The sequence below is a fragment of the Paenibacillus sp. P3E genome, assembly GCF_001909045.1.
In the GTDB taxonomy this organism is placed as follows: domain Bacteria; phylum Bacillota; class Bacilli; order Paenibacillales; family Paenibacillaceae; genus Paenibacillus_AQ; species Paenibacillus_AQ helianthi.
The window spans coordinates 1-57671 of the sequence record NZ_LVWH01000198.1 but is presented as its reverse complement, the minus strand read 5'-3'; the positions used below and the strand labels follow the sequence as shown (position 1 = coordinate 57671).

52 protein-coding genes and 1 riboswitch (1 of these 53 running past the window's edge) are annotated in these 57671 nt (G+C 53.8%); of the genes, 36 read left to right on the top strand and 16 right to left on the bottom strand.

The window, feature by feature from the left end; genetic code table 11:
• The 3 genes from A3842_RS24255 to A3842_RS24245 all read right to left on the bottom strand — a co-directional run.
• Nucleotides 1-395: the start of an aminotransferase class I/II-fold pyridoxal phosphate-dependent enzyme gene (locus A3842_RS24255; RefSeq protein ID WP_074084077.1), read on the bottom strand. The gene continues 907 nt to the left of window position 1, outside the view; only the first 395 of its 1302 coding nucleotides appear in the window; its start codon is at nt 393-395; the stop codon falls past the left edge of the window.
• Nucleotides 396-502: 107 nt separating this feature from the next.
• Nucleotides 503-1042 (bottom strand): hypothetical protein, encoded by a 540-nt coding sequence (locus A3842_RS24250; RefSeq protein WP_305953397.1) that lies wholly within the window; start codon nt 1040-1042, stop codon nt 503-505.
• A 43-nt stretch (nt 1043-1085) separates the two neighbouring features.
• Nucleotides 1086-1700 carry a pyridoxamine 5'-phosphate oxidase family protein gene (locus tag A3842_RS24245; RefSeq protein ID WP_074103009.1) on the bottom strand — a complete coding sequence of 205 codons (615 nt, stop codon included), beginning with the start codon at nt 1698-1700 and terminating at the stop codon, nt 1086-1088.
• 143 nt (nt 1701-1843) lie between these two features.
• Between A3842_RS24245 and A3842_RS24240 the strand changes: the two genes are divergently transcribed.
• The 3 genes from A3842_RS24240 to gpmA all read left to right on the top strand — a co-directional run bounded on the left by A3842_RS24240 (nt 1844) and on the right by gpmA (nt 6063).
• Nucleotides 1844-3418: an aminotransferase-like domain-containing protein gene (locus tag A3842_RS24240; RefSeq protein ID WP_074103008.1), complete on the top strand. Its 1575-nt coding sequence runs from the start codon at nt 1844-1846 to the stop codon at nt 3416-3418.
• 233 nt (nt 3419-3651) lie between these two features.
• Nucleotides 3652-4437 carry a helix-turn-helix domain-containing protein gene (locus A3842_RS24235; RefSeq protein WP_074084081.1) on the top strand — a complete coding sequence of 262 codons (786 nt, stop codon included), beginning with the start codon at nt 3652-3654 and terminating at the stop codon, nt 4435-4437.
• Nucleotides 4438-5313: 876 nt separating this feature from the next.
• Entirely contained in the window at nt 5314-6063 is a 750-nt protein-coding gene (gpmA, locus tag A3842_RS24230; RefSeq protein ID WP_074103007.1) for a 2,3-diphosphoglycerate-dependent phosphoglycerate mutase, read from the top strand.
• A gap of 173 nt (nt 6064-6236) precedes the next feature.
• On the opposite strand, the gene asd is transcribed toward gpmA, so the two are convergent.
• Together asd and A3842_RS24220 are read right to left on the bottom strand one after the other, a co-directional pair.
• On the bottom strand, nt 6237-7028 hold the full coding sequence (gene asd / locus A3842_RS24225) for an archaetidylserine decarboxylase (RefSeq protein ID WP_074084083.1): 792 nt from the start codon (nt 7026-7028) through the stop codon (nt 6237-6239).
• Nucleotides 7029-7117: 89 nt separating this feature from the next.
• Complete coding sequence (locus A3842_RS24220; RefSeq protein WP_074103006.1) at nt 7118-8212, bottom strand: YheC/YheD family endospore coat-associated protein; 1095 nt, start codon at nt 8210-8212, stop codon at nt 7118-7120.
• A gap of 217 nt (nt 8213-8429) precedes the next feature.
• On the opposite strand from A3842_RS24220, the gene A3842_RS24215 reads away from it, so the two are divergent.
• From A3842_RS24215 to A3842_RS24195, 6 genes are all read left to right on the top strand, one after another.
• A complete protein-coding gene (locus A3842_RS24215) occupies nt 8430-14924 on the top strand; it encodes a WIAG-tail domain (protein ID WP_074103005.1) in 6495 nt (2164 codons plus the stop codon).
• 80 nt (nt 14925-15004) lie between these two features.
• Nucleotides 15005-15211 (top strand): hypothetical protein, encoded by a 207-nt coding sequence (locus A3842_RS32180; protein ID WP_143186352.1) that lies wholly within the window; start codon nt 15005-15007, stop codon nt 15209-15211.
• 42 nt (nt 15212-15253) lie between these two features.
• A complete protein-coding gene (locus tag A3842_RS24210; RefSeq protein ID WP_074084086.1) occupies nt 15254-16102 on the top strand; it encodes a glycosyltransferase family 2 protein in 849 nt (282 codons plus the stop codon).
• Nucleotides 16099-17262: a glycosyltransferase family 2 protein gene (locus A3842_RS24205; RefSeq protein ID WP_074103004.1), complete on the top strand. Its 1164-nt coding sequence runs from the start codon at nt 16099-16101 to the stop codon at nt 17260-17262. Before A3842_RS24210 ends, A3842_RS24205 begins: the two co-directional genes overlap by 4 nt.
• Nucleotides 17259-17996 (top strand): glycosyltransferase family 2 protein, encoded by a 738-nt coding sequence (locus tag A3842_RS24200; RefSeq protein WP_074103003.1) that lies wholly within the window; start codon nt 17259-17261, stop codon nt 17994-17996. Before A3842_RS24205 ends, A3842_RS24200 begins: the two co-directional genes overlap by 4 nt.
• Nucleotides 17997-18043: 47 nt before the next feature.
• Nucleotides 18044-18775, top strand: coding sequence for a sugar phosphate nucleotidyltransferase (locus A3842_RS24195; RefSeq protein ID WP_074103002.1), 732 nt, complete (start codon nt 18044-18046; stop codon nt 18773-18775).
• Nucleotides 18776-18962: 187 nt separating this feature from the next.
• Here A3842_RS24195 and A3842_RS24190 read toward each other — a convergent pair whose 3' ends face one another.
• Nucleotides 18963-19499: a GNAT family N-acetyltransferase gene (locus A3842_RS24190; protein ID WP_167374725.1), complete on the bottom strand. Its 537-nt coding sequence runs from the start codon at nt 19497-19499 to the stop codon at nt 18963-18965.
• 216 nt (nt 19500-19715) lie between these two features.
• Between A3842_RS24190 and A3842_RS24185 the strand changes: the two genes are divergently transcribed.
• The 11 genes from A3842_RS24185 (at nt 19716) to A3842_RS24135 (ending at nt 29127) form a co-directional block, all read left to right on the top strand.
• Entirely contained in the window at nt 19716-20009 is a 294-nt protein-coding gene (locus tag A3842_RS24185; RefSeq protein WP_083609712.1) for a nucleoside-diphosphate sugar epimerase, read from the top strand.
• Between the two features lie 24 nt (nt 20010-20033).
• Nucleotides 20034-20372, top strand: coding sequence for an alpha-helical endospore appendage domain-containing protein (locus A3842_RS24180; protein ID WP_074103001.1), 339 nt, complete (start codon nt 20034-20036; stop codon nt 20370-20372).
• Nucleotides 20369-20680 (top strand): hypothetical protein, encoded by a 312-nt coding sequence (locus A3842_RS24175; RefSeq protein WP_074084091.1) that lies wholly within the window; start codon nt 20369-20371, stop codon nt 20678-20680. Before A3842_RS24180 ends, A3842_RS24175 begins: the two co-directional genes overlap by 4 nt.
• The gene (locus A3842_RS24170) at nt 20677-21084 is read left to right on the top strand and encodes a hypothetical protein (protein ID WP_074103000.1); all 408 of its coding nucleotides are present in this window, start codon (nt 20677-20679) and stop codon (nt 21082-21084) included. The genes A3842_RS24175 and A3842_RS24170 overlap by 4 nt, the downstream gene beginning before the upstream one ends.
• Nucleotides 21085-21252: 168 nt before the next feature.
• Complete coding sequence (locus tag A3842_RS24165; RefSeq protein WP_074103065.1) at nt 21253-21777, top strand: GNAT family N-acetyltransferase; 525 nt, start codon at nt 21253-21255, stop codon at nt 21775-21777.
• A 210-nt stretch (nt 21778-21987) separates the two neighbouring features.
• Nucleotides 21988-22086, top strand: a riboswitch (purine riboswitch).
• A 63-nt stretch (nt 22087-22149) separates the two neighbouring features.
• Complete coding sequence (locus A3842_RS24160; RefSeq protein ID WP_074084094.1) at nt 22150-23487, top strand: 5'-deoxyadenosine deaminase; 1338 nt, start codon at nt 22150-22152, stop codon at nt 23485-23487.
• Nucleotides 23488-23623: 136 nt separating this feature from the next.
• Nucleotides 23624-24199: an RNA polymerase sigma factor gene (locus A3842_RS24155; protein WP_074103064.1), complete on the top strand. Its 576-nt coding sequence runs from the start codon at nt 23624-23626 to the stop codon at nt 24197-24199.
• Complete coding sequence (locus A3842_RS24150; protein WP_074102999.1) at nt 24196-25389, top strand: hypothetical protein; 1194 nt, start codon at nt 24196-24198, stop codon at nt 25387-25389. The genes A3842_RS24155 and A3842_RS24150 overlap by 4 nt, the downstream gene beginning before the upstream one ends.
• Nucleotides 25390-25597: 208 nt before the next feature.
• Nucleotides 25598-27496 carry an LTA synthase family protein gene (locus A3842_RS24145; protein ID WP_074102998.1) on the top strand — a complete coding sequence of 633 codons (1899 nt, stop codon included), beginning with the start codon at nt 25598-25600 and terminating at the stop codon, nt 27494-27496.
• A gap of 10 nt (nt 27497-27506) precedes the next feature.
• Nucleotides 27507-28952: a glycan biosynthesis hexose transferase WsfD gene (gene wsfD, locus A3842_RS24140; protein ID WP_074102997.1), complete on the top strand. Its 1446-nt coding sequence runs from the start codon at nt 27507-27509 to the stop codon at nt 28950-28952.
• On the top strand, nt 28942-29127 hold the full coding sequence (locus A3842_RS24135) for an aspartyl-phosphate phosphatase Spo0E family protein (RefSeq protein ID WP_074102996.1): 186 nt from the start codon (nt 28942-28944) through the stop codon (nt 29125-29127). The genes wsfD and A3842_RS24135 overlap by 11 nt, the downstream gene beginning before the upstream one ends.
• Before the next feature lie 78 nt (nt 29128-29205).
• Here the strand turns inward: A3842_RS24135 and A3842_RS24130 are convergent, their stop codons facing one another.
• Nucleotides 29206-29982, bottom strand: a complete 777-nt coding sequence (locus A3842_RS24130) for an AAA family ATPase (RefSeq protein WP_083606977.1) — start codon at nt 29980-29982, stop codon at nt 29206-29208.
• A gap of 203 nt (nt 29983-30185) precedes the next feature.
• Between A3842_RS24130 and A3842_RS24125 the strand changes: the two genes are divergently transcribed.
• The 11 genes from A3842_RS24125 (at nt 30186) to A3842_RS24070 (ending at nt 42205) form a co-directional block, all read left to right on the top strand.
• Nucleotides 30186-31277, top strand: coding sequence for a CgeB family protein (locus A3842_RS24125; RefSeq protein ID WP_371916020.1), 1092 nt, complete (start codon nt 30186-30188; stop codon nt 31275-31277).
• Between the two features lie 30 nt (nt 31278-31307).
• Entirely contained in the window at nt 31308-32441 is a 1134-nt protein-coding gene (locus tag A3842_RS24120) for a CgeB family protein (RefSeq protein WP_083606976.1), read from the top strand.
• 466 nt (nt 32442-32907) lie between these two features.
• Nucleotides 32908-34422, top strand: a complete 1515-nt coding sequence (locus A3842_RS24115; protein ID WP_178382404.1) for a glycosyltransferase family 4 protein — start codon at nt 32908-32910, stop codon at nt 34420-34422.
• A gap of 776 nt (nt 34423-35198) precedes the next feature.
• Entirely contained in the window at nt 35199-36293 is a 1095-nt protein-coding gene (wecB, locus tag A3842_RS24105; RefSeq protein ID WP_074102993.1) for a non-hydrolyzing UDP-N-acetylglucosamine 2-epimerase, read from the top strand.
• On the top strand, nt 36283-37269 hold the full coding sequence (locus A3842_RS24100; RefSeq protein WP_074102992.1) for a polysaccharide biosynthesis protein: 987 nt from the start codon (nt 36283-36285) through the stop codon (nt 37267-37269). The genes wecB and A3842_RS24100 overlap by 11 nt, the downstream gene beginning before the upstream one ends.
• A complete protein-coding gene (locus tag A3842_RS24095) occupies nt 37266-38105 on the top strand; it encodes a dTDP-4-dehydrorhamnose reductase family protein (protein WP_074084104.1) in 840 nt (279 codons plus the stop codon). The genes A3842_RS24100 and A3842_RS24095 overlap by 4 nt, the downstream gene beginning before the upstream one ends.
• Entirely contained in the window at nt 38075-39100 is a 1026-nt protein-coding gene (locus A3842_RS24090; RefSeq protein WP_074102991.1) for an SDR family oxidoreductase, read from the top strand. Before A3842_RS24095 ends, A3842_RS24090 begins: the two co-directional genes overlap by 31 nt.
• The gene (locus A3842_RS24085) at nt 39097-39813 is read left to right on the top strand and encodes a glycosyltransferase (protein WP_074102990.1); all 717 of its coding nucleotides are present in this window, start codon (nt 39097-39099) and stop codon (nt 39811-39813) included. Before A3842_RS24090 ends, A3842_RS24085 begins: the two co-directional genes overlap by 4 nt.
• Nucleotides 39814-39846: 33 nt before the next feature.
• Nucleotides 39847-40422, top strand: coding sequence for a class I SAM-dependent methyltransferase (locus A3842_RS24080; RefSeq protein ID WP_074102989.1), 576 nt, complete (start codon nt 39847-39849; stop codon nt 40420-40422).
• Between the two features lie 26 nt (nt 40423-40448).
• Nucleotides 40449-41171 (top strand): glycosyltransferase family 2 protein, encoded by a 723-nt coding sequence (locus tag A3842_RS24075; protein WP_074102988.1) that lies wholly within the window; start codon nt 40449-40451, stop codon nt 41169-41171.
• Nucleotides 41168-42205 carry a glycosyltransferase family 4 protein gene (locus A3842_RS24070; protein WP_074102987.1) on the top strand — a complete coding sequence of 346 codons (1038 nt, stop codon included), beginning with the start codon at nt 41168-41170 and terminating at the stop codon, nt 42203-42205. The genes A3842_RS24075 and A3842_RS24070 overlap by 4 nt, the downstream gene beginning before the upstream one ends.
• Nucleotides 42206-42275: 70 nt before the next feature.
• Here A3842_RS24070 and A3842_RS24065 read toward each other — a convergent pair whose 3' ends face one another.
• Nucleotides 42276-43352: a glycosyltransferase family 4 protein gene (locus A3842_RS24065; RefSeq protein WP_074102986.1), complete on the bottom strand. Its 1077-nt coding sequence runs from the start codon at nt 43350-43352 to the stop codon at nt 42276-42278.
• 201 nt (nt 43353-43553) lie between these two features.
• Here A3842_RS24065 and A3842_RS24060 point away from each other — a divergent pair, with 201 nt between their 5' ends.
• Nucleotides 43554-44540, top strand: coding sequence for a YhcN/YlaJ family sporulation lipoprotein (locus tag A3842_RS24060; protein WP_074102985.1), 987 nt, complete (start codon nt 43554-43556; stop codon nt 44538-44540).
• Nucleotides 44541-44677: 137 nt separating this feature from the next.
• On the opposite strand, the gene nagA is transcribed toward A3842_RS24060, so the two are convergent.
• From nagA to A3842_RS24025, 8 genes are all read right to left on the bottom strand, one after another.
• On the bottom strand, nt 44678-45874 hold the full coding sequence (gene nagA, locus A3842_RS24055) for an N-acetylglucosamine-6-phosphate deacetylase (protein WP_074102984.1): 1197 nt from the start codon (nt 45872-45874) through the stop codon (nt 44678-44680).
• Complete coding sequence (gene nagB / locus A3842_RS24050; RefSeq protein ID WP_074103061.1) at nt 45862-46590, bottom strand: glucosamine-6-phosphate deaminase; 729 nt, start codon at nt 46588-46590, stop codon at nt 45862-45864. The genes nagA and nagB overlap by 13 nt, the downstream gene beginning before the upstream one ends.
• The gene (locus A3842_RS24045; protein ID WP_074084114.1) at nt 46590-47468 is read right to left on the bottom strand and encodes a MurR/RpiR family transcriptional regulator; all 879 of its coding nucleotides are present in this window, start codon (nt 47466-47468) and stop codon (nt 46590-46592) included. Before A3842_RS24045 ends, nagB begins: the two co-directional genes overlap by 1 nt.
• An 805-nt stretch (nt 47469-48273) precedes the next feature.
• A complete protein-coding gene (locus A3842_RS24040; protein ID WP_256701843.1) occupies nt 48274-49812 on the bottom strand; it encodes an FTR1 family iron permease in 1539 nt (512 codons plus the stop codon).
• A 73-nt stretch (nt 49813-49885) separates the two neighbouring features.
• On the bottom strand, nt 49886-50182 hold the full coding sequence (locus tag A3842_RS33465) for a hypothetical protein (RefSeq protein ID WP_256701842.1): 297 nt from the start codon (nt 50180-50182) through the stop codon (nt 49886-49888).
• Nucleotides 50183-50286: 104 nt separating this feature from the next.
• Nucleotides 50287-51624, bottom strand: a complete 1338-nt coding sequence (gene efeB / locus A3842_RS24035) for an iron uptake transporter deferrochelatase/peroxidase subunit (protein ID WP_074102983.1) — start codon at nt 51622-51624, stop codon at nt 50287-50289.
• A 5-nt stretch (nt 51625-51629) separates the two neighbouring features.
• Nucleotides 51630-52526, bottom strand: coding sequence for an iron uptake system protein EfeO (gene efeO / locus A3842_RS24030; protein ID WP_074102982.1), 897 nt, complete (start codon nt 52524-52526; stop codon nt 51630-51632).
• Nucleotides 52527-52868: 342 nt separating this feature from the next.
• Entirely contained in the window at nt 52869-53843 is a 975-nt protein-coding gene (locus tag A3842_RS24025) for a LacI family DNA-binding transcriptional regulator (RefSeq protein ID WP_074102981.1), read from the bottom strand.
• Between the two features lie 326 nt (nt 53844-54169).
• Between A3842_RS24025 and A3842_RS24020 the strand changes: the two genes are divergently transcribed.
• From A3842_RS24020 to A3842_RS24005, 4 genes are all read left to right on the top strand, one after another.
• Nucleotides 54170-54394 (top strand): helix-turn-helix domain-containing protein, encoded by a 225-nt coding sequence (locus A3842_RS24020; RefSeq protein WP_019908812.1) that lies wholly within the window; start codon nt 54170-54172, stop codon nt 54392-54394.
• Between the two features lie 199 nt (nt 54395-54593).
• On the top strand, nt 54594-56564 hold the full coding sequence (locus tag A3842_RS24015) for an AraC family transcriptional regulator (protein ID WP_074102980.1): 1971 nt from the start codon (nt 54594-54596) through the stop codon (nt 56562-56564).
• A gap of 27 nt (nt 56565-56591) precedes the next feature.
• Nucleotides 56592-57179, top strand: a complete 588-nt coding sequence (locus A3842_RS24010; protein WP_074102979.1) for a nitroreductase family protein — start codon at nt 56592-56594, stop codon at nt 57177-57179.
• 237 nt (nt 57180-57416) lie between these two features.
• The coding region (locus A3842_RS24005) for a hypothetical protein (protein ID WP_218618698.1) at nt 57417-57671 on the top strand (255 nt) is incomplete at its 3' end.

Genomic DNA, 57671 nt, shown 5'->3' with positions numbered 1-57671 from the left:
TCGGCAACGATGCTGAGCCCGTGAGTCAGGGCATTGGTAACGATAGGGTTACCGAAGGACTTGCCTTCAAGCGACGGCGTTTCGCGAAGCATTTTCTCCCGCCATACGGTACGCAGCTCCGGTTTGCCTGCTGGCGGAGCATAACCATACAAGTCCTTGGGGCTGTAAGCTGAGAGCTTATCCTGAATAACACCGAGGTGCATAGGTACACCTTTTTCAGTGGCAATACCAATGGTTGCATTGTATTTCTTGGCGTGGGCGGCCGCTTCAGCGGATTGGCTCAGAATCCCCTCTTTGGGATAATACAGCGCTTTGCCAAGATTGGAGAGCATATCGTATACATGTTCATTGCCTGCCTTGATGTTGTCATTCAATTGTCCAGCCAGTGGATTCATCGGTTTCATCCTTCCGGTATTCTTCTGGGATATACGTTAACATTGCCTAACATTATATCACCGTGATTCACCGCCGTCACTGATGAAAGAGGCAATTCCCATTACTTTTAAAATATTTGTGGCGGATCCTCCCAGACCTGAACCTCGATATAGCGCTCTGGCCCATGGGTTCCCCCGGCATTCCATTCCTGAGGCCAGCCGAATTGCGAAATGACTTCCCGGATCTCCGTAAGCAGGTATACCTGTCCCCGGTAAGGCTTACCGTCCAGAACTCTCATTGTGGGAAACAAATCGCCATACGTGAAGCTGATACAGCCAGGAGAAAAGCAGTCCAATGGAATCCTTAGCTCCATACCGCTAGGATACCATTCCAGCAGCCACGGACAGCTTCCAAAGGTCATATAGTGGGGCTGCTGGCGGACGGGGCGGCCTCCTTTGGCAATAAAAGCCTCCCGTGCCTTGTGCTCCAGGCTGCGCCGGATATCGAGATAATCCGCTGAGCGGTTGCTGGCAAATCCCTTGTTCTTCTGGCGTATGTCCGCAAGAACATGCTCCGCTTCCTCCGGTGCCAGGTCGGATAAATTCCGAAACGGTCCGGCAGATTTATCATAGTAGTGGTACAGATACTCCAAATTCCATCCCGCCAATCTACCGTGAAATATACAAATAGATACAGCTATATTCTACCACTCAGGAGTGGTAGGGGCAGTATTTTTCCATCATGGCGATGGTTTCGGCATCACGTGCCCCGTTTCTGTCCTGAAGCCCCTGAGTAACGGCATTTCGCGCATCTTCCTTCAGATTCTGGCCAAATTTGAATTTGGCGGTTACTTCTTCGGGAACGATCCGCACAACGGCAACACCCTTCAGAGCTGAGCGGTATCTGGGATCTTCGGCATCAATCGGGGCATAGCCTCCTTCCGGCTGGAGCTTTTGCATAAAAAGAGCGAGTACGGCTGCTTTTTCGGCGAGGTCTTCTACAAGTTCCGCTTGTCCATAAGCGGTTACGCTTTTGAAATAGGCGGTGGCAGGGCAGGCAAGCTCGGGATCGCTGAAATAGGAAGGAATGATGGCATATTCATCGGCAACAGTGAAGCATACCCGCTGATTGTGGCGGATGCTCTTCATTTTGCCTCCGGCGTGACTGCCATGGAAATAGAAGTTACCCTCCAGATAGACAAAGTTGAGCGGCGTTACACGCGGCAGCCCCATCTCATCGCTGGTCCCCAGAAAACCAAAGCTCATTCCGTTTAGAAAACCGGCCAGCTCCTCTTCCTGCTCTACCTGAAATTCTTTTCTGCGCATATCGGCACATCCTTTTCTCAATAATGGCGGAGCCCTATGCTCCGAGTAAACAGTTATCTTACAATAGAAGAAGAATTGACAATAAAAAAGGACCGGTTTACATTAATTTTATTAGTCCACTTTGATGTGGAGAGGGTGGGAACATGAATTTTACGCTGCCATATGACCAGTATCTGGCGGTGCACCGCTACAAATATCTGGCCTTATACCATGCGCTCCGCGCGGCTATTCTTGGCGGCACTCTGCCCGGCGGAACCCGGCTGCCGTCTACCCGGAAGCTGGCGGAGCTATACCAGATCTCACGCGGCTCTGCATCGCAGGTGTACGACATGCTGCTGGCTGACGGCTACATCCGGACGGAGACCGGCCGGGGCACCTATGTCGCCAATGACAGCTTTGAACCCGTGGAGCAGGAACGGGTGGAGGCGGATCAGGAAATTGAAGGTGCTGTAGCTGCGGCATCGGCTTTTGCTGGGACAGAAGGTTCAAAGAATGCGGTTACGAATGCGGTTACGGGTGAATATGCAGATGTCGGAGCAGCTTGTAATAGAACCGGGATACCGCTATCCAGCTGGGGAGAACGCCTTATGGAGAGGAATGTTCTCATCTATGAACAGGAGGAAGGGAACTTCGTCAGCTTTCGCAGCCGGGGGATGCTCATGGAGTACTTTCCTTATGAGGAGTGGCGGAGCGCACTGAAATATGCTGGCGGCAAAAGCGGCGGGAGGATGGAAGGCTACTGCCCTCCCCAGGGCGAAGAAAGCCTGCGGCTGGCAATTGCCGCCCATCTCCGGGTGACGCGGGGCATCCGGGCAGAGGCGGAGCAAATCGTCCTGTTCAACGGCTCAATGCAGGGTATCGTCCTACTGACGCAGCTCTTGCTGGAGCCGGGAAGCCCCGCCGTTGCCGAGGACCCCGGATTTCACGGCATCCGCAGAGCTGTGGAAATCTCAGGCGGGAAGCTGCTGCTGGGTAAGGTGGACGGGAGCGGGCTGGTGCCGCAGGATTGGGCGGCCCGGCTGCTGTTCGTTACGCCTAGCCGCCAGTTCCCCACCGGCGCTGTGCTGCCGCTCGACCGGCGGCGCCGTCTGCTGGAATGGGCGCGGCGGCAGGAAGCTCTGATTGTGGAAGACGATTACGACAGTGAGTTCCGCTGGGGCGGGCGGCCCATAGAACCGCTGAAGGCACTCGACCGTGAAGAGCGGGTCGTCTACCTGGGCTCATTCTCAAACAGCATGTTCTCCAGCCTGCGGCTGGGCTATGCCGTGCTCCCGCCCTTACTGATCGGGCCGGTGACCGCCGCCAAGGCGCTGTATGAGCCGCTTCCGGGCGGCCAATTAGAGCAGCGTGCCTTGGCGCGCTTCATGCAGACCGGCGGCTACAGCCGCCATCTGCGGCGGATGACGCGCCTCTATGGCGAGCGTGCCCGGCTCCTCCGCTCGCTGCTGTCCGAGCGGCTCGGTCAGCTGTTTGAACTGCTGCCCGGCGATGCGGGGCTGCATATCTACGCGCGCTGGCGGCGCAGCAGAGCGGAATTCGCCGCCTTCCGGGCGGCTGCGCTTAGGCGCGGCACGGACTTCCGGGACGCAGCGTTGTACCAGGCTGAACCGGACGTTCCGGCGGCCTGCTTTTCTTTTGCCCATCTGGATAGTGCTCAGCTCGAGAATGGGGTCAACCGTCTGCTGCTGGCCTGGGAGGATGTGCAAAATCGAATGTGACAAGGTATTATGAGGAGTATGGAACGGTTAGGATGCTTCCGAAGCGAGTTTTGCTGAAAAGTGATCTCGAAGAAGTAGAATTCCGCAAAACTTAAGATAATGCTTCCGAAGCGAGTTTGTACGAAGCGTATTCAGGAAGTAGAGCTCACAAACTTTTAGATGATGCTTCCGAAGCGAGTTTGTACGAAGCGTATTCAGGAAGTAAAGCTCACAAACTTTTAGGAGGGAACATTATGCTGCATGCATCGCCGTCCTCTTTTGTGATCCTGCCGGCCCTGGCGAAGATTGTCTGCGAACCGGGCTGGAAATGGCAAAAAAGAGAGAAGCCGCTGCAAAATTATGATTTGTTCTATGTCTGGAGCGGGGAAGGCACGGTTGTGCGCAGAGGCGTCCCTTATCAGGTGGGGAAGGGGAGCTGCTTCCTGTTCCGTCCGGGGGATCATACCAGCGCAACCCATAATCCGCAGAAGCCGCTTGTGCTTACATACATTCATTTTGATGTCACTGAGAATGTGGCAGATATTCCCGAGCCTTACCGTGAACTGTCGGAGACGGTGGAGTTCGAGCATTTGCTGGCACGGTATGTCCGCCTGTTTCTCGTAAAGACCTTTGCGGCAGAAGAGGAAGGCCAACTGATTCTGAAGCAGCTGATGATCCATCTGCTCCGTGAGGATCAGGTGATGCCTGTGGAACGTCATGTAAGCAACCAATTGGCGGAAGTCATTCATGAGGTAGCCAACTATGTCAGCCAGCATCCTGGAGCGGTGCACCGGGTGGAGGATCTGGCGGCGCGTGCCGGGCTGTCCCCGCGTTATTTTTCGATCAAATTCAAGGAGATTACCGGCTCTTCTGTCCAGTCCTACGTGATCCGCACCCGGATTGAGCGGGCACAGCATCTTCTGCTGTATGCCGGAATGAACGTAACCGAGGTGGCGGATGCGCTGGGCTACCGCGATATTTTCTTTTTCAGCCGCCAGTTCAAGCAGCACACCGGCAAAAGTCCGTCCGAGATCCGCTGATCCTTCTTTTGTTTCAGTTTTTTCGGCCGGGGGAAGCAGAATTGTCCGCAACCGCTGGAGACGGTTGAAGAACAGCAGCGTGGCAGCTACGGATCATTGATTTTGACCATTTGTCCTAAAATGATAGCTTATCCAGATAACGAAGGGAACCGGGGCCGAACAGGGCTTCCGGTTTTTTTGATTGTATAGGAAATTATACTGTGAAAAAGACGGTGGATCACTCCGATTGAAAAGTGAGAGGGATAAACGTGAAGAAACAGATCGGAGGAAACAAAATAAACTAAACGGGCCTAAGAGGAGATACCTCTGATCTCACCGTGAACCGGCTAGCGGGCAGAATGAGAGGTAGAAATACCTCTGATCTCGCCGTAAACGGGCTAGCGGGCAGAATGAGAGGTAGAAATACCTCTGATCTTGCCATAAACGGGCTAGCGGGCAGAATGAGAGGTAGAAATACCTCTGATCTCACTGTAAACGGGCTAGCGGGCAGAATGAGAGGTAGAAATACCTCTGATCTCTGTATACGGGCTAGCGGACAGAATGGGGGGTAGAAATCCCTCTGATCTCACCGTGAACGGGCTAGCGGGCAGAATGAGAGGTAGAAATACCTCTGATCTCGCCGTAAACGGGCTAGCGGGCAGAATGAGAGGTAGAAATACCTCTGATTTGGGAGCAATGCCGTTACCTGCGGCAATGAGATGCTGGATTTACCCGTTAGGGTGATTTTCTTTCAGGAGGCTTGAAGGTTTGCGTGTATCAGGGCGTCTGGGCCGGGGTATAAGGATAAAGAGCGTAAGTCTTGAACAACCCGTTCAGGAGGCCTATGATGAGTATAGATAGGATGAAGAAGAAACTTCAGGCCGGAGGAGAAAGAATATGTATGAAATCGTGTTGATACGCCATGGCGAGAGCGAGTATAACCGCCAGAATCTGTTCACAGGCTGGAGCGACCCCGATCTGACAGAGAAGGGGGTAGAAGAGGCCAAAGCAGCCGGCAAGCTGCTGAAGGAGGCAGGCTATACTTTTGATCTGGCCTTTGCTTCTGTACTGAAACGTTCGATCAAGACACTCAACTATGTTCTGGATGAGATGGACCTGTTGTGGATTCCCGTGCAGAAGTCCTGGAAGCTGAATGAGCGTCATTACGGCGCGCTGCAGGGGCTGAGCAAGAGCGAGACTGCGGTAAAATACGGCGAAGAGCAGCTGCATATCTGGCGGCGCAGCCTGTCTGTCCGTCCTCCGATGCTGGAGCCGGATGATCCGCGTTATGCCCGGAACGATATCCGCTACAAGGATGTCCGCCCCGGCGATATTCCTCGCGGCGAGAGCCTGGAGGATACCGTGCACCGCGTCGGCGATTTCTGGGGCAACCGTATTGTGCCGCTGATCCGCAAGAAGGAACGGGTGCTGATCTCGGCGCATGGCAATACGCTGCGGGCCTTGATCAAATTCATGGAGGATATTGACGAGAAAGCATTGCTGGATCTGAATGTTCCGACAGGAGTCCCTTTGGTCTACAAGCTGGATGATGACGTGAAGCCGATTAGCCGCTTCTATCTCGGGGAGCCGGAGGAAGTTCAGCAGAAAGCCCGCGAGGTGGCGAATCAGAGCAAGGTGACGGAATAATCGGCCTGATATAGATGTACAACTAAAAAGGCAGCAGGTCCCCGATAGTCCCGGAGGCCTGCTGCCTTTGGTTAAAATATAAGAATTTATTCACACTATAAATGATCCTTCTATTTCCCGCTGAAACGGATGCAGGCCTATTATGAGGCGTAGCCGTTTCTACTTATGTTCTGCTACACCGGGCGCTGCAGCTCGCCCAGCAGTTCACCCATCTTCACCTTAGTCCCGCTGGCAAGTCCAGATCGGGGGGTGAAGCTGCCGTTCTCGAGGAGCAATACCACGGTAGAGCCGAATTCGAAATAGGCCAGGTCGTCGCCGATCTCCCAGGCATCAGCCGCTTCATCCGCATAGTGGATGCTGCTGACATTCATCGCGCCGACCTTCACTACTGCGGCTTCACCGTTTGCTCCGGCGATATAAGTAATCAGCCGTTCGTTGCGGCTCAGTACACCCTTCATATGTCTCATGCCAAATTCATTGACAGGGTATGCTCTTCCGCGGATATGTTCACTCTCGACCTTGCGCCCGGTAAGGGGGGCGTGAATCCGGTGATAATCCGTTGGACTTAAGTACAGCACGAAGAAAAAGCCTTTTTTGTACAGCTCCAGGTGCGGGGAGTGGTTCAAAAGCTCCTCCAGTTCATAATCCTGACCTTTTACATTCATTATGGTTCCGGAATGAATCTCGCCCATGGCGGTAATCATCGCATCTACCGGACTGGCTACCGCATTCTCGCCGCTGGCGACCGGACGCATGCCGGATTTGAGATGACGGCTGAAAAATTCATTAAGTGTAAGGTATTCCCCGGAAGGCTTCTCTGCTTCAGAAGCGGGAATATGATAAGTCCGAATAAATGCCGGGATCAAAAAACGGCTGAGTCTGCTATGGGAAAAAGCCCCCATCAACCGGGAAAGCCATCTGTGCGAGGACAACTCGGTCATCAGCCGCAGCAATTGTTTTACCATGAGTATCTCCCTTCCATCATGCAGCAGCACGGCCCTGGGTCCAGGACCGTTTCCGCTCTGCATTATATTGACATAGAATAAGAGACAAATCAATAACTGATGTACTGTGAAGGATGGTCAAGCAGATATCGCGCATAGGCTATCGGCTTCCGATAGCTCTCCTTCCATGCCCCGGTCAGTCCGGCTTTGCGGAAGCCGTAGCGCTGATCACGGCCGTTACATTCGATGAAATAGACCCGGCCTTTTTCCGTTACGCCCATGTCCAGCCCGATGTCTGCCAGTCCGGGCAGGTTCCGCGCCAGCTCGTGTGCAATGCTGAGGCTGTAAGCCAGAACGGACATGCGGATGCCTGCCGCCGCTTGCCCGGAGAATGCCTGCTCCAGTGCATATGAAGAGTCAAGTGCTTCTCCTCCCCGGGCAATGTTGGAGACGAAGCCCCCCGGCGCCGCCCGTTTGGCGAATAGTCCGGTGACCTGCCATTCCCCGCCCCACCCACGCTGCACCGTGACACGCAGATCAAACGGACGGCCCCCAATCTCTGCCAGCGGAATGCGTTCCTGAACCAGGTAAGGGGTGGAGGCCAGACGCATCCGCAGGGCTCTGGGCAATGCATCCTGATTAACCTGGGTGCTGATCCAGCTGCGGGAGCCGAAGGGCAGATAACTCCAGTTCCACAGTTCTGGACTACTCCGCGTCAGGCGCATTACGCCTTGACCGATACTTCCGCGACAAGGCTTGAGAATAAGATCGGAATAGCTGGACATCATCTCCTTCAGTCCGGATAGACCGGCTGAGGTGGCGGGCAGAAGGCCGCGAAGTCTGGCATTTTGCTCCAGCAGTCCATGGATCTGATCTTTGCCATAGCGGTTGCATGTATTATATACCAGTACGCCGCTGCCCAGCAGTCTGTCGATCCCGTGGCTGCCCGGGTCGTAGATAGCCCGATTGTGAATGACGTCAGGCGTCGGAACAACCACTCTCCTGTAGCCCCGGGTTTGCTTCATGTAGGCGATGCTGCAGCCGGTTTTCGTATCGATGTCGGACAGTTTCAGGAAGCAGGGGGTCAATCCGTATACAGCGGCGGCTTCCTCGTAGCTTTTCAGCGACTCCTGTCCCGTTTTTTGCCGGGGAACGCCCCGGTGCATAGCGGCATTTAGCAGTATTCCCACGAGCTTTTGCCCCATGTTCGTTCCTCCCGTTATCTTCTATAGTTCCGGCTGTTTCTCTTCCTGAGTCATTGTATGTGTGTACTCGCCCTTTAGGGTGGACGAATGTGCGGTGGCAGATGCCCTTTTTTGGGAAGGTGCAGAATTTACAGGCTTGGTGTAAACGGGTGTCATTCGCCTAGTGCGCTGCATATGATGCCTAGGAGAAACAATAGATGGAAGGAGGAGACTGCTTGTGAAGAGCTCCAGGAAAAATCAGCACCGCAGTTCCAAAAAACCGCTCTATTTTGTGGATAATCCGAATATGAAGGAACTCAGCATGCTGGGAAGCAGTCCCAAGATACAGGAGGTTATAGACACCTCCGGAAGCGAAGTGCCGGATACCGGGAGTACAACTTTGAAGGTTAGCGGGGTGGATACGCTTGAAGCGGCGGATTCCGTGGAATCTGCCGTACTTGATCAGCAAGCGCCTCAGGAACAGGTGGAGGAACCTTCGGTTTCGGCTGCTGAGCCTTTGCCGTTGACACCTGAAGTCGTGCTGCCAGTGGTGGAAAGAGAACGCCTGCAGCCTGTATATACGGATGATTTGTCCGACGCTGCCGTTACCGGAAGCAAAATTGCCCCCCGGACCATTGACGGGTCCAAGCTGAAATTCGGTATCATCGGAACGCCCTGGCTGCAGGATTATGCGGTGCAGAGCATCAATATCGCGGACAAGGCAGTAACTTCCTCTAAGCTGGCCCCCGAATCCGTAACAGGTGAGCATTTGGCAGAAGGAAGCATCAGCGGCGGTAAGCTGCTGGATCATTCCATCGGCGGCGAAAAACTTAAGGATGGCAGCATTGGCCCGGAAAAGCTGGCTGACCGGATCATTGGCGGAGGTCAAATTGCCGATCAGGCCATTACGAGCCGCCATCTTAGCGACTGCATCATTACGGCTGACCTGCTTGAAGATGGAGCGGTGACCGGCGAGAAAATTCTGAGCAGCACCATCGTCAGCCGGCATCTGGCGAACGGGAGCGTTGACCGTTCCAAGCTGGCGGACGAAGTGGTAACGGGGGACAAAATAGCCGACGGAGAGATTAGCGGTGATAAGCTGGGAGACGCCGTTATTGAGAGCCGCCATATCAGCGGCGGCGCCATTACAGCGAAGCATCTGGCTCCGGGAGCCATAGGGCCGGAACAGCTTGCCAGCCGTTTGATCGGCAAAGAGCAGCTCCAGTCCGGGATCATCGACAGCGGTCACCTTGCCGATGGATCGGTAGGTCCACGCCAGATTGGCAAGGAGGCCGTACGGGGACAGCACTTAAGCCCGGAAAGTGTGAATGGTAGCCATATCGCCGACGGGGAGATTGCCAGCCGGCATTTGGCGGACCGCAGCATTTCTTTTGTGAAGCTGGCGGAAGGGGCGGTTGGAACAGTTCAGCTTGTGGAGCAGGCAGTTACCTCTTCCAAAATAGCGGATCAGAGCATCCTTGCCCATAAGTTGGCTGATGAGGCTGTAACGACACGGCACATCGCCAAATCTGCGGTACGGGGGCCGCAGCTTGCCATGCAGGCAGTTGCTTCAGTCCATCTGCAGCGTGAGTCTGTGGAGCACTCCCATCTGGCGGCGGAATCCGTCGGGTCTATGCAGCTGCAGGAACAATCGGTACTCACGAGCCATCTGGCAGATGGGGCTGTTACGGGGGAACAGCTGGCTTCTGGATCGGTTGAAGGTGAGCATCTGCGTCCACATAGTATCACCCCGGACAAATTGGCGGATGGGAGTGTCATTGCCGCCAAGCTGGCTCCGGGTGCGGTTATCGGCAATGCAATAGCGCGGGAAGCTGTCAGCGGGGAACATATTGCTTTTTGTACGGTAGAGGAAAAAAATCTGGCGGATGCCAGTGTCAGCGGTCGTGTATTGCAGCGGGCCGTTGTGGATGCCGAGCACTTGGCACCGGGGGCTGTAGAGCGCAGGCATCTTGGGGACAACAGTGTAACCTCCTCTGCCCTGCAGCCAGGTTCGGTAGTGGGTGAGAAGCTGGCAACCGGCGCGGTGAAGGAGGTCCATCTCTCTGCCGGTATCGTTCAGCCGCATCATTTAGCTGATCATGCCGTCACGTCATTGAAGCTGTCGCCGGAAAGTGTCTCAACCGATAAGCTGGGCGATCTGGCAGTTACAGCAATGAAGCTGGCGGATGGCAGTGTGGAAGCCGCGAAGCTGGCGGCATCAGCAGTTCAGGCAGAGCACTTGAGTGCGGGGGCGGTTGGCTCTGGTGCAGTCAGTGACGCCGCTGTGCAGGGAAGACATCTTGCGCCGGGGAGTGTTAGCGGGGCACATATTCGGCCGATGTCCATCGGTAATGGACATATCAGCCCGAGCTCCATCTCGTCCATTCAGATCCAGGATGGCAGCATCAGCGGAGCTAAGCTGATAGAAGGTGCAGTCTCATCCCGCCACCTCGCACCCGGTAGTGTGGCAGGCAGCCATTTGGCGGAAGCTTCAGTGGAAGGAAAGCATATCGGGCAAGGCGGCATCACCTTAGCGCATCTTGCTGAAGAAGTCCGCAGCGGCCAGATTTTGCCGGACGGCAGTATTGGCGGTGAGAAGCTGGCAGCGGGTGCTGTGGGGTCCTACCATCTGGCCTCTGAAAGTATAGGGGCTGGACATCTGGCGCCGGGAGCGGTAGAAGGACAGCATATTCGAGACGGAGAGATCACCCTGGCGCATCTGGCGGAAGAGACACGCAGTGCAGACATCCTGCCGGATGGAAGCATCAGCGGTTCCAAACTGGCCGAGGGCTCGGTAGCGGCATTCCATCTGGCTACAGGCAGTGTGTATGCAGATCATTTGACAACGGACGCGATAGACAGTCGCCATATCCGCTCCGGCAGCATCCGGCTTGAACATTTGGCCAAGGAAACACTGACCTCTGAATTGCTGCCGGATGGCAGTATTGGAAACGGGAAGCTGGCTGCTGGTGCGGTGAGTTCGCTGAATCTCCAGCAGGAAAGCATTTATGGTGAGCATCTTGTAGACGGAATACTGCAGGAACGGCATTTGCGTCCAGGTCTGATCAAGCTTGAACATCTTGCAGATGAGTCCCGTAGTGCAGCGCTGCTGCCGGACGGCAGCGTGGGCGGAAGCAAGCTGGCGGCAGGCGCAGTAGGTTCGTCTCAGCTGGCTTCCGGCAGCGTATTGGGAGGGCATTTGGCAGCGGACGCGGTGGACAGCCGCCATATCCGTGCCGGCAGCATCCAGTTGGCTCATCTGGCTGCCGAGACGCTGAGCGCGGAGCTGCTGCCGGACGGCAGCGTAGGCGGAAGCAAATTGGCGGCAGGTGCGGTGGGTTCGCAGCATCTGCAAGCCCAGAGTATCCAAGGTGAACATCTGGCAGATGGAACGCTGGAAGAGCGCCATTTGGGCAGCGGCATCATCAAGCTTGAGCATCTATCGGAGGAAGTCCACAGTGCGGAGCTGCTGCCGGACGGCAGCATTGGAAGAAGCAAGCTGGCGGCAGGTGCGGTGGGTACGCAGCAACTGCAAGCCCGGAGTATCCAAGGTGAACATCTGGCAGATGGAGCATTGGAGGAACGTCATTTAGGCAGCGGCATTATCAAGCTTGAGCATCTGGCGGAAGAAGTCCACAGTGCCGAGCTGCTGCCGGACGGCAGCATTGGAGGGAGCAAGCTGGCGGCAGGTGCGGTGGGTACGCAGCATCTGCAGCCGCAGAGCATCCAGGGCGGGCATCTGGCCGATGGAACGTTGGAGGAGCGTCATTTGGTCAGCGGCATCATTAAGCTTGCGCATCTGGCGGATGAAGTCCACAGTGCGGAGCTGTTGCCGGATGGCAGTATTGGAAGAAGCAAGCTTGCGGCAGGGGCAGTGGGATCGCATCACTTGCAGCCGCAGAGCATCTACGGCAGGCATCTGGCGGATGGAACGCTGGAGGAGCGCCATTTGGGCAGCGGCATCGTCAAGCTTGAGCATCTGGCGGAGGAAGTCCGCAGCGCAGAACTGCTGCCGGACGGCAGCATTGGCGGCAATAAGCTGGCGACAGGTGCGGTAGGTGCGCAGCATCTGCAGCCGCAGAGCATCCAGGGCGGGCATCTGGCGGATGGAACGCTGGAGGAGCGCCATTTGGTCAGCGGCATCATCAAGCTAGCGCATCTGGCGGAGGAAGTCCGCAGCGCGGAAATACTGTCGGACGGCAGTATTGGCGGCAATAAGCTGGCGGCAGGTGCGGTGGGTACGCAGCATCTGCAGCGTCAGAGCATCCAGGGTGGGCATCTGGCCGATGGAACGCTGGAGGAGCGCCATTTGGGCAGCGGCATCGTCAAGCTTGAGCATCTGGCGGAGGAAGTCCGCAGCTCAGAACTGCTGCCGGACGGCAGTATTGGTGGCAATAAGCTGACGGCTGGCGCGGTGGGTACGCAGCATCTGCAGCCGAAGAGCATCTACGGCGGGCATCTGGCCGATGGAACGCTGGAGGAGCGCCATTTGGTCAGTGGCATCATCAAGCTTGCGCATCTGGCGGAGGAAGTCCGCAGCGTAGAACTGCTGCCGGACGGCAGTATTGGAAGCAATAAGCTGGCGGCAGGTGCGGTGGGTACGCAGCATCTGCAGCCTCAGAGCATCCAGGGCGGGCATCTGGCGGATGGAACGCTGGAGGAGCGCCATTTGGGCAGCGGCATCGTCAAGCTTGAGCATCTGGCGGAGGAAGTCCGCAGCGTAGAACTGCTGCCGGACGGCAGTATTGGAAGCAATAAGCTGGCGGCAGGTGCGGTGGGTACGCAGCATCTGCAGCCTCAGAGCATCCAGGGCGGGCATCTGGCGGATGGAACGCTGGAGGAGCGCCATTTAGGCAGCGGCATCATCAAGCTTGAGCATCTGGCGGAAGAAGTCCGCAGCGCGGAAATACTGCCGGACGGCAGTATTGGCGGAAGCAAGCTGGCGGCAGGTGCGGTGGGTACGCAGCATCTGCAACCGAAGAGCATCTATGGCGGGCATCTGACAGATGGAACGCTGGAGGAGCGCCATTTGAGCAGCGGCATCATCAAGCTTGAGCATCTGGCGGAAGAAGTCCGCAGCGCTGAGCTACTGCCGGACGGCAGTATTGGAGGAAGCAAGCTGACGGCAGGTGCGGTAGGACCTTACCATCTGGCTCCGGCCAGTGTATACGGAGGCCATTTATCCCCGGGTTCAGTGGACAGCCGCCATATTCGTCCTGGCAGTATCCATTTTGAACATTTGGCCGAGAGTGCGCTGAGCTCTGAACTCCTGCCGGACGGGAGCATTGACGGAAGCAAGCTGACGGCAGGTGCGGTAGGTACGCAGCATCTGCAACTTCAGAGCATCCAGGGCGGGCATCTGGCCGATGGAACGCTGGAGGAGCGCCATTTAGGCAGCGGCATCATCAAGCTTGAGCATCTGGCGGAAGAAGTCCGCAGCGCGGAGCTACTGCCGGACGGCAGTATTGGAGGAAGCAAGCTGACGGCAGGTGCGGTGGGTACGCAGCATCTGCAGCCTCAGAGCATCCAGGGCGGGCATCTGGCAGATGGAACGCTGGAGGAGCGCCATTTGGGCAGCGGCATTATCAAGCTTGAGCATCTGGCGGAGGAAGTCCGCAGTGCGGAGCTGCTGCCGGACGGCAGTATTGGAGGAAGCAAGCTGACGGCAGGTGCGGTAGGTACGCAGCATCTGCAGCCTCAGAGCATCCAGGGCGGGCACCTCTCTGATGGAACGCTGGAGGAGCGCCATTTGAGCAGCGGCATCATCAAGCTTGAGCATCTGGCGGAGGAAGTCCGCAGCGCGGAACTGCTGCCGGACGGCAGCATTGGAGGAAGCAAGCTGGCGGCAGGTGCGGTTGGCCCCTACCATCTGGCTCCGGCCAGTGTATACGGAGGCCATTTATCCCCGGGTTCAGTGGACAGCCGCCATATTCGTCCTGGCAGTATCCATTTTGAACATTTGGCCGAGAGTGCGCTGAGCTCTGAACTCCTGCCGGACGGGAGCATTGACGGAAGCAAGCTGGCAGCAGGTGCGGTAGGATCACAGCATCTGCAACTCCAGAGTATTCAGGGCGGGCATCTCGCCGATGAAACGCTGGAGGAGCGGCATTTAAGCCCCGGCATCGTTAAGCTGGAACATCTCGCGGAGGAAACCCGCAGCGCGGAACTGCTGCCGACTGGCAGCATTACCGGAGAGAAGCTCGCATTTGCCAGCATCGGAACGGAGCATCTGGCTGAAGGTGCAGTGGGGAATTCTGAGCTTCAGGACGAAGCAGTGGATGCCTCCAAAATCACCTCATTCGCAATCCAGTCCCGCCATTTGGAAGAGGATAGTGTACAGGGATATCATATTGCTCCTGGTTCCATCACGAGCGATCACCTGACTCCCGGCTCGGTAAATGCCGAACACCTGTCGTTCAGTCCGGTACAGAGTGCCGGCAACCGGGAAGTGCTGCAGCAATTTGGCATGACAGCCTTCATGTTCAATGGTGATGCGGAGAGTGTAGAGGTGACTGTAGCTTTTGATGAAAGCTTCGGTCATACCGGTTATGTCCTTGTTGCCATGACCAATCAACCGTTCTTTCACGCTTCATTGAAGAACAGAGGGGGCGGGGAAGCTGTTATTGAAGTGGTGCGGCTGCGTGAAACCTCCCATTTCTATGGAGTGTTATCCTGGATTGCCCTTGGCACTCCCTTGGTGAAGCCGGTGGCCGATCATCGGGTATTTGATTAATCGGCTGACGGGCTGAACTTTAAGGAAATGCAGGGTCATCTCAGAGTATGATGAAGTTATTGTAAAAGGGGGCGCAGCCAATGGCTGCGCCTTTTGCGCGGCGAAGAACCAGGGATTGGCACTCGCGATGTTATGTGAAAATTTGTTTCGGGTTGCTGCAGCCGCTGCCCGGGTTCCCTTCAAACGATACCTTAGCCGGACTTAGCAGCGAGCGGGCATTTGTCCAAATTTCTGTCTGGAGGGAGACACTTGCCGTTACCCGGGACAGCATAATACATAGACTGTGATGTAACCCTCAGCCCGGAGACCATGTCCTGCAAGGAAGGTGGATGAGCTTGAAGCATACACGTACATCTGCCCGCCGCACGGGTCGGCGGGCTTTGCGACCAACGCGGAGGATTCCCCGGCCAGTGCGTTCTGCCATGCTGCGCGCTGCGGCCAACCACCCGGAACCTTATGTGTCGGTAATCATTCCGGCCATGAATGAAGCAGGAACGATTGCCAAGGTGATTGCCGGAGCGAGGGGAGTCCATCCCCGTTGTGAGGTTATTGTTATTGTTAATGGCTCTGCTGATCATACGGCAGACATTGCGTTATCACTGGGAGCTCAGGTCATTCTCTTCGAGCAGCCGCTCGGACATGATGTGGGCCGAAGTATCGGAGCAGAGGCAGCGAAGGGAGAAGTGCTGCTTTTCACGGACGGTGATCTGGTCATTCCTGCCTCACAGCTGCGTCCCTTTGTGGCCGCAGTCAGTCAAGGTACAGATGTGGCTCTAAATGATTATTCCGGTCCGGTCCGCGGTAAATTCCCGCATCCGGTAGTGCTCTCCAAGCATGCGCTCAACATTATCCTGGGCCGTCCGGACCTGAAAGGCTGCTCAATGACGGCAGTGCCCCATGCACTCAGCCGCAAAGCGTATGCCGATCTGGGAAGCAGCCTCTTGTCACGGCCGCCCCTGGCACATGCACAGGCTGTGCTTGACGGCCTGGTTGTGAAGGCAGTGCATAAGATCCCTGTCGGTAAGCTGAATGCAATCCGCCCTAAGCGGGCGGGGGCTGATCCGTTGCGCGAGGTCATCCTCAGGGATCATCTTGATGCGGCAGGCTTGGTAATTCAGCGCAGAGGCGAAAGAGCAGGCTTCAGTGACGGGAACCGGCGAAGGGAGATGGTGAGATGATAGCCGAGATGCCTGACGCTATATCCAGCTCCCGGCAAAAGGCGACTGTATCTGCGGCACTTTCCTCCCGCCGCTCTAGGGCAAAAGCGCGGCAGGCTCCGGCTGTGCGGAATACACGGGCTGGCGCACCTGGTGCATCTGGCCATGGCAGTTCTGCAGCAGCCCTTGTCCAAGCAGCGGGACCTTCACCTTCCCGCCGAAAGGGGGCAGGCCGTTCCGCCGCCCGGCGCAAGAAGGCCAGATCTGCTGCTGCCGGTGGAGCTGCAGTCCGCCGGAGCACCGCAGGCAGTCCTGCCTCCATCCGTCAGGGGGCAGGCAGCCCCCCTCACCACATTGCGGCGGGAGGTAATGCCCGGGGCTCCGACGTCTACCGGGGAGCAAAGCCCCAGCTGCCGCAATTGGGCGGGTCACTATCGGTGATTATATCGGCCCGCAATGAAATGCGAACCCTGCCAGGGCTGTTGAAGCAGGTGCAGCAGCTGCATCCGGCTGAAATCATCGTAGTGCTGAATGGATGCACGGATGATAGTTATAAGTACACCCGGCTATGTAAGCAGGCTACAGTGGTGCACTGCCCGGAATCTGCCGGGCATGACGTAGGCCGGGCACTTGGGGCTAAGCTCAGCCGGGGTGACATCCTGCTGTTCCTCGATGGGGATATGGTTATCTCTGCGCCGCAGCTGGCCGTTTTTGCAGCGGCAGTGGACGGTGGGGTGGATGTGGCACTGAATGATCTGGATTCGCTGCTGCCCTCATTTGATTTATGCGATGATGTCACCCGCTGCAAGCTGTATCTGAACAGTGTTCTGGGGCGGAGCGATCTGGGCGTCAGCTCGATGACCGCCGTACCGCATGCCCTGTCACGGCGGGCCTTGGAGCGGATCGGCTACCGTGAGCTGATGGTCCCGCCCAAAGCGCAGGCGCTCTCGATTATAGAGCAGCTGCGGGTAGAAAAAGCCGGGACGGTAAACGTCATTAAGCATAACCGTCTCCGCCAGGGAAACATAGGAGCCGGGAATGCCATGGAGCAGCTGATCGTCGGTGACCATGCCGAAGCACTGCTCCGGGTGCTAATCCACCGCGACAAAAACGGGGGGCTCACCGGTGAAAGCCTGCTGGAGCAGCGGCGGCAAATGGCAGCCTGGAGGAACAGCATATGACGATGACCAGTATTATTATTCCTACGTACAATAGGGTCGGCCTGCTGCGCTCCTGTGTCGAATCCATTAAGGCTCATACTGAATCCGCTTATGAAATAATCGTGGTCGACAACGCTTCAACGGATGGCACAGACGCATACTGCCGCGAGAATAAACTGACCTTTATTTCACTTCCGGCAAACCGGGGGTTTCCGGTGGCCTGTAACCTGGGACTGCAGCTGGCCTCAGGCGATGAACTGCTGCTGCTGAATAATGACGTTATTGTGCCGAGGGGCTGGCTTGAGCGATTAAAACATGCCTTGTACAGTGCTCCGGACATTGGCATCGTGGGGCCAGTAACGAATTATGCCAGCGGGCGGCAGCGGGTAAGTACAACATATATGGATATTGCTGAATTCCACGCCGAGGCTGAGCGGGTGAGTCTTCAAGGGTCCCGCGGGTGGAGTGAAACACGACGGCTGATCGGTTTATGCTTTTTATTGAAAAGAGAGCTGATGGAAACCATTGGACTCCTGGATGAGCGGTACTCTCCCGGACATTATGAGGACGATGATTACTGCTACCGTGCCCGGCTGCGGGGCTACAGGCTGTTGATAGCCGGGAATTGCCTTGTGCATCATGAGGGAAGCGCCAGCTTCAAGGAGGTCTACTCCTCCGGGCTTCAGGAGCTGGTCGAACGGGGCCGCAGGATGTTCATGGACAAATGGAATATAGATCCTGCGCAATTCATCTAAAAGGTTGACCCAAAGGCTAAAGCCACAGATAAAAAGGAGGAAAGTAAGTGAAAGGAGTCATACTGGCGGGCGGAACAGGATCAAGGCTATATCCGCTGACCCGGCTTATGAACAAACATTTGCTTCCGGTCGGCAAATATCCCATGGTGTGTTACGGTATAGACCGATTGCGCCAGGGGGGCATAACCGATATTCTCCTGGTCATCAGCAAGCAGTCCGCGGGGCAATATACGGATTTTTTAGGCAGCGGCGCAGAGTTTGGCGTCTCTCTGACTTACAAAATTCAGGAGGCTGCCGGAGGCATTGCGGAGGCACTGGAGCTGGCAAAAGGATTCATTTTCCCAGGTGAGCGGTTTGTTGTGCTGCTTGGTGACAATCTGTTCATGGATGATCTGACACCTTATCTGAAGCAGTATCTGCAGCAGCCTCAGGGGACGGCCAAGGTCTTGCTGAAACCGGTGGAGGATGCACGGAGATACGGCGTCCCGGTGTTCGACAGTCAGAATACCGGCTTAATTGCTTACATCGAAGAGAAGCCGGAGCATCCGAAGACAAAGTATTGCGTAACCGGCATTTACATGTACGATGAGGCTGTATTTGATATTATCCGGCGCGTGTCACCTTCCCAAAGAGGGGAGCTTGAGATCACCGACGTGAACAATATTTACGCCGCAGACCGCAGGCTCAGTTACGATGTGCTCAAGGAATGGTGGAGTGACGCTGGAACATTCCAGTCTCTGTACGAAGCCGGAGAAAAGCTGAAAAACACGCTGCCGTGAGGCGCGTGTTTTATTGCGTCGGGCCAGTGGCACGCCAACAGCAGCAGAAATGCCGTTGTTGCTGCCGAAATTGGCCAACGGCACGCTAACAGCAGCAGAAATGCCGTTGTTGCTGCCGAAACCGGCGCACGGTTTGCAAGCCGCCTTCACTTCTCCCGCAGCATCACAACCAGCGACAGTGTCCTCGTCAGGCCAGGCTCCCTGCCGGAGTCTGGGCGGCAGGCCGTGCGATCCGCCACCAGATCAGCTCATCCGCCTCCCGGTGCTTTTGCGCGCCCAGGTGCTGAAGCACTTTGTGCGAGGCGGCATTGTCTTTTTCGGTATCAGCGATGACCCAGAGCGCCCGGGGATCGCTGAAGATCCAGTCGCAGATACACTGCACTGCCTCTGTTGCGTAGCCTTGTCTGCGGTGGCTCTCATGAATGACATAACCCACAATGACTTCACCCTGATCATTGGGACACCCTTTGAGGATGATGAAGCCGATCAGGCGCTGCTCTTCCCGCTGAATCACCGCCCAGTTCGTCAGCCATGGATAGTTGAGCGGGTCCTGCATTACCTTGGAGTGTCTGATCTGCATGGCATACAGCATTTCATCATCCAGTTCAGTTCCGCTTGGGTTCAGGCCCAGCGCCTGCTCCAGTCCGGCATAATGAGCTCCCGCCAGGGATAGCTCAGCCAGTGTTAAAGGCCGTATATCCACGCGGCCGCTTGCAATTTTCAATAGAAATACCTCCGTTCCGGTGTTGCCTTTTCTGAAATTCTTATGTAAAAAGTTCAAATCCACCCTCAGCATAATCTCGCTGTTTAACATTTGTCAATCCTTACCATTCCCGTAAATTTCACTTCACCCGCTACTCCCCGTTAACTTACAGTAAAGCCGCGCACCGCACGGGCTTCTGCCGCATATGCTGTAGCAGGGCGTTTGAGCAAAGGAGACATGAAGGTGCAGAGTAAAATAACGAAGGTCCTGCAGCACATGGCCCATACGCACGAACAGATGGCGCGGATTCTCGATGCCGAACGCCACGTCGCCGTCCGTATGTCGCAAATAGTCCATGATCTGCCGGATGTAGAGCCTGACTTTGGCGGATTCAGCGGACTGGTGGAGAGCACGGGTAAGATCAACAAAAATATTATTGCTTACCTGAATGCGATTGCTGATCTGGAAGAGGCGATGGCTGAAGGAGTAGGAAGGGTCATCAAGGAGCTGGGCGGCCAGGAAGAAGAGTAGCGCTTAAGGAGCAGGAGGTGGAAGATGAGCAGAGAAAAAGCTTTTCTGCAAATGCTGGAGTCGTCCGCTACTATCCAGTGGAACATCGCGATGATCCTTGAGGCCAAAGCGGTGGAAGCGGAAAAAGTGAAGCAGTGGACACAGCATCATATCCACGCTAGAGCGTTCGACTCCCATGAAGAACAGTTGAAGGAATCCATCTCCATTCACGAGGTGATTGTGGAAATGGTAGAGGGGCTGACCAAGCTGGAAAACGGATTGTACAGCAATCTAAAAGCGGTGCTGGGCAGCGGTGAAGAAGGCGGCGAAGGATTCGGTGGCATGACCGGTGACGGCTTCGAATTCGGAGAAGATAGTAAATGAGCGGCGGGCTGCACTCTGAACATGCCGTCAAGCTCGAGATGATCCGCTCCATTGCCCGCAGTCAGGCTGCACTTGCGGCCATCCTGGAGAGTATAGCCGAGGTTACAGGGCAATCGGAGCTGACAGCCCGCAAGCTGAGCGACAATATCCGGATACTAAGCCAATATCAAAGCGCGATGTGCCGGATGATGTCCGGTATTTCGCTGCACCGGCCCAAACGGGGAATTCCTGCCGCGCCATGGCTGAGTACGGCTTGCGCAGGCGGTACCTCTAGAAGTACATGGAGTACAGGAGGAGTAGAAGGATGAAGAAAAAGAAACTTGGAAAGCTGCGTTCGGGCGGCAGAACCCGCAGACGCATACTGCTGTCGCGCAAAGCCAGAGTCCGCAAGGGGCCTTTACGCAAAGCGCGGGGAGGACTGATCCGCCGGACAGGCAAGACCAAGAGAAGTCTCTTGCAGCGCAAAAAAAGAAGACTCCGCCGCCGGATCGTCCGGAAAGTCCAAGTCATTCAGCCGCCGGTACAGGTAGTAGCCGCTATTGAGGTTCCGCCCGTGCCGCAGGTGGTGCCGCTCCCCCCGGATTTGGGCGTCCCGCCGGAAACGCCCCCGGGAGACGCCTTTCAGCAGGGCTACACCGAAGCATACAACGTGGGGTTCGATGCAGGTTTCGCCAAGGGCTTCGAGGACGGGCATAAGCTGGAGCTTGGCTAAACCGCGTGGAGTCACAGAATGAGCTGCTCTGTAGAGGCCGGGGGATGCATGCCGCCTCTATAGAGCTTTGTGGATTTCTCTGCACTATCGATCGCGTTCACGGATATGATAGACTTCTTAACAGAATCTCTACCAGGTTCAAATGTCGATAGGAAAGCAGGGATGTACATGAGTGGGAATGAGATACGTATTGCACGAAAAGATGAGATCGGAGAGATCATGGAACTGATTTCCAAATGTGTACAGGCCATGCAGGACGGCGGAAGTGACCAATGGAATGATACTTACCCGAACCGTGAGGTCATTGGGAAGGACATTGCGGACGGCACCTTATATGTCTGTGTGGATCAGGCTGCCATCGCCGGCATCATTGTGCTGGACAACAACCAGGCGGAGCAGTATGAAGCGATTGACTGGTTAGAGGTGAAGGGGCCGAATCTGATTATGCACCGGCTGGCCGTTCATCCTGAGGTTCAGGGCAAAGGGATTGCCCGCAAGCTGATTGCTTTTGCCGAGGAGTATGCCCGCAGCAGCGGTTACACCAGTATACGGCTGGATACCTATGCTATGAATAATAAGACCCTGGTACTGTATCCTTCTCTAGGCTATGAACGCAGAGGGGAAGTGGATTTTCCCGGGCGTACAGCGAACTTTCCTGTGTTCGAGAAGGTGCTGACATCCGGTGTGGAATAATGGACAAGCCTGTAGAGGGCGACCGGGGGGGGCATTTCAGAGATAACCAAAAAGCATTGGTTAGATATTTAATGGGAGGAAACATAACGCGAATACAGTGTTGAAATCAAATACGTGCCTTTTTGAGCATAGAAATCATCTTGTGTTATTTTATCTAACTCATGTTGACAACAAATATGTCTCTAACTTATGATAGGGTTATTCAGCAAGCAATTGAATAATCCTTTTTTTCGTATATCCTTAATAATTGGTTTAAGGGTCTCTACCGGGAACCGTAAATTTCTGGCTACGAAAATATGCCTTGGCATATTTTTGTGGCCTTTTTGTGTTAGCGGCGGCTAAGGATTGCAGAAGACAAGGGGGACGGCGAAGATGGCAAACATCCTGATCAAAAACGCAGAGATGATCACCATGAACAAACAGGAAGCAATCATTTACGGAGATCTCCGCATCCAGAATAACCTGATTACAGAGATCGGTAGCGGGCTTGCAGTACAGGGGGATGAACGGGTGATTGATGCCACGAACCGCACGGTCATTCCGGGTTTCGTACAGACCCATATTCATCTCTGCCAGACGCTGTTCCGGGGCAAAGGGGATGATCTGGAGCTGATGGACTGGCTGCGCAAGCGGATCTGGCCGCTCGAAGCGGCGCATGATGAGGAATCGCTCTACTATTCCGCCATGCTGGGGATTGGGGAGCTAATCTCCAGCGGTACGACGACCATTGTGGATATGGAGACGGTGAATCATACGGATTTTGCCTTTCAGGCCATTGCGAAGAGCGGTATCCGGGCCTTGTCGGGTAAGGTGATGATGGATCAGAAGAATGCGGATGCGCCCGCAGCGCTGCAAGAGGAGACGGCGGCTTCGCTGCAAGAGAGTGTGGATCTGCTGGAAAAATGGAACGGGTACGGGAATGGACGGATTCAGTATGCATTCTCGCCGCGTTTTGTGATCTCCTGTACCGAGCCGCTGCTGCGGGAGGTGCGTGATCTATCTCAGCGATATGGGGTTAAGGTGCATACACATGCCTCCGAGAATTTGGGGGAGATCGAGATCGTTCAGGCCATGACCGGGATGCGCAATATCGTCTATCTGGATCATCTGGGGCTGGCCAATGAACGGCTGATTCTGGCGCACTGCGTCTGGGTGGATGAGGAGGAGCGGCGTATCTTGCGCGACAGAGGCGTTCATGTCAGCCATTGTCCCGGCTCCAACCTGAAGCTGGCTTCGGGCATCGCTGATACACCAGGCATGCTGCATGATCACATTCATCTCAGCCTTGGCGCAGATGGTGCTCCATGCAACAACAACCTGGACATGTTCAATGAAATGCGGCTGGCGGCCATGATCCAGAAGCCGCAGCATGGGCCGACTACGATGGATGCGAGAAGTGTTTTTCGGATGGCTACGATTGGCGGAGCCCGGGCCGTGGGTATGGAGGATCAGATTGGCAGTATTGAAGTCGGCAAAAAAGCGGATCTGGCGATCCTGAACCTCTATAACTTCCACACCTTCCCTTCCTTCGATGTAGACCCGATCTCCCGTATTGTCTATTCCGCAACCCGGGCCGATGTGGAAACAACGATCATCGACGGTGAAATCCTTATGGATAAAGGTCTGCTGAAAACTGTAGACAAGGACACGGTGCTGCATGAAGCCAACCGTTCCATTAAAAGACTGCTGGCGCACACATCACTGGTCTAGCGATCCGCCAACAATATAAGAAGCAGGGGGTAGAGGCCCTCTGCTTCTTTTTGACTTTTTTAGTGATTTCGGGAACCTTTCCATTAGAATTGAGGTCATATCAAGTGAGGTGAAGACGTTGGAACTGGGATGGGAATTGGAACAGCATCAGCTGGCGCATGCAGCAGTCATGAGCGAAGAGCAGCTGAGGCGGATTATGGGTTTTTACGGGGATGATATATGGAATTATATTTATTACCTCACCAAAAGCGCCGATATGGCGGACGATCTGGCACAGGAGGTATTTATTAAATGTTATTACCGGATCGGAACCTACCGGGGGTCCTCTTCCTTGAAGGCGTGGTTGTTCACCATCGCAAGGAACACCGTATTCTCCCACCGCAAATCGCGGTTCTTCCGTTCGGGGCTCTGGGGCGGTGTACAGACCATCACAAAAGCGGAACCCGCCAAGAACAGCTTCCCTGATGAACTGCTGGGAACGGTCCGTTCTGCGGAGATGGAGTACCTCGGCAACAGCCGGATGGATGAGATCTGGAGTGTGATCCTGCAGCTTCCCGACAAGTTCCGTGAGGTGCTGGTGCTGGATCTGAAAGCGGAGCTGACCATTCAGGAAATCGCCGGATTGACCGGACTCTCAACGGGAACCGTCAAATCCAGGCTGCACCGCGCGAGACATAAAGTCCAGGAGAAATTAAGGGGGATGGAATCATGAAGGAGCGGGAGCCGAAGTGGTATGAAGAAGCGCGGAACGGTCCATTCCGGGAATCAAGGTTCACGGATGCGGCAGCCGATAAGGTCATTATGCGTGTGCGAAACGGTGTGCCGGGACCGGAACGGGCAGGCCAAAAGCTGCGGCGAAGCTTCATAGCGGCTGCGGTCATTCTGCTGCTGGCCGTAGCCGGAGCGATCCTGCAGCAGAAAGGACTACTGGGGGAAGGCAGACAGGCAGGCTTGTTCTACCAGGAGGTGAAGACCCCCGACCTCACCGATGCCGGACTCCGCAAGACAGCCGAGCGCATAATGCAGGAGCAGCTTGGGAAGAAGCTGCCTTTTGTGGGGCTGGAGCGGATGGATGAAGCGAAGCAAGCCGCTATTATTTTCAGGGCAGGTGAGGATGCGGCTACGGTATGGATCAGCTCGGAAACGGGGCAGGTGCTGCGGATGTACATGAATGCTTCGTTTCTCCCCGGAGAAGCGGATGCAAATCTCTTACGGACAGCCAAAAAGACTATACAGGAAATAGGCTATCCGAGGGATTTTAAGATTAGTAGGGTACAGCGCTTCGTGCAGTCTGGATTAAAGGTTGAATCCGGGATTCAGGTACAAGTACAGGACAGTTTTATCGGCAATGAGGGGCAGATTGATTTTTTGAATAGAAAGTTCGACCGTGCTGTCTTTAATGTAAGCCTGGATCTATTCACTGAAGAAGTGAATCAGATCGGCCTTAAGGCACTTCAGCATCTAAGAACCAAAGGAACTGATAGACTGATTAGAGTGACCCGGAACATTGGCGGAGGCAAGGATGAGCTCGTACTAGATTATAGACAGGGGGACCTGTCCTCCTCTTTCTTTACTATGGGTAGCGTTACTATGGATTACTACACACATGCGGTAAAAGGAATGTCTGATATGTCGTTGTTCATTCCTAAGTCACAGGATTCCGGACAGCTTGCTGAGCAGGATCAGAAGCTGCTGAATATGGATGATGCTAAGCTGCAGGATACGGCGGCAGCTGTCGTTAATGGGGTCTTTGGTATTCGTCTTCAGGAATACAAGCTTGAGAAAAACATGAAGACTCCTGGGATTGTTACGTTCAGAAGCGTAGGCAAAAAACATGCAATTAAGGTTTCTTATAATCTTGACGGGGCGGTCTATAATGTACAAGAAGCCGAGGCAAGCTAATCCAAATGCGTATAAGAGATAGTTATATGAGGATGCGAGCCTTTACGGGCCTGCATCTTTTTTGTTAATACGGGGATTAAGATATTCCCCTATATAAAGCTGTTCCAACTTGTGATTCAGGATTGATTTGCTATACTAGAGAAATGTGATATTTTACAGAAAAAGAGAATTGGGTTTACAAAACATCTAGAAGCTAAGAGGGGAAGTTATGAACGAGAGTAAGCCTGTGCGGGTAGGGGCACATTTCTATATCGTGGCGGGGCTGATCTGGCTGAAGCTGCTGCTGCTGCGGTGGCTGTTTTTTGACCGGATTGCCTGGGAATGGATCGCCGCGGATGTGGCACCGGTGCTGCTGTTGATGGGGCTCCTGACCCTGGTCCTTCCGGCCCGGCTGAAGACGGGTGTCTACTGGGTAATCAACGGCCTGTTATCGCTGCTGCTGTTTGCGGCCAGTGTCTATTTCAATCATTTTGGCTCGGTTCCAACGTATCTGGCCCTGTATGAGCTGAATCAGGTCTTTCAGGTAAAAGAGAGTGTAGAGTCTACGATCCAGGTTGTGGATTATCTGTTTTTTGCGGATCTTGTGGTCGTAGTGGTCTATAGGCTATTCCGCAGATGGAAAAGAGGGGCGGCCTTTTCGCCGCGCCGCTATGTCTCGCCTGGCGCACGGAGAGCACAGTGGATCGTGATACTGGTTGCGATTATCGGCGGCGGATCGTTGTCAGCCTACTCCATTCACGCAGCTCGCGGAATTACCAACGAGCTGGTGCAGGCGGAGAGCGCGGGCTTCCTGAATTATGAGGTGTTCGCAGCAATAAAATCCCAGGAGGACAACGGCCTCATCGGTACTGGGGATATCCACGAAACCATTGCCAAGGTGGATGCACTCGAGGCTTCTTATCCCTACAGCAGCAAACCTGCGGGAACGGTTCCCGATGATTTCGGTTCGCAAAAAGGGAAGAACGTAATTGTTATTCAGATGGAAGCCTTTCAGAATTTTCCGCTGCATCAGTCGCTGAACGGTCAGGAGCTGACGCCGGTGCTGAACGGTTTGGCCGGGGAAGGCTTTTATTTTCCGCATGTCTACCAGCAGATTGGGGCGGGCAACACCTCGGATGCCGAGTTTATGAGCAATACCTCCATTTATCCGATTGCTTCGCTGGCAATGTCCACAGGCTTCGGAGACCGGGTGCTGCCGAGCCTGCCGCGTCTTTTGCGGGATAAAGGTTATGAGGCGTATACGTTTCATGTGAACAAGGTCGGCTTCTGGAACCGCAACGAGCTGTATCCGGCGCTGGGCTTCAATGGCTATTATGACAAGAGAGCCTTCAAAAATGACCATTTCAATGCCTTCGGCGCTTCCGACGAGCAGCTCTATATAACGGCCGTTGAGAAGCTGGCTGCATTGCAGTCCAAGGGAACGCCATTCTATGCCCAGCTGGTGACGGCTTCCAGTCATCATCCCTTCAAAATCCCGGATGCCTTCAAAAAAATCACCCTGCCGGACAAATTGCAGAATACCATGCTGGGTGACTATCTGACCGCCATCAACTATACGGATTTTGCTGTAGGAACATTTATCGAAGGACTGAAGCAAAATGGGCTCTGGGACAACACCGTGCTGGTGCTGTACGGTGACCATTTTGGGCTGCAGCCGCAGGATGTTCCTCCGGAGCAGGTGGAGGAGGCCCTCGGAATTCCTTACGATTCGCGGATCAGCCGCTTCAATATCCCGCTCATTATCCATGCGCCGGGAATGTCAGAGGGGAAGGTTGTAGAGCGCACCGGAGGGCAGCTGGATATTTTGCCTACCCTTGCGAATCTGCTGGGAGTATCGCTGAAGCAGGAGGGATTCACGGCCTTCGGGCATGACCTGCTTAATATTGACCGCAACGTGGTGGGGATGCGCTATTATTCGCCGACAGGAACTTTTTTCAATGATAAGATTATGTTCGTGCCGGGCAAGGGCTTCGAAGATGGCGAGGCAGTATCGCTGGATACGCTTCAGCCTGTGGCGGATTACAGTCAATATCAGAGTGATTATGATTATATTCTGAAGCTGATGGGCTTATCGGACGAATATGTGAAGCTGCTTCCGCAGCGGTAAGGGAGAAAAGATGAAACGATTATTCAAAGCAGAACATCTCATTGTCCTGGCGGGTTGTGGTCTGATTATTTATTTGCTGTTTGTGCAGCCGTTCGTGGGGGTTGCCGACAATGGCGATTTCAAGCGGATGATGAATACCATAGGACTGGATTATTATCATACTGCGGAAAGCTATGCCGACCGCTTTTTCAGCTTCAGCCATTCCAGATTTTCCTATGAAAATTTGTTCCAGGGCTTCTATCCGTCCTCGCAGATTGTGCTGGTGCTGGTGCCAAGGCTGCTGGCCGGGCTTGTGCACGGCAGTTATTTTGATATCCGCCTGCTGGCGGCGGTGTATGCACTATTGCTGCTGGCGGCCACCTGGCTGACCGTGAAGGTAGGGGCGCGCAGCTCTTATATTACAGGTCTGCTGCTCGGTACAGGAATGCTTGTTGTATTTTACGATATCGGGTATCTGGCCTACTTCAATTCATTGTTTGGTGAGCCGGTGTCGATGGTATTCATGCTGCTTACCTTTGCACTGGGACTCAGGCTGGCCCTGCAGGAGCGGCCGACAACCAAAGGCCTGACGCTGTTTTTCATCGCTGTCCTGTTTCTGATCTGCTCCAAAATCCAGAATGCGCCGGTCGGCATAGCCTTCTCCCTGATCTTTCTGCGGTTTATGACACTGAACGGGACGGGGAACTGGCGGAAGCTGGCTAGACGGTTCGCGGTGGCGGTGTGTCTTGTCTCTGTGATGATATATGTGGCCGCACCCAAAGAGCTGAAGCATATCAACCTCTATCAGACTGTATTTTTCGGGATTTTGAACCAGTCCCCGGATGTGAAGGGGGATTTGCGTGAGCTGGGCTTACCGGAGAAGCTGGAAGTGCTGGCGGGAACCAATTATTTTGAGGCTGGTACGGCTATCAAGCAGGATGATCCTTCGCTGCAGGCGGATTTCTATGACCGGGTGTCCCATAAGGATGTGCTTTTCTTCTATATTGAACATCCCTCACGGCTGGTGGACGGTATGAAATTTGCTGCCCGGAACAGTATGGATCTGCGACCTTATTATCTGGGAAACTATGAGAAGTCGGAGGGTCTGCCAGAGAAGGCCCTATCCTATACTTACAGCACCTGGAGCCAGTTCAAAAGAGAGGTTCTGCCGCATTCGTTAGGCTTTTTGGCTATATTCTATCTGCTCTATTACGCCGGAGTTCTCTTTGAGTATTTCCGCAGCCGGGAGTTGCGTGGACGGATTGCGGGTGAACTGCTGATGCTGCTGGGTCTGATTGGACTATTTTCGTTCCTGGTTCCGATTCTGGGTGATGGCCGGGCCGATATCGGGAAGCACTTGTTTCTGTTCAACGTCTGCTTCGATATGATGGCTGTGGCGATGTTCGGCTGGCTGGTCCACAAGCTTGTTCAACTGGTGCAATCCATGCTCGGGAAAGACCGCCGCTATGGGCGATAAACAACATCAGGCACGGATTGAACAAGCGAGAAAAGAAATGCACACCTTGGCCTTGGAGCATGGGATCCGGCACCCACAGGTGCTCCGCCAATCGGTGAAGCTGGATGCCCTGATCAATGAATATATTGATTGTCGGACTGCTGATGACGAGAGACTCCAGGAGAGAGATTCATAGATTACAATACGGAAAATGGGAAAGACACTTGTACAGGTATGTTCTATCTGTGCAGGTGTCTTTTTGTGTTCTCCAACTTCAGTCGTCTGCCAGCAGTTCGCGCAGCATCTTCCCGCGGTCGTTCATGAACGCCTTGGTTACGGTATAGTGCTCTGTGTCTTCCAGGGCTACCTGACGGATACCCTCGCCCTCCAGCAGATAAATCTCGGAACCGGGATAGGACATCAGAATAGGAGAGTGGGTTGCGATGATAAACTGCGAATGCCGTCCCACTAGCTCGTGCATGCGCACCAGCAGCGACATTTGCCGCAGCGGCGAGAGAGCCGCTTCCGGCTCATCGAGAATATAGAGGCCTTGTCCCCCAAAGCGGTGGACAAAAGCCGCAAAAAATGATTCTCCATGCGACTGCTCATGCAGCGACTTACCGCCGTAGGAATTGGAGATCTTGTTGCTTCGTACCCCCGGCACCTCAGGACCACCGTCCAAGTCGTCAATATAGGAGGCTACATTGTAGTAGCTCTCCGCGCGCAGAAAGAAGCCGTCCCGCGGGCGTCTCCCCCCTTTGGCAAGCCGCAGGTACTCGTACAGGCTGGAGTGCGAGGAGCGGGTGTTGAACGAGAAATTGAGAGTTCCCCCTTCCGGATTAAACCCCCAGGCTGCAGCAATACCCTCCAGCAGCGTGGATTTCCCCGTTCCGTTCTCCCCGACAAGAAAAGTAACCTGTTTCTGAAAGGCAAGTTTGCTGAAGCTGCGGATCACCGGCAGATCAAACGGGTAGGCCTGAAAGGAAGGGACCCGTTCACGCAGCAGCTCCGCATGGCGGATATAGAGCATGGCATTATCCATCGCAACCATTGTCCCACTCTCCCAACCTTATTATTAGTCTCTCACTTGCTTCCATAATTGTAGCCCGAGTGGAACCATTCTGCAAAGGTTCGGGCATCCCGGGCGAAAGACAGGGGGCATATGCCAATTTCGGCCGGATACAGACAGATGTCCATGAGGCGGATGCTGACTCCGCATATAGTTATACTGTCTTGAGAATATGACGGGGCAGGGTGAAAGCCGTGAAATCAAAAAAGAGAAGAGTGCCTCCACGGGATTACCGCGACGGTTATCAGGAAGGCTACCGTCTCGGCCTGTGTGAAGCCGTGAAGCGCCTGAATTCTCCAGAGGCAGGAGCGTGCCGGCCGTTCAAGCTGATGTATGTTCCCCAGGGATTTCAAGCGATTGATACGGGGGTAACGGAAGCACTGGGACAGCTCGTTAGTGAACTGATCATCAGCTCACCGGAAACGATGCTGGAGATAGCCGCCCGCGAGTCGCCCGGAGCCGTGCTGGTCATGAATGGTCTGCATGTGTTTCCTGAGAATCATCTGGAACAGATCACGGAGATACGTAAACTGGGTATTCCTACGGCAATCTGGTTTGTGGATGATCCTTATTTTACGCAGGATACATCGGTCATTTGCCAGCATTATGACCATGTTTTTACACATGAACTGGGATGTGTGGAGTTCTACCATGATCTGGGGGTAGGCTCTGTACATTATCTGCCGCTCTGCGTCAATCCGCAGATGTTCTATCCCCGCCGCACAGGTCCGCAGTATCAGTACGATATTGTGTTCATCGGCAATGCCTTCCGCAACCGGACGGAGCTGTTCGACGAGCTGGCTCCGTTTCTCCGGGGCAAGAAAGTGCTGATTGCGGGAGGCTTCTGGGAGCGCCTGAATACCTTTGAGGAGTTGTCGCCTTTTATTAAAGACGGTTTTATCCCTCCGGAGGAAACAGCCAATTATTACAGTGGTGCGAAGCTGGTCATTAATATTCACCGCCCATGGGAAGGCGGGCAGGATAACCGGAACACCTTCCAGCTATCCTCCCGTTCAATAAATCCCCGGACCTATGAGATTAATGCCTGCGGGACGATGCAGCTAACCGATGTCCGAGAGGATCTGGGCAGTCATTACCGTCCGGGCAAGGATCTGGAGACCTTTGCAGGTGCCGACGAACTGAAGCACAAAATCGAATACTATCTGGAGCACGAGAAGGAGCGCCGGCAGTTCGCTCTGCAGGGGCTGCAGACCACGCTTCGCCATCATACTTTCCTTGCGCGTCTGCCCTATCTGCTGAATGTCCTTACCTCATAAGTCTGAAATCCAATATAAGGAGCGAATACCATGAACAATAATTTTATCATGCCGGCACCGCCGCTGCCACGGACGCCAGCGGAAGAAGAGAAGCTGCGTGGCCGTCTGACCGGCTTCAAGGTTGGATTTGATGAAGGCTATCTGCGGGGGAGACTTACGATCCTGGATGGACGCCCGGAGGAGCCGCTTCCGGTCCGTAACATCCATGTAATGTACGTGGCTTCGGGAAAAGGATATCCTTATTCGCCGCTTGACGATGCAGTACTCTATGCCCTGCAAAAATTGACGGCTAAGGTCACGATTAGCGATGTGCGTCAGAATCTGGTGGAGCTTGCGGATACGGAACGCCCCGATCTTGTGCTTGTTCTGGATGGAATGGATCTGCCGCTTGATCAGGTTGCAATTCTGCGCAGCAAAGGCATCAAGACAGCGATCTGGCTTACAGATGATCCGTATTATACAGATTTCACTATAAAAATCGTAGCCCACTACGATTATGTGTTCACCTTGGAGCAGAATTGTGTGGAATTCTACCGCGGTCTGGGATGCGCTGAGGTGCATTATCTGCCCTTTGCCGCCCACCGGGAACATTACCGTCCAACGACAGGCCGGTCATCGGTCAGCCGGGATATCAGCTTCATTGGCTCGGCGTACTGGAACAGAGTTCATTTCTTCCGTGAGATTATGCCGGAGCTGATGAGCTACAACACCATTATCAACGGTATTTGGTGGGACCGTCTGCCGGAGGCACCCCTGTATGGGGAACGCATTGAGATCGGCAAATGGATGACACCGCAGGAGACGGCGGTCACCTACAGCGGCTCCAAAATCGTCATTAACCTCCACCGTTCCCATATCGATGAAGCTGTGAATAACAACACATTATCGATCACTGCCGCTTCACCTAACCCGCGCACCTTTGAAATTGCAGCCAGCGGAACGCTGCAGCTCAGTGATGCGAGAGATGATATGGGCTCTTTTTATAAAGTAGGGGAAGAGATCGACACGTTCTCAAGCCCGCAGGAAATGATGGAGAAAATCCGCTTTTACCTGACTCATGAAGAGGAGCGCCGCGCCATGGCTCTGCGCGCGTTTGAACGGACGCTTAAGGATCACACGTATACCAAACGGCTGAATCAGCTGTTGACTGTGATTTACGGATAGGCTGTACAGAGTACAGGAGGAAATGTGCGTATAACCGGGGACAGGTGTCGTGCCGGCATTTGTTCCTCCTCAATATACTACTGGAGTACCGGGCTTTGGCGCTCTTTCGCAGTACTCTGCGGCAGGCGAAGCGGGCCCTTCCGCATACGATGAAGCGGATGCTCCGAAGCGAGTTTACCTGCGAAGAAGTACCATGTAGCATTGGCTCCGTAAAACTAAGCGGATGCTTCCGAGGCGAGTTTTCCTGCGAAGGTATGAACTGTAAGTAATGCTCCGTAAAACTAAGCGGATGCTTCCGAGGCGAGTTTTCCTGCGAAGGTATGAACTGTAAGTAATGCTCCGTAAAACTAAGCGGATGCTTCCGAAGCGAGTTTTACTGCGGAGGTATGAACTGTAAGTAATGCTCCGTAAAACTTTTAGGAGGTGAATGGCGGCTCTACAGCCTTGCAAGGAGCGCCGACACACCATGGCCGACAAAGCGACAATCGTGCTTTTTTCCCATGTATCCAATACACGCAGCATTACCGGCGCGGAGAAGCTGCTGCTGTTCTTCAGCCGGGAGCTGTTACCGTATTTCAACTGCATTCTTGTGGCACCCCAGGAGGGTAAGCTGACCCGGCAGGCGCGTAAGAATGGACTGAATGTGCAGCTGCTGCCGATTCCGCTGGTCTACGGGATATACACTCCTTATGCCGGCCTGGAGGCAGATATCCGTAAATTTCAGGAAAGTCGTGAATACGGCGAGCTGCTAGACTGGCTTACCGGGCTGCGTCCGGCTTTGATTATTTCCAGCACCTGTGTTCATGCTTTGCCGGCGATGGCGGCGAAATCACTGGGTATTCCGGTGGTGTGGAAGATTACAGAGACGATCACGGACAATGAGTTCACTCCCATCAGCACGGGGTTGATTCACATGAATAGTGATGAAATTCTGGCCATCTCTCACACGGCTGTGGCCTGTTTTCCTGAGGATATCCGCGAGGGGAAGGTGACACAGCTTCCTCCGTCCTGGAATGAAGCAGAAATGATGTTTGAAGCCTGGAGCAAGCTGCGGGGCGAGCGCCGCCGTGAACTGCGAATTGCGCCAGCGGAGCCGCTGCTCGGCTATATTTCTTCCTTCATTAATAAAGAAAAGGGACTGGAGCATTTCATCAAAATGGCTGTTCTTGTATCGGGACAGCATCCTGAAGCGAAATTCATCGTGGTCGGCACACCCGGAGATAAAAGCTACTATGAGCGTTGTGTACGCAAAGTCAAGCTGGAAGGCCTCACTTCCAAATTCAAATTCATCGGTTACGAAGAGAGTCTTCCCGACATCTATTGTGCTATGGATATACTGGTCGTCCCCAGCCTGATCCGCGAGGGTTTCGGGATGACTGCCCTAGAAGGAATGGCCTTCGGCAAACCGGTGGTGGCCTATGCCTCCGGCGGCTTGTATGAAATTCTCCATGCTGCCGGATGTGAAGGCCTGCTGGCGCCGGTGGGGGACATTGACGTACTCGCACAGCGGGTGAACCTCCTGCTGGCGGAGCCAGGTCTGGCTGCTGTGATCGGCAGCCAGGCCCGGGAGCGCGTTGACGCGGTCTACGGACCGGCGGCGTACCGCGCCCGGCTGCTGGGCCTCGCGGAGAGGTGGCACCTCCGCTACTGCTCCGCGCTGCCAGATCCTGCTGGCGCACCGGGGCCCCCCGCTGCCGAAGCTTCGGACAGCGGCGAACCCGCCCCGCCGCCGCCGCCGCAGCCGGAACCGCCGCAGCAGGAACCGCGGCGGCGGGGCACCGGGAGCCGCGCTGCACGGCTACGGCGCGGCAAGCTCCGGCGCGGCAGGCTCCGCCGCGCCAAAACCCGGGCGCGCAGCCGCAAGCGCCCGGGCCGGAAGCGGCGCACGGCTGCAAGCGCGCGCCGGCGGGGCAGCGGCGGCAAGCACCGCCGCGCGGGCCATGCACGCCGCCGGGCGAAGCGGCGGCGCAAAGCGGCCTAGGCACGCCGCCGAAGAAGGCGTGCGCCTGAAGCCGCTGCGCGCCTCATGTGCGCAGCAGCCTGCAGCCGCGCCCGTGCACGCAGTAACGGCAAAAATGCCGTTACATCCGCCACCGCGCGCCACACTTACCCAACGGCAGAAATGCCGTTATTTCCACCAATCGGGCGCTATACGCACCCACAACAGCAAAAATGCGGTTACTACCGCCGCCCGCGCGCCACACTTACCCAGCAACGGCAAAAATGCCGTTACTTCGGCGCCCACAGGTAAATAGGTGGAAAAAGTGAACTTATTTCTCGCTGAAATCACCAATTAGAGGATTTAAGTGGAAAAAGTAAACTTAATTAGGTGGTATGACCTAGAAAATAAACAAAAGGATTGAATTAGTTATACTTTTTCCACTTTGATTGCGGAGCGCATGACATTCGAGCAACTTAGTGATACTTTTTCCACTTAATCATTCGCCGGTGCTCCAAGGAGATACGTAACGGTTTACACAAACTTCTTACTACCGCACCTGCGCGCCACACGCACCCAACAGCAACAATGCCGTTACCGCCGCCCGCGCGCCACACGCACCCACCAACAGCAACAATGCCGTTACTACCGCGCGCCACACGTATCCAATAACGGTACATCCGCCACCGGTGCACCAAATGCGCCTAACAACGGCAAAAACATCATTATTCTCAGCCACCCTGGCGCCATAAGCGCCGCCACTCAACACCAGTCCGCCGCGTTCCTGCGGCAGGCTAACCTCAAAGGGGAGTGAACCCATGAAGATCATGACGATTTTGGGCACACGGCCCGAGATCATCCGCCTAAGTGTCATTATTCCGCTGCTTGATGAGCATGCAGAGCAGCATGTGCTGGTGCATACAGGACAGAACTTCACTGCGAGCCTCAGTGGTATTTTCTTTGCTGAGCTGGGGCTGCGGGCACCGGATTATGTGCTGCAGGATAAACAGGCGGGACTTGGCGGGCAGCTTGCCGCCATGTTCGGGAGCCTGGAAAGCATCCTGCTGCAGGAGCAGCCGGACCGGATTCTGCTCCTGGGGGACACGAACAGCGCGCTGTGCGCCATCCTTGCCGAGCGGATGGGGATTCCTGTAGTGCATATGGAAGCGGGCAACCGCTGCTACGACCTGAAAGTGCCGGAGGAAAAAAACCGCCGTCTCATAGATGCTGTTTCTACCATAAATATGCCCTATACCCAGCAGAGCAAGCGGCATCTGCTCAGCGAAGGCTTCCCCGGCCAGCGCATTGTATTAACCGGAAATCCGATTCACGAAGTGATTACCCGTTATGAGCAGCAGATCGGGGCTAGCGATATTCTAGCCCGGCTGAACCTGACAGCAGGCCATTACTTTCTGGTTACTGCGCACCGTGCAGAAAATGTGGATGATCCCGAATCACTCCTGCAGATCATGTCTGGACTGAACCTGGTGGCAGAGCATTTTGGCATCCGCCTGATCTGCAGTATCCACCCCCGTACCCGCTCCAAGCTTACGGAGCAGTTCAAGCTTGAGATGAACCCGCTGGTGGAATTCCATGAGCCTTTCGGATTTTTTGATTTTGTCCATCTGGAACGGTACGCCTTGTGTGCGATCACCGACAGCGGAACCGTACAGGAGGAATGCTGCCTGATGGGAGTGCCAACCGTAACCATCCGCCGGACCACCGAACGTCCTGAGACGGTGGATTGCGGCAGCAACGTTGTGTCAGGAGTGGAGCAGGACAGTATATTGCGCTGTACCCGGCTGATGACGTCACTGAGCCCTGAATGGGAGGCGCCGGAAGGTTATTTGACCCCGGATGTCTCGGTTAAGGTAGTCAAATTTTTGCTTGGAGGGAACCTGCATGTTCAATAATAAAAGGATTTTGGTGACAGGCGGAACCGGTTCCTGGGGGCATGAACTCATCCGGCAGCTTTTGCCGCAGAACCCGAAAGAGATCGTTATTTTCTCCCGCAGCGAGTCTGCGCAAGTGGCAATGAGCCGCGAATATGAAGATCCCCGTCTCAGCTTCATTATCGGGGATATCCGTGACAAGGAGGCTTTGGTAGCGGCCTGCCGCGGTGTGGATTATGTCTTTCATCTGGCGGCGCTCAAGCATGTTCCAGTCTGCGAAGACCAGCCGTATGAAGCGCTCAAGACTAATGTGGTCGGTACCCAGAATGTGATTGAAGCGGCTGTTGCATGCAATGTGGAAAAAGCCATTTACATCTCTACCGACAAGGCTGCCAATCCCTCCAACTTCTACGGTATGACCAAAGCCATTGGAGAGAAGCTGTTTGTCTATGCCAACCTGCTGGGCTCAAATACCCGGTTCGTAACGGTGCGCGGCGGCAATGTGCTGGGTACCAACGGCAGTGTGGTCCATCTGTTCATGAAGCAGATCAAGGATAAGGGGCAGGTACGGATTACCGATATGAAAATGACCCGCTTCTTCTTCACCCTGCGCGACGCCATCACCTTGCTGTTTAAGGCCTCCGAGGTTAGCCTCGGCGGGGAAATCTTTGTCATGACCATGCCGACCTGCCGGATCGTAGATCTGGCCGAAGTACTGATTGAAGCATCCGGCAAACCGGATGTGAGCATTATCGAAGCGGGTATCCGGCCGGGAGAGAAGATCCACGAAATTCTGATGAGCGATTTCGAGAGCCAGACAACAGTTGTCTACGATGAGCAGTATCTGGTCATCCTGCCTACACTGGATATGCCTGAACTGAAGGCTTATTACAGCAAATACCCGCATGTTTCCTTCAACAGCTTCAGTTCCGAGAACAACCTTATGAATCAGGAGGAGATCAGGGAAATCCTGATCCGGGGAGGGTTCCTAGAGTGAAGCTGCTTATCCTCGGCGGAAACGGTATGGCGGGTCATATGCTGGCGGATTATTTCCGCCGCCAGGGCAAGCATCACGTCTTCCATACAACCCGGGACAAGAGTGATCTTGGCGGGCTGTATATAGATGCAGATGATATCGCCGGAGTTGAAAAGCTGGTCGAAATCGTCTCTCCCCATTGCATAATCAATGCGCTGGGCGTGCTCAATCAATTTGCCGAACGGGATCCCATCGGCGCCTACCATGTGAACGGGTTTCTGCCCCACCGGCTGCGCCGTGCTGCGGACAGCATTCATGCCCGGCTCATTCATATCAGTACCGACTGCGTGTTCGAAGGAACACGCGGCGGTTACACAGAGGACGATAAGCCTGACGGCACATCCGTATATGCGATCACCAAAAGTCTTGGAGAAGTGCGGGACCCCGGACACCTGACCATCCGAACCTCCATCATTGGTCCGGAAATCCGCCCTTCGGGCATCGGACTGATGGAATGGTTCCTGGCCCAGAAGGGACCCGTATCCGGCTACCAGCGGGTAATGTGGAATGGGGTCACCACCCTGGAGCTGGCTAAAGCTGTAGATTCATTGCTGGACTCTGAGGTTTCAGGCCTGATCCATCTGGCCCACCCGCAGCCGGTCAGCAAATATGAGCTGCTGCGGCATATGCAGGCAGCATTCGGCAAGGAGGATGCCGAGATTATCCCCGAGTCTGCACATATTCAGGACCGGACCTTGATCAGCACGAGAGCGGATGTTCAGGTGAAGCTGCCTTCGTATCCTGAAATGCTGGCAGAGCTGGCGGCATGGATGAAGCAGCCGGCGATGACGACATGAAGGAGCGGAGGCTGCTAATTACCGGAGCATCCGGATTTACCGGAAGGCATGCGGTGGCTTACTTTCATGCAGCGGGTGCTGAAGTGACAGCTGTGGTACGGAGCTCTGCAGCTGCCGGTATCTTCCCGGCGGGTGTGAAGCAGCAGGTCTGTGATTTAAGCGACCGCAGGGCTGTCAAGACGATGATTGATGAGGTCCAGCCGGATGAAGTGCTGCACCTCGCCGGCAAAAACTCGGTGCCGGAGTCCTGGCGGGACCCGCTGCTCTATATGGAAATGAACGTGATGTCTACACTGTATTTGCTTGAGGGATTGCGTACCCGGCCGGCCCGCCGTATTCTGGTGGCCGGCTCCCGGCTTAAGTTCAAACCGGGCAATGCGGAAGGTCCGCCACACCCCTACAGTCTGAGCAAAACCCTGGAGGAGCTGGTGTCTCTTGCCTGGTGTACCCTGTTCCAGCAGCCTGTGCTGCTTGCGGAGCCCTGTAACCTGATCGGTCCTGGCCCATCAACTGGATTTTGTTCCTTGCTGGCGCAGCATATGGTACGGAGTGAGGCTGCTGAAAGCACTTCTGAAATACCCCCGCCGTTCAAGCTATCCTCACGGTATGCTCTCCGTGACTTCCTGGATGTACGGGATGCGGTCAAAGCCTATGACTGGATCTTGCGCAGCGGAGAGCCGGGAAAGATCTACAAGATTGACTCCGGCATTCTTCGGGAGCTTGGAGCGGTTGCAGAGCAGCTGCTGGCTCATGCGAGGGTTCCGGTAGGCATGGATTGGGGGCCGGAGAACACCGGAACGGAACAGGCTGCTGCTCCTGCGGCAGCTGCCGTTCCATCTTCAGGATCCGAAACATTAGCTATTCAAGAAGGATTATCCTCATCTTCCGGAGACGATGCTGTAAGTCTCGGCTGGAGTCCGCAGATTGAGTTGTCCCGCTCACTTGCGGATATTGTGGACTATTACCGGGCAAGCAGAGAAGGAGGCGTTTCATGAAACCGAAGGTATCCGTGGTGATTCCCTTTTTCAATTGCCCTTATATCGAACAGGCGCTGCAAAGCGCTTTGAACCAATCCTGGCTGCCCTATGAGATCATCGTTGTCGACGATGGCTCCACCATGCACGCAGACCGGATTACGCCTTACCTCCCGCACATTCACTATTTGGGCAAGGCCAACGGGGGGACTGCGTCTGCCCTGAATCACGGGATCCGTCATGCCTCGGGCGACTATGTGGTCTGGCTTAGCTCGGATGATATGTTCTACCGCGACAAAATCAACAACCAGGTGCTGTTCATGGACCAGAACCGCCTGCTGATTACCTACACCAACTTTAATTATATCAACGAACACTCACAATTGACTGGGCTTAACGCGGCTGCGGTATTCCCGAGCCACCTCGACTATTTACGTTGTTTTTTGCAGGGTAACCCGATTAACGGCTGCACGGTGATGTTCAAACGCGAGCTGTTCGGTGCCATCGGGCTGTTCGATGAGTCGCTGCCCTACACCCATGACTATGACCTGTGGTTCCGCTCGATTCTGAACGGATATCCGCCTGTGATGCTGAATCAGTCCTTGACCGCCTACCGGCGGCATGATGGGATGGGGACGATTAAGCATTATGATGTCATCATGGCTGAGGCTGCTGCTACCAATGCCCGTTATAGCCCTCTGCTCCGCGGATTAATTGCCTCGATGGGCGGCTGAACAGCGATCCGATCGCTATAGGAGGTGTGATCTATGTACCGGGAAATAGAAGTGAAGGATTTTCTTCCGGTTCTTCTGGAGCATCTGAAATTTGCGGAGAGTATCCTGGATGTGGGGAGCGGGACCGGTACACTCCTTGAACGCTACCAGGCTACGGTGGTAGTCGGCCTTGATATTCACAGGCCTTACCTGTTGCACCGCAAATATACAGCGCCCCATATCATACCGGTGCACGCCGATGCCGGACATATCGATCAACTGTTTCTTCCATGCACCTTCACGGCGGTGACGCTCATCGACTCCCTGGAGCATTTCACCATGAGCGAGGGCAAAGAACTTTTGCGAAAGGCAGAGATCATTGCCGCAAACCGCGTGGTCGTATTTACCCCACGCGGTTTCTTTCCCCAGGAAGGAACAGATCATTACCACTTGCAGGGGGAGCAGTTTCAAAAACACCGGAGTGGCTGGGAACCGGAGGATTTCCTGGAACGGGGATATGATGTGACAGTGCTTAAAGGCTACCATCATGCAGAGAATCCTTCATTCCGGGAAGCTTTCGGACAGAATCATACGCCACTGGACGCTCTGCTGGCCTGCAAAACCGTATAAATATCGTCCGGAAAGGGGGTGAGCGCATGAATCATGGAACCAAGGTTTCAGTGGTTATCCCATTTTACAATTGTCCATATATCCATATTGCCATAGAAAGCGTGCTTGCCCAGAGCTATCCGGATATTGAGCTGATCGTTGTGGATGACGGGTCAACCCTCCATACGGAGAAGCTAATTCCTTACGGAGACCGGATGAAGGTGCTCCATAAACCTAACGGCGGCACGGCTTCAGCTCTTAATTTGGGGATCCGGGCTGCCAGCGGGGCATATTTTGCCTGGTTAAGTGCTGATGACTGCTTTCATCCCGATAAAATCAGCCGGCAGATGGAGGTTATGCGTAATTCACACACCTCCTTTAACCATACGGCTTATTATTACATCAATGAACTCGGAGAGCGCTTTTCCGGTATTATAAGTGTACCTTTTTATAGCAGGGCCGAGCTTGTCACAACCCTAATGAAGGGCTGTCCGGTTAATGGCAGCTCCGTCATGATGAATATGAACATTTTCAAAAAGGTTGGGCTTTTTAATGAGAAGCTGCTGTATACCCAGGACTATGATCTCTGGCTCCGGATTCTGCCCCATTATGAATGGTCTTATATCACAGAACCTCTGCTGGATTACCGGGTGCACCAGGAAATGGGCTCCGTCATCCACAGCGAGGCGCAGAATCGGGAGATTAAGCAGGTACAGGAAATGCACTACAGTAATCTGTCAAGGCTGCTCAGAAAGGAGAGAAGGAGATGAGAATTACCTTCCCCATTCTGACGCTGTCCAGGGGAGGCGCACAGCGGATGCTCGTGGAGCTGGCCAACCGTCTTGCTGAAATAGGACATGAAGTGACTATTGTGATGCCGTCCAGCGGGATTGTGGAGTATCAGATGAAATGTCCGATTCTCTTTGCGGGAGCCGACTTGATTTCAGAGGATGATTTTCCCGCAGGCGATGTGATTGTCTCCAATTACTACAAGACGGTATCCGTTGCACAGCGGGCGAGTGAACTGGGAAAAGGGGTGCACATCCGTTTGGCGCTCTGCTATGAGCCGACGTTTCTTCCGGATAACAACGAATCCTTTGCCTCGTATCACCTTTCTCCGAATCTGCTGGTGCTCTCACGCTGGCAACAGGGGATTGTCCATATGAATCATGGGATTAAAGGGCGGATTGTACCGATTGGCCTCAGCTCCGACTTTTATAATATGCATATCCGTGAAGCGAGCAGCAAGCTTGTGGTGACTGCCATTGTACGCAAGCCGGAGGGAGGCTTCTCGGGGCACCGGGACCAGGGTTATCTGCTGCAGCAGCTGGATTTGATCAAAGGGCAGCATCCGGAGGTTGAGATCGATCTGATCACACCACCTGGTGAATATGCGGAATCTTCATGGCTGCAGTCTCTGTTTGCAGATGGTCACTACCGTCTGCGTACGCCTTCGAATGATGAAGAGCTGCGTTACCACTATAATGAAAGTAATATTTTCGTCAGCTCCAGCACCTATGACAGCGGCTCACTTCCTGGTCTTGAAGCTATGCGCTGCGGGGCGGCACTCGTGACAGTGTATTCCGGAGGCAACCTTGAATACTGCGTTCATAGATCCAACTGTCTGATGTCCTACCGGTATGAGAACCGGCTGGCTGAAGATGTTGTCACACTCATCCGGGATAAGGAACAGCGTGAACGTCTGGCCAAAAAAGGAGAGACAGGTTCATTGCGGTTCACCTGGGAGAGAAGCATGCAAATTTTCCAGTCAGAGCTATTTGAACTTTTATCCAGGCATGGGTGAACCGGGTTTATATATATACAAAGAACCTTCAACTCCACGTGGTTATGTGGGATTGAGGGTTCTTTATGTGCTAAAAAATGGCGAAGGAATTCATCATCTCGCGAAAGGACTGGGCGTATTTCTCGGAACCGAAACGGGAGATCATATGGAGGCGTCCCTGCTCGCGGATGAAGCTGCGAAGGGGCAGATTATCCATGAGCTCCAGTCCTTCGTTAACGGCAGCTTCCACATTGCCAAGCGGATAAAATTTCCCCGTTACATTATGGATGATAAAGGACCGCACCCCGTCAGAATCCGTGCTTAGCACCGGACAGGTACAGCAGACGGCCTCGGCAACAGCGTATCCAAAGCCCTCAGTGATGGAAGAGGATAACAGAAACCCGCCGGAAGCGGCTATGGAGGAGTAATATACTGGCATCAGATGATTGGGGATATTGGTGAATACATTCAGGCGGTCATTGAGTTCCAGGGCATGAAGTTCCGTCTGGAACAGATGCTTCTGCTCTGCGGTCGCAAGGTCCGGATCATGGAACATCCAGAGATGCAGATTGGGTTTGCTGCGGCGGATAACATGGGCAACCTTCAGGTATTCACTCCAGTTCTTGTTGGTCTCCAGACGCCCGACCCAGGCAATCACCGGATCACAAGGCGCTTCACCGGGAATGTGCCGGAAGGACTGGACATCCACAATATTGGGAATGACGTAACGCTGCAGCCAGGGACAGATCGAAATGAACAGCTCCAGCAGATGGTCAGTGGGCGGAATCAATACAGCATTACAATAATTACGTAAAAAAGGAACAGCCTCCGTGACCATGAGTTTTGCTTCGGTTTTAGTTCCCAGGCCTTGGGATTCGTAAATCAGAATACGGCTGTACCCCAGACGGCGCAGACGCTCCAGCAGCAGATAATCCGAAGTTACAATAATTGCGTCATAGTTATGGGTGTCGAGCACACCCTTAATATCTGTATCCGTTGAAGCGATAAATACAGGAAAGTCAGCCGTGCTCTGACTGCTTGACCCCGGCATCAGGTACAGCACATGACACTCAATGCCGCTGCGCTGAAGACTCTCGCACCGCAGCCTGTTCAGAGTCTCGACACCCCCGCTGGGGACATAAAATGTAAATAAAACCTTCAAGCTCATCCCTCCCTGACTTTACCTTGCGGAGAAACACCGGCGCCCTTCGCAAAAGCAGGGCCTGCTGTTTATAAGATACGCCGGACTTCCCTTACAGGTGACGATCAAAGGGCGCCATGCCAAATCCTTTCAGGATAGCCTGACCTGATGAGGGCTATCCTAATGATTGTTACGCTGCATATATAACAAGAGATGGAGGATGAATTCATGTTGCGATCGAAGATCAGCATGTCGGTTTCCGCTGCGCTGCTGCTGGGCGTGGTAAGCATCACAGGCTGTGGTACCAATAACACCGCAAGTGACAAGAATGTGCAAACCAAAAGTGTACGCGGAATCCATGACGGACGGCTGGGTGTCAACTCCATGAAGGTGAATGCCTTCGATAAAATGGAGATGAGCAGAGAACTGGCAGACCGTATTGCGGCCATGCCTGAGGTCCGTTCCGCCAATGTAGTTGTAGCAGGAAAAAGCGCATATGTCGCAGTAACTCTGGATGAAGCCTCAGGTGGCGTTCATGCCAAAAGCTACGGCAACAATGTAACGGGGATCGGGGGGCCAACGGGAATGATTGCCGGCAGCGGAAGAACTTCAGGCCGCACAACTACGGGTACCACCGGTATGAACGGTGCAAACGGCATGACCGGTAACAACGGGTTGAGCGGCACCGCTGGCATGAATGGCACCCCCGGCATGAGAGGTTCTAGAACCGGTGTACCTGGAATGACAGGGGTAGGCGGTTCAATCAATGGCATGTCGGGAACTCTGTCTACCGGCACAGGAACTGTGGGGGGGACAGGAACAGCCAACCCAGGGGGTTATGCAGGGAATGGGGGTAACGGCGTAATGTCCCGGAGCAACATGACCGATGGCCGGGTCCTAAGAAATGATATCGACAGAAGCATGGGTACTGCAGCGGGCACCCGGACGATTACTCCTTACAGCACCAATGGAACCCATAACACCGGCACCCTTGCTAACGATACTATGACCCGGGAACTGAAGGATAAAATAGCCGCCGAGGTCAGAAGATATGATCAAAATATCGACAAAGTCTACGTATCTGCAAACCCTGACTTTGTGGAACGGACAAACTTCTACGCTCAGGAATTCCGTGCAGGACATCCGCTGAGGGGATTTGCCCACGAATTCAGTACAATGGTTGGACGAATCTTCCCGACGCGCAGCGGTTATTAACTTAAGCAAAGCCTAAACGGATTTTCCTTAGTATTCCTAGGGAAGGTTGTATTATTCCAGTCGTTATCCCATACGCTCAAAAAAAACGCAGCCCCCTCCGGTCCAGCTTAATTCCGGGTTGGGCTGCGTTTCTGAATTCAGGATATATCGTTCATTTTACGGCCCTTTATCCAGACTCCGCGCAGGTTCAGCGCTTCATCCAGCAGCAGGATATCGCCGCGTTTACCGGCTTCAAGCGTACCGATGGTCCGCTGCATACCGATGGCCTCTGCGGGTGTAAGACTTGCTGCTCTGGAGGCTTCTTCCAGAGTCAGACCGACCTCCTCCACCAGATAGCGGAACCCTCGGATCATTGTTAACGTGCTGCCAGCTAGGGCATCCGGATTCTCCTTCAATCTGGCAACGCCGTCACGGACCAGAACGGGAAGATCGCCAATAGTGTATTCACCATCGCTTAGTCCGGTCGCCGACATGGAATCTGTAATCAGCAGCAGATTACCAGCATTCTTAAGACGGGACAGCACAGCGATTGCTGCTGGATGCACGTGAATGCCATCGGCAATAATCTCTGCGCGAATCCGCGCGTCAAACATAATGGCGCCTGCTGCACCCGGCTTGCGGTGGTGAAGCGGGGTCATCGCATTGAACATATGCACCGCCTGATTTAGTCCTGCATCGGCGGCAGCGATCACCTCTTCATAGGAGGCATTCGTATGTCCCAGTGCGGCAATTATCCCATGTTTGCGCAGCCATGTAATTGCCGCAAGTGCGCCTTCTCCTTCAGGTGCGAGTGTCACCTGCCGGATTAATCCCGGATATAAGGCTTCCCACTGCTCCATCCATTCAATATTGGCTGGAACGATGTGGTCCGGATTCTGCGCACCAGACCACTTGGGACTAATAAACGGGCCTTCCAGATGGACCCCGGCCAATTGGGCAAAGGGCATCGGGGCAGAGCGGAATGCGTGTACTTCCGAGAGCGCCCGGTCAATATCCTTTTTGTCTGCGGTCATCGTTGTCGCCAGCATGGTGGTGGTTCCCTGCGAAGCGTGAAACCGTGTAATGGTCTCCAGGGATTCAGCATCGGCATACATGAAGTCAAAGCCGGCTCCCCCGTGAACATGCACATCTACAAATCCGGGAATCAGCAGGCCGCCACGGGTTTCCGCGTTTCCGGCGGGCCACCCGGCATAAGCCTCCGGCAGCCAAGCCGCTTCGCCGACATAATGAATGGCTTCCTCTGATACAGCGATCACACCCTCCTGGATGATTCCTGCAGGTGTCAGAACTTTTCCGAAGAGCAACTGGCCTGTGGTGGATGTTATTTCAGCCATTTTGCCGCACCTTCATCCAGCAGTACAACGACATTGGGATGGCTCTGGAGCAGGGAAGCCGGGCACTGTGTGGTAATCGGACCCTCCAGCGCATTCTTCACCGCTTCTGCTTTCTCTTCGCCGCGAACCAAAAGTACAATTTGCCGTGCCTTAAGAATGCCGCCGATACCCATCGTAACCGCCTGCCGTGGAACATCTTCCCGGCTGTCAAAGAAGCGGGCATTGGCTTCCAGGGTCTCCGGCAGCAGATCAACGACATGTGTGCCGCTGGTGAGACTGGCATCCGGTTCATTGAAGCCGATATGGCCATTGCTTCCGATACCCAGAATCTGCAGGTCCACCGGACCGCCATCCTCAAGCAGCTTATCATAAGCGAGGCATTCTGCATCCAGGTCAGGGGCGTTGCCATTCGGCACATGTGTTTTGGCCAGGTCGATATCAATATGACTGAACAGATGTCCGTTCATGAAGCTGCGGTAGCTCTGCGGATGATCTCCAGGCAAACCTACGTATTCATCCAGATTATAAGACGAAGCTTTGGCAAAGCTGACGATTCCTTTTGTATGCATTTCAACCAGCTTGGTGTATACTCCGACCGGTGAACTTCCGGTAGCGAGGCCCAGTACGGCTTTGGGGTTGCTCTGCAGCAGGCTGACAATCAGGTTGGCTCCGGTCTGTGCAAAGTCTTCATCAGTTTTAAATTTCAAAATATTCATTAGGATTGACCTCCCCGTTTATGACGGTAATGTTGGACATTCAGGTAAGACTGCTCCAGCTTGGGAATAAAATCTCCAAAGCGTGTGCTAACCATTCCGGTGAACAAAATATCGATAATATGCAGCTGTGCGATCCGCGAAGCCATATCTCCCCGCCGCATGCCTTGCTCCAGTGAGGAAGAGAACAACGGGATATCGGCCAAAGTAGCCAGTGAACTACTGCCGTAGGAGGTCAGCGAGATCGTGGCTGCACCGCTGGCTGAGGCACAGCTTAAGGCGTCAATCGTCTCCGGGGTTTCCCCGGAATAAGAGATGGCGAATGCCACATCGCCTTCCTTGAGCGAAGAAGCGGATGTAATCTGCATATGGGAATCGGAAAAGGCAGTGCAATTCACGCCGATGCGAATCAGCTTCTGGTAGAAATCCTGGGCCACAATTGAAGAGGTGGCCATCCCGTACAGATCTACCCGCCGGGCCTGGCATAACAGATCAATTGCACTCTGCAGCCGCTCCAGATTAAGCAGTGATGTAGTATCCCGGATGGAAGCCAAATGATTGGCCTGCATCGCTTCGACAATCACAGAAAGCGGATTGCCTGCTACAATATCCTGATAAGAGGACCCGCCATCCTGAGGGGAGTTATCGCTGTGGGCAATTTCCGCCGCCAGCTTAACCTTGAAATCCGGAAACCCCTTAAAATGCAGAACCTTGCAAAATCGTGTAATTGTAGCCGGGCTGATGCCGCATTGCTCTGCCAGCTCCGTAATCCCCATATGGACAATTTCTCCCGGAGAGGCTAGAATTCGCTCCGCCAGCTTGCGCTCCATCTGTGACAGCTTGGATTTCTCATGCTCCAGAGCATGCAGGATGGGAGACATCCCTCCACCTTCTTTTCTTCAGATGTGATGAAATTATTTTTAATAATATAATACTATTTAAGAAAATTATTTTCATACATAGAATAAAGCATTACCAGTGAGGATGCAAGAGGGAGTTTTATCGGGCCTCCAAGGTGGTGGCGAGTAGGTGCCCAGTAGGTGGCGATGGCGATTAGTTAGAGTAGTTACTTAGGAGTTACTGAGAAGTTATTTAAAAAGAAGTTAAAGTAGTGTGCCCTCTCTAAAAGGGGGTATCGACGCTCACCGGTAGCGGGCGTAGGTTGGGCAAGCGCTTACTAAGGATGAAGCTGAAAAAACAGGGGAGAAGGCAGGTATCGCTGGAGAAAGTGGAAAAAGGAAAACTAATCTGTAGATTTCACCGATTTTTTATTAATTAGGTGGATAAAGTAGATTTAATTACCTCCATTTCCACGTCATTCAGTGATTTTGAAGTGAATAAGTGGACTTTTTCCAACTGAATACCTTCGGGGAGATTACAGAACAAAACGAAATGGAGAAATTCCACCTAAGTTACCTGGAAACTAAGGCAATCGCCAACCGAAACCATCTGAATTGTTGAGCTGCAAGCCCATCTATTCATAAAATCCGTAAGTGCTGTCCGATCACCAACACCGCAAAAAACCTCCACAGAGCGCAATAGCGGATTTGTAGTCCGTGATGCTAACTCTATGGAGGCGGTTGTAGAGTAGATAGGATTCTGATAAATCACACTGTAGAATGTAAACTTGAGAAGGCTCGTAATCAAGAAACGCGTTGTTATACCAGGCAGTTCCGCAATTTGCCGCTATTCGGCTGTCCGTGACTTGCCGGCTGCTCCTCTCCTGCGCAGCAGCTCCCAGAGAATGAAGACCAGCATGAGGAGCTGTGGCACCAGGGTTTCCCAGGTCGGGAACAAACCGAGCCAGCCGATGGAAGGCAAGGCGTTCTCCGCATGTGCAGGAAGACTGCCTGCTACCTGAAGGGCATGAATGCTCTCGCCGAGGAAGCGGAACACCAAATAGTAGATTAGCACTGTGGCTATGCGGAAGAAGGCGGCAATCGGCAATTTTGCACTTAAGGCGATAATGGCATAACCCAGGACGATCAGCACGGCCAGCGCGCCCCCAATCCCGAGCAACAGCTGCGAAACGGCGATGGAAGGAGCCATTCCCACATAGAAGATAGTGGTTTCCGCACCTTCACGAAAAATGGCCAAAGCCGCTACCAGGAACAAGGACCATAGATTGCCCCGGGCCAGCGCACCGTCTACCTGATGGCCTACATAATTGTTCCAGGCTGCCGTATTGGACTTGCCGTGCAGCCAGCGGCCAATCGTGAGCATCATCACCACGGCAAACAGCCCGGTAATGCCCTCAATCAGCTCGCGTGCTCCGCCGGAAGCCGCTTTGGAGATGGTCATACTTAAGATGACAGCGAGCAAGATGCTGCCGGCAAGTCCGGCTGCGGCCCCGGACCAGATCCAGCGCCGGGTTCCGGGAGTACCTTCCCTCTTGAGGTACGAGAGGAGAGCGGCGAGCACAAGAATGGCCTCCAGACCTTCGCGCAGCAGAATCAGTGCAGCGTCCCAGGCTGTATAGCTTGTTTCTCCGGCCAGCGGTGTCAGCTCAGAGAGCATATTATCCATGGCCGTAAGCGCCTGATCGAGTTTGGGCGGATTGGAGAGAAGATCGCCCGTGACCGCTGCACTTTCATTTTCAATATTCGCGTAGGCCTTGGGCGACGCAATCTGCACCTTGCCTTCGGCTGAAGGCCAGGCCGTGATGAACTGCTCCATGATGCCTGCTGCTTGTGCGCTGTTACCCGCGGTTGCTGCGGCGGAGGCCTGCTTCAGGTAGCCGATCAGGGCTTCAACCGATGCCGGCTCCGCGGAGGCGCTCTCGGTATCGACTGCTTTGCCTTCACGATAATCGGCTAGCAGCGTATACAGCGCTTCCGCTTCGGTCAGTGCGGCTTCTTCGCGCAGCGGCTGAGCCTGCAGCGAGATACGCAGCAGGCTCATCTTCGTCTCCAGCAGGCCGTAGACGGCTGGATTATCGGCGCGGATGCCGCGCTCCGCCGGCTTCCAGCCGCTCACCACGGCGCGGTACGCTTCCGCGGCCGCAGCCCAGTCGCCGCTGCGCGCCGCCTCCCGCACGCGCTCTGCCGCGGGCAGCAGCTTCGCCGCCGCTTCACGGCCGGCGGCGCTGGAGTCCGCGCCGCCCGTGCCGGAGGCGGCGCTCACATACGCATCCACGCTTCTGGCAAGCGTGGACAGCGCGGTTTTGGCGGGCGTTTCGCCGCCCGCCGCAAGGGCTGCCGCCGCGTCTGCGAGCGCGGCGTCCACAGCGGAAGCCGGACCGGCGAGTGCCGGGTCCGGCGTGCCGGCGTTCGCGGTGCGCCACAGCGCAGCGAACGTGTCAACATCGGCGGCGGCCGCGTCCCAGCGGCTCTGGCCGGCCTCGACGAGCGCGCTGCCGCCTGGCGGCAGCAGCTCGTCCAGCGGCGTGCCCGCCGCCGCGGCTGTGGCTGCTGGCCTGCTGAGCAGCAGCAGGCACAGGCAGCCGAGCAACACGGCTGCGTGCAGCCCGTAGCGCTGCGTCTTCCTGCCCGATTCCGGTACAGTCAGACGCTGACGTGGTTTCGGCAGCCATCCGCCCGGGACTTTTTGCACCAGTTTCTGTACCAACAACAACATCGGGAGTACCCCTTTCCATTTTAACCGGGTAAGCCGGAAGTCGGGTTTGTGCTCTTCTATGGTTGTATATGCCTTATCCTTCACTGCGATTGACCCCCGTTTATCTTTTTTTTGTTCGCGTACTCAGCCCAGCAGGGCTTCTCCGAGGTATCCGCCTTCGCGAACGCCCGGCAGGCAGGCAAATACCGCGCTGCCGGTATGTACCATGTATTCGTTCAGACGGTCATTTTTGGCGAGGCGCTTCTGAATGCTCACGAACTGCTTCACCAGATCCTTCTGGAAACTGATGAACAGCAGACCCGCATCCAGTTGCCCGGTGGTAAGATCCATGCCGCTGGAAAAAGAATAAGAGCGGCGCAGCATTTTGACTGTGCCGTCCCCATGGGCGAGTGCCGAGTGGGAATCGGAAGGGATGACCGGCTTCCCGGCAGGATCGGCCGCATCTAGGTTCAACTTGGCGAATTCATCGGTAGCTCCGATAGGTGCGCCGCTTTTACGGTGGCGTCCGAAGGTGGCCTCTTGATCACTTAACGAGGAACGGTCCCATACCTCAATGCGCAGCCGCACCCGGCGCACGGCCATGTAAGTGCCGCCGTTCATCCAGGCGGGGCTTTCGCTGCCGCACCAGACCACTTCGCGCATTTCGGCCGCATCGGTAACATTGGGGTTGCCCGTGCCATCCTTGAAGCCAAGCAGATTGCGCGGAGTGCCGCCTTTGGGGTCGGCACCGCCAGTGCGCTGGAAACCTTCCTGTGTCCAGCGGAGTACGGCGGTTCCTCTAGCGATGCGGGCCAGGTTGCGGATGGCGTGGAACGCCACCTGCAGATCGTCCGCACAGGCCTGCACGCAGAGATCGCCGCCGCACCACTGCGGATCCAGACTGTCTCCCGCAAAGGCCGGAAGATCGGCGAAGGTAGACGGACGTTTCGAAGCAAGTCCGTAACGTCCGTCGAAGAATGAAGGGCCCACTCCAAAAGTAATCGTACATTTGGAGGGGGTGAGCCCGTCGGCTTCTCCTGTATCGGATGGAGGCAGGTTTGGATTTTCATTGGCGTTGCCGATCAGGGTTCCTGAGGTCAAGGCAGCCACAGCCGTGGTCCAGGACTGCAGCAGCTTTTTGACATCGGCGATGCTGGAAGTCGTCAGATCAAATGAAGCGAAGCAGAGGAAATTTTGCGCAGGAGTCAGAATTCCGGCCTGATGGCTGCCGTAGAACGGGATGATATCCTCACTGGAGGCTTGCGGTGCAGGAGCGGCCGGATGGACTGCACCGCTGGCCGCCAATATACCGCTAACCCCGCCGCCGCCCAGCAATAGTCCAAGGCCGGAGGCTCCGGTAAGCCGCAGCATCTCGCGGCGGCTTAGTTTTTTATCGAAGATTTGTCCACTCTTGGTTCCGTTCTTAACCTCTTCTATGGCTTCCTGCCCGTTATCGTACAGGTTGTTTACTTTCTTTTTCATGCCGGTCACACTCCTAGAATGGTCCCCATATTGGAGAGGGGTTCCGCCAAAGCGTCGAGATTCTGGCTTAATTTACGTACTTCATCTTCTTTAAGAGTTTCATAGGAAACGTATCCGTCCCCGGATTTAAAAGGAGCCAGTTCGGCCAGCAGAGCGGTGAACTTGTCTCCGATCGTTTTCTCCAGTGCCGGATCTTTCTTGGCCAGCTCGGGCTTCAGCAGCTCATAAATCTTCTGCGCACCTTCCACGTTGGCAACAAAATCATACAAGTCCGTATGGGAGTAACGTTCCTCTTCACCGGTTACCTTGGAGGAGGACACCTCGTTCAGCAGCTCGACAGCTCCTGTAACAAGCAGGCTTTCGTCAATATCCACCGTTTCGACCTTGGCGCGCAGCAGCTGGGCGTCCTTCAACAGCTGATCTGCCACCTCGGCCATTCCGTTTGTGGTCTTATTCTGCCAGAGTGCTTGTTCAATCTTGTGGAACCCCCGCCATTCAGCCGGATCTACATCATTCTCACGGGCATCAATATTCGGGTCCAGATCTCCAAGCGCCTCAGCAATCGGCTCGATCCGTTCGTAATACATGCGGGCTGGAGCGTACAGCGCTTTGGCTTCATCCAGTTTTCCGGCTTTGACAGCATCGGTAAAACCTTCAGTCTGCTTCACAAAAGCATCGCTTTGTTCAATGACGTAGGCACGGTATTGCTCAATGGCAGAGGTGAAGTCAGCAGCGGCGGCAGAAGTTTCGGCATTAACTGCTGGAGCATTCGTTGCAGCAGCTGTGGCCGCTGCCTCATTATTGGAGTTATTTTCTTTATTATTGTTGCCATTGTCCCCACAGCCGGCAAACAGAATGGAGGCCGCAATCAGGCCGGCGGGAAGCGCATAACTATACTTCACTCAAAACACCCCTTTTTTATATATGCAAATGATAATCGTTATCACTAGTGCTGGATTTATCATAAGTGTCTGCGCAAGGGCTGTCAATATAAAAATGTGATTTATATCACTGTGTTGTCACTGCATGAAATATCACGCGCGCATGAGGAGCAGCCGGATAATTGCTAGGGGATGTCAGAGCAGAAGTGAGGAGAAAGTGACAGGGGAGTAGAATGTTGTGTGTAGGAAGGGGGTGAACAAGAAGCTGAGGTCTGGGAAACTCATTGCAGTTTGTACAATGGAATATCCTGTTCAGGCGCACCCCAAGCGGATCTTTATCCGAAGCTTGTACACACCTTGGCTTTACACCGTAGACCGCTCAATAATCCGATACTCTAGTTTGCGGGTCACCGGAAGGCTGCTGCCGTGAATATGCTTATGGACAATTTCGAAGGCCGCCGAACCCATCTGATAGAGCTGGTTGTCAATCGTTGTGATCTCAAGCAGCCGTCCGATTGGCTGGTTGTCGAACCCCATCACTGCAAGCTCCTCCGGGATGCTGAGGCCGTGCTTGCGGGCTTCAATAATCAGGCCTGCGGCCACATGATCGCCGGAAATAATCATCGCTTCAGGCCGGTTTCGCATATCCAGCAGACGCCGGGCCACCTCCGCACCGTCCTCTTCCCGCACACAGTCGAAGATCATCCACTCCGGATCGAAGGGCAGCCCTTTTTCCGCAAGAAAATCCTGAAAAGCACTCTGGCGGATAGAGGCACTGCTGCCGTTCTCCCGGCCTTCACAATAACCGATTTTGCGGTGTCCCTTGCTGTGCAGATAATCTAGCCCGTGGCGGAATGCGGCATAATGCTCAATATATACGGAAGAGTACGGGCGTTCCCCGCTATTCTGACAGGTTACAATAGGTCCGTAAGCACAGTAGGGCTCAATCCTCTCAGGCTTCAATGCGGTCGAGACAATGACTACACCGTCAATTTCTTTGTTCCGCAGCATATCCAGCACTTTAAGCTCCTCTTCGGGGACATAGTTGGTCTGGCACAGAATCAGACGATATTGCGCCACCAGCGCTGCTTGCGCCAGCCCGTCCATCACCACCGAGAAATAGAAAGAGTTGATCATCGGCAGAATAACCGCAACCGCCCCGGTGCGGCCTGTAATCAGATGAACAGCGTTCATATTGCGTGTATAATTCAGCTGCTCTATGGTTTTCAGCACGGCTGTTCTTTTGTCTTTGCTTACATAAGGATGATTGTTCAGCACGCGTGATACAGTCGTTACGGAAACCCCGGCAATGCGGGCAATTTCTTTGATATTGGCCATCGGACCGCCTCCTGGGACAAGAGATATAGTTCTTCTATTTTAGCATATTGTTCGCTTGCAGCCCTCCGAATATAAAGCTTGCTATGGAATCCATTTCATAAAATATACTGAAGCTGCACCAGCATTACCGGAGAAACCGGCGTGACCGCAAGGGCGTGACGGACCGGTATATGTAACAGGTGTGCTTTCTGATGGACAAGCAGGCGCAGCCGCCCATTTTAAGGCAGTCACCGCACCAATATCACCCCCCATACATAAAATGATTTTGACTGTATCCCTTTACCTTGTTATACCAAACAAACCCAGGGCAAGGAGGGGTGACACCATTGAAAGGGAACGAACATCACAGCAAATTTCTCTTGACGCATCGTGAGCGCGAAGTATTCGAGCTTCTTGTGCAGGACAAAACCACACGGGATATTGCCGGATTGTTATTCATCAGTGAGAAAACCGTCCGCAACCACATCTCCAACGTCATGCAAAAACTAAACGTCAAAGGCCGTTCGCAAGCGGTTGTCGAGCTGATCAAGCTTGGGGAGCTGAAGATATAGCTGCCGTGCTACAGAAGCGACGCGTTTACGCCTTCTTTTACCTTTAGGGGTGAGGGGAGGTTTTTTGTTTGTTCACTCCATGCTAGTAGTAAGATATCCATTGTAGTTGAGAATGATTATCGATAGAATGGGTATTAGTATAAATGTAAGCATTTCTTGCTGGTTTTAGCATACATAAAGTTTTATGGAAGGTGAAGCGATGGACTTAGAAGAGCATATTAGGCTTTGGAATCTGGCCTCGATCAGAATATGGGATGTACGGCATAGGGTGTTACGTGCCGGCGAACAAGTCAATGCCTATCGATTGCCTGTCAGCGGGTTTTTATATACGATACGGGGAAGTGCGGCAGTTACGCTGGACGGCACCACGTACGCAGTTGATAAGATGCAAGTCTTGCATGGAGGTAAGGGAGTATGTTTGGATATTTCCCTCACGGATAATCACTTCGAATATTACATAATACTCTATCGGGCTAACCTGTCTTTGTCGGGCAGTCGTGAGATTCAAACGATATTAAGGCAACATGCTCCATTTCATGTTCAATATGCTTTTGTCCCAAGCGATCCCGTCGACTTATACGACAAAGTCCAAAAAATAGACCAATATTGGAGGCTGACGGATGAGTTTGCGAAATTTCAGGTGAAAACGCTATTCTACCAATTTATTAACGAATTGATGAGACAGCTAAGTATGCAGGATATTCAAACTGCCAAGCCCAATCTGGTCGCCCAAGCTATTCGTTATCTTCATGAAAACTATGCTTTACCGATTATGGTCGAACCATTAGCGGAACTTCTGGACTGCAGCGCAGGGCATCTGTCGAGAATCTTCAAGAAAGAGACTGGAAGCAGTCTAATCACATATTTAACCCGGATTCGAATGGACAAAGCCAAAGAGCTGTTGTTGCGTACGGACGCATCCCTGCAGGAAATTGCCGAAGGTATAGGTATCCCGGATGTTATTTATTTCAATCGCTTATTCAAAAAGCAGGTAGGGGTATCTCCAGGCCGTTTCAAACAGGTGTGCATCAGTCTGCCTGGGAGTCAGGATATTACTATAGGAAGGTCAGAATTGTCCATTGTCAGGCATAAACTTCGCGCTTATAATCCTACTGATGATGATAATCATTATCAATATAAACGAGAAGGAGACTTACGCACGCTCATGAAATCGAGACAATCCGTTACGATGCTACTGATTCTCAGCCTTACGCTATTATTAGCTGCCTGCTCCTCCTCTCAGAATACTTCGCCAGCAAGCGGGAGTGGACAGAACGGCAGTGCGCAACCGACTGCTGTTGCACAATCTACAGAACAGCCAGCCGTACAAGAGCGGGTGATTAAGCATGCATGGGGAGAAACTGTCATTAAGGGCGAGCCCAAGCATATTATTTCGCTGTTCCCTGCCGCTACGGACTATTTACTAGCCCTCGGCATTGTACCCCAGGCTGCATCGAGTAATGAAGAAGGCAGTGATCGGTTTCCTACCTATCTGTCAGATCAATTGGAAGGGAAAATGAATTTGGGTTGGCAGGTGGATCCGAATTTTGAAAGTATATTAGCGACAGATCCGGATCTTATTATTGGTCAGGACTTCATGGGTGATGCCTATGAGAGTCTCAGTAAAATTGCTCCCACCTTGCTCGCAGAGAAGGTGAAGGATGAGCAAGGCGTTATTCGTATGAAAACGAGCTTGCTAAAAATGGGGGAAATGTTAGGCAGGACGGAACAAGCCAAGCAGGTTATTGAAGAATATGAGAAAAAGGCTGCAAAAGCCCGTGAGAAGATCAAACAAGCTATCGGAGATGAGACAGTGATGTTTCTACGGCTATCCGATAAAGAAGTGCGGTATTACAGTAAACGAAATTATGAGGTTCTTTATGATGATCTCGCCCTTACTCCACCTTCTTCTATACCTGATCCGGCTGAATCGATGCAGATTATCTCCATGGAGTCATTGCCATCTATTAATCCGGACCATATTTTCCTCCTGTCATCAGACCCGGAAGAAACAAGTGAGTTGCAGAAAACTGCAGTGTGGAAAAGCCTGAAGGCTGTTAAAAACAACCATGTCTATATCGTTGACTACGGCTTGTGGTTCCAAGGACCGGGCGGTCCGATCGGACAAAGTAAAATTATCGATGAAGCGGTGCATTGGCTCACCCAATAAGGGAATGCGACGGGAGGATCAACCGATATGGTAACATCGGCAATAGAGATGCTAATTCGTGAAAGAAGAACCATTCGTCAGTTCAATGAAAAACCGCTGGCAAAAGAAACGATCGTAAATTTGTTGGAAGCAGCTGTATGGGCACCGGTACATTCACGCAAGGAGCCGTGGCGATTCATCTTATTTATGGAAGAGGGAAGGAAGCGATTTGCTGATGGGGTCCTGCATACGTTCTCCAAGGACGAGCGGGAGCGCTGGGAAGAGAAGCTACAGAACGATTACTGCGAGCGTATTCAAGCTCATCTGCTTGTTGTTATCGAGGCCGATCCCAGACAACGGGAATGGGAAGACGCTGTGGGTGCAGGCTCAGCCCTTATTCAGAACATACAATTGCTGGCATGGGAGCAGGGAATTGGCGTAGTGTGGAAGACGAATGAATATAATTTCGATCCCGATTTCTGCAGACTGACAGGTGTGAGGCCAGGCGAGAGAATCATCGGCACGCTTCATCTTGGTTATTTCGATCAGGATAAGATTCCTAAGCCCCGTCCTCGTACACCCGCACGAGAACTGCTGACCTGTATCTCGTCCGTAGACGGAGATGAGCAGCTGTAATAGTAATAGATGACTCCAAAAGGATTGGAGCCTTTGAGGTTAAACAACCTTGAAGGCTCCATTTTTATTCCCAGTATTTAGAATAGTTGCTATACTGAACATTATACTATCAGCAGACAACCCTGTACTCTAAGTCCGTGGGAATTGTTGCTTACCCCTAAAGCCAGTGAGGTTTCGTGAATCCATGAACGTTATACAAAAGGACGAAGCATGGAATTAATAAGGGAGTGATGATTAATGACCACAAGAAAGCTCATTAATGATTTTGATTTTATTTTGTTTTCTTTAGATCGTAGGTCTAGTTTACAGTTCACTTTCATTGACATTGAAACAGAAAGATATCCATCAATTTCATTTTTAGTAGATGTCATTGATCATTCATTTAAAGGTTCAATTGAAATTTGGATAGAAAAGAATATACTTGAGGAATTTTATAAAAGCCTCAAAGAAACGATGAATAGCAGAGAAGGTAATTTGAGCTTAGGTTCAATG

Excerpts from the sequence above, each read along its gene's own strand:
- A3842_RS24205 (WP_074103004.1), top strand. The coding sequence starts at position 16,099 with ATGATAGCCGAGATGCCTGACGCTATATCCAGCTCCCGGCAAAAGGCG.
- A3842_RS24060 (WP_074102985.1), top strand. The coding sequence starts at position 43,554 with ATGTTGCGATCGAAGATCAGCATGTCGGTTTCCGCTGCGCTGCTGCTG.
- A3842_RS24135 (WP_074102996.1), top strand. The coding sequence starts at position 28,942 with ATGGGCGATAAACAACATCAGGCACGGATTGAACAAGCGAGAAAAGAA.
- A3842_RS24220 (WP_074103006.1), bottom strand. The coding sequence starts at position 8,212 with ATGGGGCAAAAGCTCGTGGGAATACTGCTAAATGCCGCTATGCACCGG.
- efeB (WP_074102983.1), bottom strand. The coding sequence starts at position 51,624 with ATGAAAAAGAAAGTAAACAACCTGTACGATAACGGGCAGGAAGCCATA.
- nagA (WP_074102984.1), bottom strand. The coding sequence starts at position 45,874 with ATGGCTGAAATAACATCCACCACAGGCCAGTTGCTCTTCGGAAAAGTT.
- gpmA (WP_074103007.1), top strand. The coding sequence starts at position 5,314 with ATGTATGAAATCGTGTTGATACGCCATGGCGAGAGCGAGTATAACCGC.
- A3842_RS24175 (WP_074084091.1), top strand. The coding sequence starts at position 20,369 with ATGAGCGGCGGGCTGCACTCTGAACATGCCGTCAAGCTCGAGATGATC.
- A3842_RS24045 (WP_074084114.1), bottom strand. The coding sequence starts at position 47,468 with ATGTCTCCCATCCTGCATGCTCTGGAGCATGAGAAATCCAAGCTGTCA.
- A3842_RS24010 (WP_074102979.1), top strand. The coding sequence starts at position 56,592 with ATGGTAACATCGGCAATAGAGATGCTAATTCGTGAAAGAAGAACCATT.
- A3842_RS24185 (WP_083609712.1), top strand. The coding sequence starts at position 19,716 with ATGAAGGTGCAGAGTAAAATAACGAAGGTCCTGCAGCACATGGCCCAT.
- A3842_RS24160 (WP_074084094.1), top strand. The coding sequence starts at position 22,150 with ATGGCAAACATCCTGATCAAAAACGCAGAGATGATCACCATGAACAAA.
- nagB (WP_074103061.1), bottom strand. The coding sequence starts at position 46,590 with ATGAATATTTTGAAATTTAAAACTGATGAAGACTTTGCACAGACCGGA.
- A3842_RS24115 (WP_178382404.1), top strand. The coding sequence starts at position 32,908 with ATGGCCGACAAAGCGACAATCGTGCTTTTTTCCCATGTATCCAATACA.
- wsfD (WP_074102997.1), top strand. The coding sequence starts at position 27,507 with ATGAAACGATTATTCAAAGCAGAACATCTCATTGTCCTGGCGGGTTGT.
- A3842_RS24075 (WP_074102988.1), top strand. The coding sequence starts at position 40,449 with ATGAATCATGGAACCAAGGTTTCAGTGGTTATCCCATTTTACAATTGT.
- A3842_RS24130 (WP_083606977.1), bottom strand. The coding sequence starts at position 29,982 with ATGGTTGCGATGGATAATGCCATGCTCTATATCCGCCATGCGGAGCTG.
- asd (WP_074084083.1), bottom strand. The coding sequence starts at position 7,028 with ATGGTAAAACAATTGCTGCGGCTGATGACCGAGTTGTCCTCGCACAGA.
- A3842_RS24210 (WP_074084086.1), top strand. The coding sequence starts at position 15,254 with ATGAGCTTGAAGCATACACGTACATCTGCCCGCCGCACGGGTCGGCGG.
- A3842_RS33465 (WP_256701842.1), bottom strand. The coding sequence starts at position 50,182 with ATGGAAAGGGGTACTCCCGATGTTGTTGTTGGTACAGAAACTGGTGCA.
- A3842_RS24180 (WP_074103001.1), top strand. The coding sequence starts at position 20,034 with ATGAGCAGAGAAAAAGCTTTTCTGCAAATGCTGGAGTCGTCCGCTACT.
- A3842_RS24070 (WP_074102987.1), top strand. The coding sequence starts at position 41,168 with ATGAGAATTACCTTCCCCATTCTGACGCTGTCCAGGGGAGGCGCACAG.
- A3842_RS24085 (WP_074102990.1), top strand. The coding sequence starts at position 39,097 with ATGAAACCGAAGGTATCCGTGGTGATTCCCTTTTTCAATTGCCCTTAT.
- A3842_RS24170 (WP_074103000.1), top strand. The coding sequence starts at position 20,677 with ATGAAGAAAAAGAAACTTGGAAAGCTGCGTTCGGGCGGCAGAACCCGC.
- A3842_RS24240 (WP_074103008.1), top strand. The coding sequence starts at position 1,844 with ATGAATTTTACGCTGCCATATGACCAGTATCTGGCGGTGCACCGCTAC.
- A3842_RS24150 (WP_074102999.1), top strand. The coding sequence starts at position 24,196 with ATGAAGGAGCGGGAGCCGAAGTGGTATGAAGAAGCGCGGAACGGTCCA.
- A3842_RS24245 (WP_074103009.1), bottom strand. The coding sequence starts at position 1,700 with ATGCGCAGAAAAGAATTTCAGGTAGAGCAGGAAGAGGAGCTGGCCGGT.
- A3842_RS24015 (WP_074102980.1), top strand. The coding sequence starts at position 54,594 with ATGGACTTAGAAGAGCATATTAGGCTTTGGAATCTGGCCTCGATCAGA.
- A3842_RS24120 (WP_083606976.1), top strand. The coding sequence starts at position 31,308 with ATGAACAATAATTTTATCATGCCGGCACCGCCGCTGCCACGGACGCCA.
- A3842_RS24065 (WP_074102986.1), bottom strand. The coding sequence starts at position 43,352 with ATGAGCTTGAAGGTTTTATTTACATTTTATGTCCCCAGCGGGGGTGTC.
- A3842_RS24090 (WP_074102991.1), top strand. The coding sequence starts at position 38,075 with ATGGATGAAGCAGCCGGCGATGACGACATGAAGGAGCGGAGGCTGCTA.
- A3842_RS24235 (WP_074084081.1), top strand. The coding sequence starts at position 3,652 with ATGCTGCATGCATCGCCGTCCTCTTTTGTGATCCTGCCGGCCCTGGCG.
- A3842_RS24025 (WP_074102981.1), bottom strand. The coding sequence starts at position 53,843 with ATGGCCAATATCAAAGAAATTGCCCGCATTGCCGGGGTTTCCGTAACG.
- A3842_RS32180 (WP_143186352.1), top strand. The coding sequence starts at position 15,005 with ATGGCTGCGCCTTTTGCGCGGCGAAGAACCAGGGATTGGCACTCGCGA.
- A3842_RS24080 (WP_074102989.1), top strand. The coding sequence starts at position 39,847 with ATGTACCGGGAAATAGAAGTGAAGGATTTTCTTCCGGTTCTTCTGGAG.
- A3842_RS24200 (WP_074103003.1), top strand. The coding sequence starts at position 17,259 with ATGACGATGACCAGTATTATTATTCCTACGTACAATAGGGTCGGCCTG.
- wecB (WP_074102993.1), top strand. The coding sequence starts at position 35,199 with ATGAAGATCATGACGATTTTGGGCACACGGCCCGAGATCATCCGCCTA.
- A3842_RS24145 (WP_074102998.1), top strand. The coding sequence starts at position 25,598 with ATGAACGAGAGTAAGCCTGTGCGGGTAGGGGCACATTTCTATATCGTG.
- A3842_RS24165 (WP_074103065.1), top strand. The coding sequence starts at position 21,253 with ATGAGTGGGAATGAGATACGTATTGCACGAAAAGATGAGATCGGAGAG.
- A3842_RS24100 (WP_074102992.1), top strand. The coding sequence starts at position 36,283 with ATGTTCAATAATAAAAGGATTTTGGTGACAGGCGGAACCGGTTCCTGG.